Below are 51994 nucleotides of genomic sequence, written 5' to 3'. Positions count from 1 at the left end.
CCGGCCCTCGGCCTTCAGTAGCGGGGACAGGATTTGAACCTGCGACCTCTGGGTTATGAGCCCAGCGAGCTACCGAGCTGCTCCACCCCGCGTCGGTGAATGCAACGTTACGTCAACGGAGAGGACGGATGCAAATCGATTGGTGAGACGCCGCCAGCAGGCGCTTCGGCTGCCCTGGCTACCCCCGATGCCCCGGCTGCCCCGGCTACCCCGGCTGCGGGCAGTCGTGCCGCTTGGGGCGGCACAGGTGGGAGCGGCGGCACCTCATCACGCCGAGCCGCGCATCGCCACGCCGGCTCTGCCGAGCGGGTTCTACGCCGACAGCTCCTGCCTCAGCGCATCGCGCAACCGCGCCGCCCGCTCAGTCACGGACGCCGGTCCCAGCGACACCGCCCGATCGGCCCACCGCTGCCCTTCCGCCAGCTCACCCCGACGCGCGTAGACCAGGGCCAGCCGCAACGCCGCCCGCCCGTGCCCCGCGTCGGCCGCCCGCGTCCACCACACCGCCGCCTCGGGCTCGCTCCCCTCCCGGGCCAGCAGCAGCCCGAGATTGAACGCCCCGTTGCGGGACCCGGCCTCGGCCGCCTCCCGGTACCACCGGGCCGCCTCGACGACGTCCCCCCGGGCCGCGGCCAGCATGCCGACCCGCACCTGGGCCCGGCGGTGCCCCTGCGAGGCGGCACGCTCGTACCACTCCTCGCACTCGCTCCGCCGGTGCACCGGCTCCCCGAGCTCATGCGCCGGCTCCGGCGGTCTGCGCGCGTCGAGCACGGTCGCCAGCCTGTACGCGGCCTCCGCGCTCCCGCCTCCGGCCGCACACCGCAGGTGCCGCTCGGCCTCCTGCTCGTCGCCGTCCCGCAGCCGCGCCATGCCGACCTGGAGCGCCGCCTCCGTGTGCCCGGCGGCCGCGGCCCGCTCGTACCAGCGCAGCGCGGCCTTCTCCTCGCCGCGCCCGGCGTGCAGGATGCCCAGGTTGAAGGCGGCGTCGACGCTTCCGGCCTCGGCGGCCTTGGAGAACCACGGCTCCGCGCCCGTCTCGTCCCCGGCCCGCAGCAGCAGGATCGCCAGCGCGTTCGCGGCCTCCCGGTGCCCGGCGTAGGCCGCGCGCCGGTACCACTGCTCGGCCTGCGCGGTGCGCCCCTGCTCGGCGCAGAGCAGCCCGAGGTTGTAGGCGCCGTTCTCATCGCCCGCGTCCATCGCGGCCCGGTACCACCGCTCGGCGGTCTGGGTCTCGCCCCGCTCGGCGTGCAGCGCGCCGAGCGCGTTCGCCGCGTTGCCGTCGCCGTCCTGCGCGGCCCGCAGCCACCACACGGCGGCGTTCTCCGTGTCGCCCGCGTCGCGCAGCAGGAAACCGAGTGCGCAGGCGGCCCGCGGCTCGCCGTCCTTGGCGGACGTCAGATACCAGCGGCCGGCCTCCTTGAGCTCGCCGCGCCGCTCCAGGATGGTCCCGAGGTGCAGCGCGGCCCGCCGGTGGCCGCGCGCGGCGGCCTGCCGGTACCACTGCTCGACCTCGTCGGGCACCTGGACACCGTTGTCACCGTCGGTTTCCCGCGCCGCCCTGCGGTCCAGTGCCCGCGCCAGCCGGTACGCGGCCTCCCGGTGCCCGCGTTCGGCCGCGACGCGCATCCATTGCTCGGCCGCGGCGTCACCGCGGTGCTCCAGCAGGTCGGCGAGGGCGTACGCGCCCAGCGTGTGGCCCTGTTCGGCGGACTGGCGCAGCCAGTACTCGGCGGCGGGTTCGTCACCGCGCTCGCGGTGGTGCCGTCCGAGGGCGTGCGCGGCGGCCGCGGATCCGGCCACGGCGGCGATCCGCCACCAACCGGCGGCCTCGTCGGCGTAACCCCGCTGGTGGAGGAGGACGCCCAAGTTGTTGGCGGCGGCCCGGTCACCCGCCGCGGTGGCGGCACGCAGATGGGGCTCGGCACTGTCGAGATCACCACGGCGCAGCAGCATGGCCCCGAGAACACTCATCGCCTCGACATCGCCGGCCTCCGCGGCGAGCCGCTGACGCAGCTCTTCGGCCGCCTCGTCGGCGAGTTCCCCGGCGTCGTCCGGGGTGTCGGTGTCCTCCCGGCTGGAAGGCTGCACAAAACGCCCTGTCTCGAACAGAGTTGCCTTGTCCCCCATAACGTCCATCGTCGCACCACCTGCAACCTGGGTACACCTGGTATACCGCAGCCAGTGAGGTCACTACAGCGTTTTGTCGACATGCCCACAGAGAGACAAGTCAAACACAGACTGCCCAACTCCCCCGGTCGGCACGGCCGCAGCTCGCACCAGCACATCCGTTCACACATCACGAAGGCCCGGATTCCTTTGTGGAATCCGGGCCTTCGTGGCCGCTGCGTCACTCGGACATCGCGACTTCAGTAGCGGGGACAGGATTTGAACCTGCGACCTCTGGGTTATGAGCCCAGCGAGCTACCGAGCTGCTCCACCCCGCGCCGTTGTGTTCACAACCGTATCACGGCGCGGGGTGGGCCGTTTGACCAGGCCAGGCGCTAACTGCTCGGCTTCGGGCTGGGGCTGCCGCTCGGACTGGCGCCGGGCTTGCTCTCGCCGCCCCCGGCAGCGTCGGCCCGGTCCGCGGCGGCCTGCGCCTCCTCGGCCCGCCGCAGGGCGTCCTCGAGGTCCTCCTGCGCCCGGCCGTACGCCTCCCAGTCGTTCTTCTTCAGGGCCTCCTGGCCCGCGTCGAACGCCTTCTGGGCGTCTTCCAGGGCCTGCTTGACCGTCGGGTCCTCGGACGTCGGCGGCGGTGTCGTCGTGTCGCCCTCGTCCGGCGGCTCCGGGGTGGCGCCCTCCGCTCCGAAGACCTTGTTGAGGGCCTCCTCGAGCGTGTTCTCGAAGGCGGTCTGGCCTCCGTAGGTGACCAGCACCTTGCGCAGCAGCGGGTACTTCAGTCCACCACCGCGTACGTAGACCGGCTCCACGTACAGCAGTCCTCCGTCGAGCGGCACCGTCAGCAGGTTGCCGTACTCCACTTCGGAGTCGCCGCCTCTCAGGAGCCTGATGGACTCGGCGATGTCCTCTTGGGAGTTGAACTGGCTCTGGACCTGCTTGGGTCCGTTGACCGTCGTGTTCGTCGGCAGCTTCAGGATTCTGATCTTGCCGTAGTCACTGGTGCCCGCCTCGGCGTCGACCGCCATGAACGCGCTGAGGTTGTCCCGGCCGTTGGGCGTGAAGGTCGTCGTCAGCGAGAACGCCTGTGCCTTCTGGTCGGGCATCCTCATGCTCAGGTAGTACGGCGGCACCGCGTTGCCCGAGCGGTTCGTCGGGTCGTCCGGCACCTGCCACACCTCGCTGCCGCTGAGGAACGTCGTGGCGTCCTTCACGTGGTAGCGCGTGAGCAGCTCCCGCTGGACCTTGAACAGGTCCTGGGGGTAGCGCAGGTGGTCCATCAGCGACTTGGAGATGTCGCTCTTGGGCTCCACCGTGTTCGGGAAGGCCTTCATCCAGGTCTTCAGGACCGGGTCCTTGGTGTCCCACTGGAAGAGCTTGACCTCGCCCGTGTACGCGTCGACGGTCGCCTTCACCGAGTTGCGGATGTAGTTGACCTGGTTCTGCTGGGCCACCACCGCGCGGCTGTCGTTGGTGGCGGTCAGCGAGTCGGCCGTGGTGTCACCGAGGGTCGTGCGCGAGGAGTACGGGTAGCCGTTCGTCGTCGTGTACGCGTCGACGATCCACTGGATCCGGCCGTCCACGACCGCCGGGTAGGCGTCGCCGTCGATGGTCAGCCAGGGGGCGACCGCCTCGACGCGCTCCTTGGGCGTGCGGTTGTACAGGATCCGCGAACCGTCGCCGATGGCGCCGGAGTACAGGATCTGCGGTTCGCCGAACGCCACCGCGTACGCCGCCCGGTTCACCGGGTTGGAGAGGTTGACCCCGCTGTCGCCCTTGTAGCTGGTGGTCTTCTCGCCGTTGTCGTCGGAGTAGTCGATCTCCTTCTGGGGACCGCCGACGATCGAGTACGTGGTGGTCTTCTCGCCGTAGTAGACCCGCTGCTCGTACGTGCCGAGGTCGCCCTCGGAGGGCAGGTCGGACTCCGTGAAGTTCGGACGGCCCTGGGCGTCGGCGCTGGTGCCCTCGGCGGCGACCACTCCGTATCCGTGCGTGTAACGGAAGTGGTTGTTGATCCAGTTCTTCTTCGGGATGCCCGCGAGGTTCAGCTCGCGCAGGCCGATGACCGTGTCCTGGTCCTTGCCGTCCTTGGCGTAGCGGTCGACGTCCAGGTTGTTCGGGAACGCGTAGTAGTTCCTGATCTGCTGGAGCTGCTGGAACGTCGGCGAGACGATGTTCGGGTCCATGATCCGGATGCTCGCCGTGGAGTCGACGTCATCGCGGAGCGTGGTCTTGTCCTCCGTCTTGCTCGTGCCGGAGTAGTCGGTGACCTTGGTGCCGTCGATGCCGTAGGCCTTGCGCGTCGCCTCGAGGTTCTTCTCGACGTACGGCGCTTCCTTGGCCTGCTCGTTCGGCTGGACCTGGAACTTCTGCACGATCGCCGGGTAGAGGCCGCCGATGAGGATCGCCGAGAGGACCATCAGGCCGAAGCCGATCACGGGCAGCTGCCAGGTGCGCCGCCACAGGGTGGCGAAGAACAGCAGCGCGCAGATGACGGCGATGCAGAACAGGATCGTCTTGGCCGGCAGGTAGGCGTTGGCGTCGACGTACCTCAGACCCGTCCAGTTGTCGGTCGCCCGGAAGTCGCTGGACTTCACCGCGAGTCCGTACCGGTCGAGCCAGTAGGCGACCGCCTTCAGGGCGACGAAGACGCCGATGAGCACCGACAGGTGCCCGGTGGCCGCCGCCGTGGCGCGAGCACCGGGGCTGGTGACGCGCAGTCCGCCGTACAGGTAGTGGGTGAGCGCGGCGGCGATCACGGACAGGATCGTGGCGGCGAAGCCGAAGCCGAGCAGGAACCGGTACCAGGGCAGGTCGAAGGCGTAGAACGAGACGTCCAGCTGGAACTGGGGATCCTTCTGGCCGAAGGACACGCCGTTGATCCACATCAGCCACGTCCGCCACTGGCCGGACGCGGAGGCGCCGGCGATCAGGCCGACCAGGGCCGTGATCCCGAACAGCAGCCACTTCTTGTAGGGCGCGATGCCCATCCGGTAGCGGTCGAGGTTCTGCTGCTCCATCGACATGGCGCTCAGCGGCGGCCGCAGCCGGTGCGCCAGCCAGATGTTGAGCCCGACCGCCAGGGCCATGAGCAGGCCGAAGACGAAGAAGAGCCCGATCTTGGTCCACAGGGTCGTGGTGAAGACCGAGGAGTACTTCACCGACCGGTACCAGAGCCAGTCCGTCCAAAAGCCCGCGAACATGGTGAACGCCATGCCGAGGACGGCCAGGACGCCCAGCGTCATGAGCAGGGTCCGGACACGCCGGGACGGGCGGCCCACTCTGATCCGCGGCCCTGTCGGGCCTCCGCCGCGGTCCGGCATCTGGAAAGCCAAGGTGCGCACCTCGAAGTTCGCTGTCGATTCGTCAGGCCCGCGTCTTCACGGACCGTACGTGGCCCTCGTGATCGTGGGCCCCCACCTATGCAACTTACTCACCGTTTACTCGGTTCCCGATTCCGGCCGGGAACGAGGCAGGATTGTGACCATGTCCAACACTCCCATGGCTGCGAACCCGCTCACCCGGGCCGTGCTCGAGATCGACGAGTACGTCTCCGGCCTCGGCTGGGACCAGCCGGCCCGTCTCTTCGCCCTCGTCGACACCGCACGGCTGCGGGCCGAACAGCCCTCGCTCGCCGACCGGCTCGGTCTGGGGGACGAACCGGAAAGCACCGGCCTCACCCCGATCGAGCAGGACGAAATTCCAACGGGCAAGCCGCTCGACGAGTTCCTCGCCACCATCGCCTGGCCCGACGCGGTGGTCGGCTGCGCCCTCGCCGTCGAGCGCCTGATGCTGCCGCCGTCCGCGGAGGCGCAGGTCCCGAAGGATCTGAGCGAGGCGGCGCTGACGAAGTGGGTGGCCGAGCACCCGGACCGCCAGGAGGTGCGCATGACGGTCGCGGTCCTGCGCGAGGGTGCCCGCGAGTCGGCCCTGCGCCTGCGCGAGAAGGACTCCCCGACTGAGGTCCTGACCGGCTCCGACCTGGTCCCGGGCCTGGCGGAGGCGCTGGCGGCGACGTTCGAGGAGTAGAGGCCGGGCCGTGGGGCCCGGTCCGCCGGGCCTTTCCGCCCTCTTCGCTACTTACCGCACCGCGGGAGGTCCGCGGTGTCGCCGCCGCGGATGTCCTTCAGGGCGCCGAGGGCGTCCTGGATGGTGTCCACCTTGACGAGAGTGAGGCCCTCGGGGGTGTCCTTGGCGGCGGCCGCGCAGTTGTCGGCGGGCGTCAGGAAGTACTGGGCGCCCTTGGCCCGCGCGCCGACGGTCTTCATCTCGATGCCGCCGATCGGGCCGACCTTGCCCTCGTCGTCGATCGTGCCGGTGCCGGCCACGAACCTGCCCCCGGTCAGGCTGCCCGGCGTGAGCTTGTCGTAGATGCCGAGCGCGAACATCAGACCGGCGCTCGGACCGCCGACATCGGCCAGCTTGATGTCGATGGTGAAGGGGAACGTGTGGTCGGTCCCGGCGGAGATCCCGACGATGGCGCGCTTCTCACCCGCGTCGTCGGACGTCGTGGTCGTGATGGTGATGTCCTGCGTCTTCGTCGGCGTCCGCTTCTCCTTCTCCGCGGCGGCCTGCTCCTTGGCGGGCACGATCGTGAAGCGCACGTCCTGGCCGGGCTTGTGCTTGGTGACCAGCTTCGCGACGTCGGCCGGCTCCTTGACCACCGTGCCGTCCACGGCCTCGATCACGTCACCCGCGTGCAGCCTGCCCTCGGCCGGGGAGCCCTTGACGACCGTCGAGACGATCACCCATGACTTCACCGGCACGTCGAGTTCCTTCAGGGCGGCGACCTTGGCGCTCTCCTGGGACTGGCTGAACTCCTCGGCGTTCTCCTGGGTGGACTGCTCCTCGGTCTTGCCGTCCGGGTAGAGCGTCTCGTGCGGCACGACCTTGTTGTCGTGCGCGAGCCAGCCGTAGACGGCCTCCACCAGGTTCATGCGGTAGTCGGCGCTGGTGACCCGGACCGTGGTCATGTTCAGGTGGCCACTGGTGGCATACGTCTTGCGTCCCGCGATCTGCAGCACCGGCTCGCCGTCGTGATCGCCGAGCGTGTTCACCGTCGGCCCCGGGGACATCTCCGAGTACGGCACGGGGATGAACACTCCCGCGCACAGAAGCGCGATCAGCATCAGGGTGGAGGCGAGCATCGTCGCGGTGCGGCGTGGCATGACTCGACAGTACGGGACGGTTCTGTCAGCGCACCGTCAGGGCCGCCCGTCCGGGGCGGCCCTGCGCGCTCAGGCCTTCGTGACCTGCTGTTTCCCGTCCGTCAGCTACCCGGCCGGGGCTTCTCCATGGCCTCGCGGAAGCGGGCGTAACCGATGAGCTCGGGGCCGTCTCCGCGGACCTTGCGGGTCCGGTTGGCCCAACTGCCCCAGAGGCCCGCGCCGATCGCAGCCACAAGCGGAATCAGCAACCAGGCGAGCGCCGCCATGCCGACCTCCAACCCCATTGAGCGTCCGCAACTGACTGATCAGCAGATTAACCATCCGCAGTGACAACGCTCACGCCAGGGGTGCGGTTACGCAACCGGAAGACAGCCTCCCGGATCAGCAGGCGCCCACCCGCCCTCCCGTCTCCCGGCCACCACCCCTCAACGACGGCGCTACGCGCCGACCCACTCCTCGGTGCCGTCGGAGAACCGCTGGTGCTTCCAGATGGGCACCTCGTGCTTCAGGTCGTCGATGAGCTTCCGGCAGGCCTCGAAGGCCTCGCCGCGATGCGGACACGAGACGGCGACGACCACGGCGAGGTCCCCGATCCTCAGGTCGCCCACCCGGTGCACGGCCGCCAGCGCCCGCACGGGGAACTCGGCGACGACCTTCTCGGCGATCCGCCGCATCTCGGCCTCGGCGCTGGGATGGCACGAATAGCCGAGCTCCGCCACGTCGGCGCCGCCGTCGTGGTCGCGCACGGTCCCCACGAAGAGCGCGGTGCCGCCGGCCGCGTCGTCCCCGACCGCCCGGAACACCTCGTCCACGGAGAGGGCCGTGTCCCGAATCCCGATCAGCTTGACCGGGTCCTGCGCGCCCTGCTCGCCTGGGTGATCGTTCGTGGATGCCATGCCTCCATCGTGCCGCACGGGACCGACAGCTCGGAATAGAGCTATCGACCGGCACGCGCGCGTACGCGTTTGGAGTCTCCTACAGGGGTGCCCCGCCAGGCGGCGGAGGTGCCCGTCAGATCCGCCGCCGGGCCTTCCGGGCCCGGCGCACCACCGCCGCCGCGCCCAGCAGCGCCACCGTCGCGCCCGCGGCGCCCGCGGCCGTCGCGTCCTTGCGGCCCAGGCGCCGTCCGGCGACCGTGTGCCGCCCGGAGACCTCCTCCAGGAGTTCCGCGAGCACTTCCTCGTTGGTGTACCGCGGCCGCCACCCGGCGTCGTGCAGCCGGCTCCCGCTCACCACCCAGGGGTACATCGTGTAGGCCAGGTCCCCGGCCGGGGAGGGCGTGAGACCGATCCGGTGCAGCCGGGCCGCCGCCCCCAGCGCGACCGCCGACGGCAGCTCCATCCGGCGGATCCCGCTGAGCTCCTCGACCTCCTCCTGCTCCAGCCACCCGTCGCACCCGACGGCGAGTTCCCCGTCGACCTTCTCCAGGACGGCGTACTCCAGCGCGCCGCACAGGTCCTCGACGTGGCAGAACTGCCAGGCGGGCCGGGACCCGGCGACGACCAGCAGCCGAGGCGACTCGAAGTACCTGGTCAGGGCCGTGTCGGTACCGCCCACCAGGACGGCCGGCCGCACCACGGTGACGTTCAGCCCCGGATGGGCCCGCGGTGCCCGCCGTGCCAGCCGCTCGATCTCCAGCAGGTCGCCGACGCCCGTGGCCTCCGCGGTGGCGCGCAGTTCCGCGTCCTCCGACAGCGGCAGCTCGTTGTCCGGCAGCGCCCCGTAGACCATCGCCGAGGTGCAGAGCACCACCCGGTGCACGCCGGCCGCCGCGGCCGCCGTCAGGACGGTCTGTGTCCCCCGTACGTTGTAGGCCGTTCGGGCGGCCGCGTCGGTCTCGAGGTCGAGATCCAGTGCCAGGTGCACCACCACGTCGGCGCCGCGCAGCTTGTCCGCGATGGCCGGGTCCCGGACGTCCAGGATGTGCCACTGCGCCGCCGCGCACTCGCCGCGCCGCTCGTCGATGGCCACGACCTGCCTGACCTCGTCGGACGCGGCGAGCTGCTCCGTGAGCAGCGCGCCGACGCCGTACGCGGCGCCGGTGACCGCGACGACGGGCCCGCGGGCCGCGGGACTCGCGGAACTGGTTGACTGGTTTCGCGCTGCGCGAACCTGCGGATCTGGGGAACTCACCGGGCGTCTCCAGCGGTTGTCTTCAGTACGAGCGCGTGCGACGCGTGCGTACCAGGTGGCATCCATCCTGCCGCAGGCCGTCAGTCGGCGAAGCACCGAGGCCCGATCCGCCCCAGGTGTCTACGCTGGGTGGTGTTGTCGGGCAGCCGTGCCGCCGGAAAGAACCGGCGGCCCTACCAGCCGAGGAATCCCGTGAGTGACACCCCATTCGGATTCGGCCTTCCGCCGGAGGAGCCGGACGACGGCGACGAGGGCAAGAAGAAGGACCAGCAGAGCGGTGGTGGTCAGGGACCTGCCAACCCGTTCGGTTTCGGCGGCCTGCCTGGAGCCGGCGGCTTTGGCGGCGGACCCGGCGGCCCCGGTGCGGACAATCCGTTCGCAGCCATGTTCGGTTCGCTGAACCCCACCGACCTGGGCGCCGCGTTCCAGCAGCTGGGCCAGATGCTCTCCTACGAGGGCGGCCCGGTGAACTGGGACATGGCCAAGCAGATCGCCCGCCAGACGGTCTCCCAGGGCAGCCCTGACGGCACCAAGGACACGAGCGTCGGCCCCGCCGAGCGCCGGGCCGTCGAGGAGGCCGTCCGCCTGGCCGACCTCTGGCTCGACGACGCCACGTCCCTGCCGTCGGGCGCCGGCTCCGCCGTGGCCTGGAGTCGCGCGGAGTGGGTCGAGGCGACCCTGCCCGCCTGGAAGGAGCTCGTCGACCCGGTCGCCGAGCGCGTGGGCAGCGCCATGGGCGACGTCCTGCCGGAGGAGATGCAGGCCATGGCCGGCCCGCTGATCGGCATGATGCGCTCGATGGGCGGTGCCATGTTCGGCACGCAGATCGGACAGGCCGTCGGCGTGCTCGCCGGTGAGGTCGTCGGGTCGTCCGACATCGGCCTGCCGCTCGGCCCGGCCGGCAAGGCCGCGCTGCTGCCGGTGAACATCGAGACGTTCGGCAAGGACCTGAGCGTCCCCCAGGAGGAGGTGCGGCTGTACCTCGCCCTGCGCGAGGCCGCCCACCAGCGCCTCTTCGCCCACGTGCCGTGGCTGCGCTCGCACCTGTTCGGCGCGGTCGACGGCTACGCGCGCGGGATCAAGGTCGACACGGCCAAGCTGGAGGACGTGGTCGGCCAGTTCGACCCGCAGAACCCCGAGCAGCTGCAGGAAGCCCTCCAGCAGGGCATGTTCCAGCCGGAGGACACGCCCGAGCAGAAGGCCGCCCTGGCCCGTCTGGAGACGGCTCTGGCGCTCGTCGAGGGCTGGGTCGACGCGGTGGTGCACGCCGCCGCGAAGCCCCGCCTGTCGTCCGCCGACGCCCTGCGCGAGACGCTGCGCCGCCGCCGCGCCTCGGGCGGCCCGGCCGAGCAGACGTTCGCCACGCTGATCGGGCTGGAGCTGCGCCCGCGCCGCCTGCGTGACGCCTCGCGGCTGTGGGCCTCGCTCACGGACGCGCGCGGTGTCGACGGCCGGGACGCCCTGTGGCACCACCCGGACATGCTGCCGACGGCGAGCGACCTGGACGACCCGGACGGCTTCGTGCACCGCGAGCAGATCGACTTCTCCGAGCTGGACAAGATGCTCGGCGAGGCGGCGGACAAGCCCGACCTGCGCAAGAAGGACGAGGGCGAGGACAAGAGCAAGGGCGACGACGCCGAGTGAGCCTGTACGACGACGCGGTCCTCGTGCTGAAGGAGTACGAGGACCAGCCCGAGCTGCGCCAGGCCTACCTGGACCACCTGGCGGACCACCCGGACGGCCTCTGGAAGGCCTGCCACGCGGGTCACGTCACGGCCAGCGCCCTGGTGATCGACCCCGAGGGCGGCCGAGTGCTGCTGACCCTGCACCGCAAGCTGCGGATGTGGCTCCAGATGGGCGGCCACTGCGAGCCGGGCGACGCGTCCCTGGCGGGCGCGGCCCTGCGCGAGGCGACGGAGGAGTCCGGCGTCTCGGGGCTGTCCCTGCTGCCGGGCGGCCCGGTCCGCCTGGACCGGCACCCGATCCCGCCGCCGTGCCACTGGCACTTCGACGTCCAGTACGCGGTCGTGGCCCCGCCGGACGCCGCACACGTGATCAGCGACGAGTCGCTCGACGTGCGCTGGTTCGGCTACGACGAGGTTCCCGAGGTGGCCGACGAGTCGGTGGTCCGGCTCCTGGAGGCGACCCGCACGAGGCTCGCTGCCTGAGTGTGTGGAGGGGCGACCGCCGTAGCGGTCGCCCCTCAGGGGCGGCGCGGGGAACTGCGCGGCCGGCCACGAACGGCCCGCGGCCGACACCGGGCCCCACACCCCCTCACCCGATCGGCCGAACCGCGGAGCACTCAGCTCCAGACGTTCCCCTGGTTCTGCCCCCGCGCCCCCTGCTGCCCCATGCCGTACTGCGCGGCGAGACCCGAGCCGACCTGAGCGTTCTGCGGCGGCAGCAGCTCGCTCGGCTGGACGAGGGCGAAGCCGGTGCCCATGAAGCTCAGCTCCCAGCCCTCGCCGGTGTTGCCGCGCCTGCGCCACACCCCCGAGGAGTGCGTCTGGGCCTGCATCTGCACGCGCAGGCTCGTCGACCAGGCGACGATCGCGTCGGCGTCGCAGTTGACGTACTTGTCGGGCGTCACCTGCATCAGCAGCGGCATGCCCGAGGTCATCAGGGCGATCTTGCCCCGGCCGGTGATGTTGAGCTGGTACTTCCCGGAGCCGGAGATGCCGTACAGGCTGTCGACGGCGATGACCTCGTGGTGCAGCGAGGAGTCCATAGCCAGCACGTAGCTGCTGTCGACGGTGAGGCCGTCCTGCTCGACCTCCATGACGTGCACGTGCTGCTTGAGGTTGGCGAGGTAGACCGTGCCCTGCCCGTGGCAGCGCATCAGGTCGAGCCCCTCACCCGTGTGCGCACGCGCGCGTGCCTGGTCGTTGCTCTGGTACTCGGCGTCGAACTCGACGAGCCCCTGGTAGGCGACCATCGTGCCCTTGCGGGCCAGGATGTCGTCGTGGCCCTCCAGGGCGACACGCAGCATCTGCTTGTTCTGCAGGCTCCAGCGTTCCTGGGTCTGCTGCTCGTTGTAGGCGAAAATCGGGCTCTGCATGGCTTTCTGGCTCCCCCTCAGCCCCGGACCCGGAGGCGGTCGGTGCTGTCCTCACTGGGCTGGACGACGACGATGCCCTGACCGGAGAAGGCCATCTGATAGGCCTCACCGCTGCCACGGCCGATCAGCGACTGCGCCCGGAAGCTGCGCTTGCCCTTCACCTTGAGGTTCGGGGACCAGGCGACGAGCGCGTCGGGGTCGACGTACGTCTCGTCCTCGCCGCCACCGCAGTCGACGACGATCGGCTTGCCCCGGGAGGTCAGCGCGACCCAGCCCTGCCCGGAGATCCTGGTGTTCCACAGGCCCTGCCCGGCGAACTTCGCCAGGCCCTTGACCCGCTCCACGCCCCAGGTGAGGTGGGCGTCGAAGGCGAGCAGGTTGGTGGCGTTGACGGAGATGCCGTCGCCGTTGAGGTTGATCACGACGACGTTCGCCCCGTAGTCGGCGAGGTAGAGCAGGCCGTCGCCGGAGCACTTCATCAGGGGCGCGCCCTCACCGGTCAGCCAGTCCTTGGCGATCTGGCGCACGGCCGGCGGGTTGGGCTCGTACTGGACGAACCCTTCGTAGGCGACCATCGACCCCACGCGCGCGAGGAGGTCGTTCCCGGTCTGCATGGCGACCTTCAGCATGTGGTTGCCGTGGTTCTCCATGCGGGCGGTGACGGGTGCGGGGGCGTGGCCCGCGAGCAGCTGTGTCATGACGGGCTCCCTCAGACCTCGTACGGCTGGACGACGATGAAGTTGCCGGGCGCTCCCCGGAACTGGAGGTTCACGCTCTCGCCGGTGTCACCGGGGTAGGCGTTGCGGCGCATCCGCACCTGGCTGGAGACGACGACCTGGGCCGCGGCCGACCAGGCGACCACGGCGTTGCAGTCGGCGAACGTGGTGGGCGTGACGGGCAGCACCACGGGCGTGCCGTGCGTCTTCACGACCACGGTTCCGGTGCCCTGGAACTGCATCGTGAACAGCGCGCCTCCGGGGATGCCGTGACCCTCGATGCGGCGGACCTCGTAGGTGAGGCTCTCGTCGAACGCCAGGACGTTCTCGGCGGAGACGCAGACGGCGTCGCCCTGGAGCTCGATGGGGTGCAGCATCGTCGAGTTCTCGGCGAGGAAGACCTGCCCCTGACCCGTACAGCGCATCAGCTGCATCTCCTGGCCGGTCGCGTTGCCCACGATCCGGCCGGCGAAGCCCGCGCCCTTGTAGCTGAAGTCGACCTTGCCCTGGTAGAGCACCATGCTGCCCTGCCGGGCCAGCACGGGCTGCCCGCCGATGCCGAGGTCGACGCGGACGAGCTTCTTGTTCTGCTGCGTCCAGCGCTGACCGGTGGGCGTCTCCTTGAACTGCTGGAGCGCGGCGGCCACGCCCGCGCCCTGGGGAGCGGCGGCCTGCGGGGCTCCCTGCTGCGGGGTTCCGTAGGGGGCCTGCCCGTACGGCGGCTGCTGCTGGCCGTAGCCCGGGGGCGGCGTGGGCTGGCCGTAGCCCGGAGGCGGGGTGGGCTGGCCGTATCCGGGCGGCGGGGCCGGGGCCTGGGGTGCCTGCGGCTGGCCGTATCCGGGAGGCGGCGGGGCCGTCTGGCCGGGGACCTGGCCGTACGCCGTCGGCTGCTGCCAGGGCTGGCCGTACGGCGCGGGCGCCGGGGCCGGGGGCGGCACCGGGGAACCGCCGGGCGGGGTGTGCATGGGCGCGACGATGGTCGGGGCGGCGTGCACCTGGGGTGCGGGCGCCGGGGCCGGCGGTGGTGTGGGGCCGGGCGGGGTGGCTCCGTGTGGGGTCGCTCCGGGCGGAGTCGCTCCGGGCGGGGGCGCGAAGCCCTGCGCGGCGGGCTGGGGGGCGGGCGCGGGCGCCGGGGCCGGAGGCGCTGCCGGTGTGGGAGCCGGGGCGGGTGCGGCAGCCGGCACGGGTGCGGGAGCCGGCGCGGATTCCGGCGTGCCGGGGACGGCGAAGGCGGGCGGGGCGAAGCCCGGGGCGGCGCCGGCCTGCGGCTGCTGCGGGGCGGGCGCGGGCGTCTCCTCCTCGGCGACCTCGCCGCCGAAGTTCTTCAGCAGCGCGTCGAGGCCGCCGTCGAAGCCCTGTCCGACGGCGGCGAACCGCCAGACGTCCTTGAGGTAGAAGTCGCCCAGCATCACGGCCCGTTCGGTGGAGAACTCCGAGCCGTCGAAGGGGTAGCGGGCCACCTCCTCGCCGCCCGCGACGATGCGGAGGTAGCCGGGGGCGATCTGGGACATCTGCCCGGCGCCGTCGATCGTCGCCGTGAAGGACAGCTTCTGGATCTGCGGCGGGATCCGGTCGAGCGTCACCCGGAAGGACTCCGTGTCGCCGGCCTGGGCACCGAGGAGCTGAATGGCCTCCTCGGGGGACTTCGGCTGGTTGTAGAAGACGAAGTACCGCTCGTCGGAGAGCCGTTCGTCGGCGTCGAGGCCGAAGCAGCTGATGTCGAAACTCAGGCCGGGGCCGGTGATCTGCACGCCTACGTACAGATCCGTGCCCGCGGTGAGGTCACTGATCCTGGCCTTGTGGCCGCGTTGGAATTCCCTGGCCATGCGTAACGACCGTCCCCCATCCAGAACGTGAGTGCGTCGCGCCAGGCTAACGGCAAATCCGGACACCGGAGGATGTCGGTACAGACCCGGTACAGAACCCGCGCTCAGCCGTATCGGCAGCTCGTTCGCGGAAAGCGGTCACTCACCCCGCGGAGCTCTCGTCCCTCGCGCCGGGCACATGGGGCAACCGCTCGGCGGCGACCACGCCTTCGAGGTAGCCCCGCGCCCGCTCCGTGCGCGGGTAGGCCTCCAGCAGCTCCCAGAAGCGGGGTCCGTGGCCGGGGACGAGCAGATGCGCGAGTTCGTGGACGAGGACGTAGTCGACGACGTACTCGGGCATGCCCTGCAGGCGGTGCGAGAGGCGGATGCTGCCCTCGGAGGGGGTGCAGGACCCCCAGCGCGTGTTCTGGTTGGTCACCCAGCGCACCGAAGCGGGCCGGGCGCGCCCGTCGAAGTACTGGTCCGAGAGCCGCCGGGCCCGCTCCGCCAGCTCGGCGTCGCCGAGGGCCCGCCTGCTCTCCTGGGCGGCCAGCTTGTCGAGCATGACGTTCACCCAGCGCTGTTCCTCCGCCTCGGACATCCGGGCGGGGATGAGCACTACGGTGCGATCGCCCTCGCGGTACGCGGAGACCGTCCTGCGTCGGCGGGCGCTCCTGCGGACCTCGATCGCGCTCGCCCCCGAGCCGCTCGGCGGCTGGCTCGTCGTGCTGCGCTGTGGCTTTCCGGCGCGGTGCAGTGGGTCGGCGGGCACGCCCCGACGTTACCGGCTGCACCCGGGGAAGTCCCGGCTCCGGGACGGTTCCGTGCCGATGCCGCCGCCGGCCGCCGGATTTGTACGACGAATACCCCTGCCTGTGGACAACTTTCGGCAGCGGGCTGCGGGTTTAGGCATGCTGGCTGTGGTCGGCGAAGCGACGGGCGGGTGCGGTCCGGGACCAGGGGCGGCCGGCTGGCTTGCTTACTGGCTGGCTCGGTGGCTTGCTCGGTGGCTGGTCGGCTGCCTCGCTGGCTGGCTGGCTTGCTCGCTGGCCGGCCGGCCGGTCCGCGCCTGCCGCAGATCCGGCCTGCGCACACGCTCGACCGGCATATGGGGAAGATCTAGGGCATTCGGGGGGCCTGTCATGCATCCGATGGTGAAACCCGCGCTCAGGCGCGGCTGGCGCGATCTCAACACCGTGCAGTTCGGGATGACACCGGCGCACGCGATGACGCTCGGCCCGATGGACCTGGCGTCGGGCAGTTTCCTCGACCTGCTGAACGGCACACGGGGGCTGGAGCTGCTCCGCGAGGAGGGCCGCCGCATGGATCTGCCCGACGGCCACGTCGACGGACTGGTGCGCGGCCTCGCGGAGGCCGGAATCCTGGACGACGCACGCGGTGGCGGGCCGGCGGCCGACGCCCTGCGGCGGAAGAAGGAGGTCCTGGACCGGCTGCGCCCCGACCTGGCCTCGCTGTCGCTGACCACGTCGGCACCCGGCGACGCGATCGGCCGGCTGGCCGCCCGGCGCTCGCAGCGCGTGCAGGTGCGGGGCGCGGGCCGGGTGGGCGCCGTACTGGCCTCGCTGCTGGCGGGGGCCGGCGTGGGCGAGGTCGACGTGCGCGACGTCGGCCGCGTGGAGCCCTGGGACGTCGCCCCGGGCGGGCTGCCCGCAGACGCCGTCGGCGACCGGCGGGACGAGGCGGCCCGCCGGGCCGTGCGCCGGGCGGCGCCGGGCCGGCCACCGCGCCGCACACCGACCCAGAAACCTCCGGAGGAGGGCGACCCGGGCTTCTCCCTGGTGATCATCGCCCCGCGGGATGACGTCGCGGTGCACGCGCCCGACCCGTCCGCCGCCGAGCCCCTGATGTCCTCGGGGACACCCCATCTGTACGCCGGTGTCGTGGAGGGAACCGGCGTGGTCGGCCCATTCGTCCTGCCCGGGGAGACCGGCTGCGCGGGCTGCTGGCACGAGAGCCGCACCGACCGGGATCCGGCCTGGCCTCGCCTCGTGGCACAGTGGCGCTCCGGCCGGCAGCGGCAGGTACGGGCCTGCGACCTGACGCTGGCCACAACGACGGCCGGGCTGGCGGCCGCCCACGCACTCGCCTTCCTGGACGGCCGGGTCCCGTCGAGCGCCGGGGCGCGCTGGGAGGTCTCCCTCCCTGCTCTCCACTGGCACGCCCGGCCGGTCCGGCCCCATTCGGCATGCCCGTGCGCCGCGGCGGAGAGAGGAAAGGGGGAGCACCCCTCACAGGACGGGGAGTCACACGAGACAATGGCGGTGCAACGGCCGTCGGAGCAGTGCCGTGAGGCAGAGGCGGAGCGGCCGGCTGGGACTTGGAGGGCGCATGTCTGATCTTCCCCGGAAGGCGGTCACCCGGACCGCCAAGCTCGCCGCGCTCCCGCTCGGCATCGCCGGGCGAGCGACCTGGGGATTCGGCAAGCGGATCGTCGGCGAGTCGGCGGAGCTCGTCGGCCGCGAGCTCCAACAGCGCACCGCGGAGCAGCTGTTCAAGGTGCTCGGCGAGCTCAAGGGCGGTGCGATGAAGTTCGGGCAGGCCCTGTCCGTCTTCGAGTCGGCGCTGCCCGAGGAGGTGGCGGGTCCCTACCGCGCCGCGCTGACCAAGCTCCAGGAGGCGGCGCCCCCGATGCCGACCCGCACCGTGCACGCGGTGCTGGAGGAGCGGCTCGGCGAGGGCTGGCACGAGCTGTTCCTGGAGTTCGAGGACAAGCCCGCCGCGGCGGCCTCGATCGGCCAGGTGCACCGTGGGGTGTGGCATGACGGCCGTGAGGTGGCGGTCAAGGTGCAGTACCCGGGCGCGGGCGAGGCCCTGCTGTCCGATCTGAACCAGCTGAGCCGTTTCTCCCGCCTGCTCGGGCCGCTGATCCCCGGCATGGACATCAAGCCGCTGATCGCGGAGCTGAAGGACCGTGTCTCGGAGGAGCTGGACTACGGCCTGGAGGCCCAGGCCCAGCAGGTCCACGCCGAGGAGTTCACGGACGATCCGGACGTGGTCGTGCCGCAGGTCGTCCACCAGTCCGACCAGGTCCTGGTCACCGAGTGGATCGACGGCATCCCGCTGTCGGAGATCATCTCCGACGGCACCCAGGAGCAGCGCGACCGTGCCGGTCAGCTCCTGGCCCGCTTCCTGTTCTCGGGCCCCGCCCGCACCGGCCTGCTGCACGCCGATCCGCACCCGGGCAACTTCCGGCTCCTCCCCGGCGGCCCGGAGGGTGCGGACGACTGGCGCCTGGGCGTCCTGGACTTCGGGACGGTCGACCGTCTCCCGGGCGGTCTGCCGGCCACCATCGGCGAGTCCCTGCGCATGACCCTGGACGGCGAGGCCGAGGCGGTCTACGAGCTGCTGTGCGCGGAGGGTTTCGTCAAGGAGACCATAGAGCTGGATCCCGAGGCGGTCCTGGACTACCTGCTCCCGATCATCGAGCCGGCCCAGGTCGAGGAGTTCACCTTCACCCGCGGCTGGATGCGCAGCCAGGCGGCCCGTATCGCAGACCCGCGCTCCCCCGCCTACCAGCTCGGCAAGCAGCTCAACCTGCCGCCGTCGTACCTGCTGATCCACCGGGTGACCCTCAGCACGATCGGCGTGCTGTGTCAGCTGGGGTCGACGGTGCGTCTGCGCGAGGAGTTGGAGGAGTGGCTGCCGGGGTTCGTACCGGAGGACCCGGTGGACGGCGCGCCGTCGGTGGCGGAGGCGTGAGCCCCGCGGGCACCGCCGTTGTCCCGGTGCCCGCGCTTCACCACCAGTCCGAGTCCAGGCGCCCTTCGATCGACCTGAGGTTCTCCCGGGAACAGCTCTCGCAGAAGTAGCGGCGGACGCCGTCCTCCACGGAGCAGGTCCAGGTGAGGGGCGGTCCTGCGGTCGGGTCGTCGGCCGAGGCGCCGCAGCGGGCGCACACGAAGCGCCGCCGGGGGTCCGCCGTGGAGCCGTCGTCACTGCCTCGGGGAGGACTCGTCACCCCGCGACGATAACGCCGTGCCCGGCTCTTGCGGAGACACCGGCGACCCAGCGCGCCCTCCGCGCGGGGCATCTCTGACGGCACGCACCGCCCTCCGCTGACGGCGGCGCCCGCGCTCCGTGCGCCGAGCTCCACCCGGCGCGGGTACAACGCACCGCGGGGGCCGGTCCGTTCGGCACGGACCGGCCCCCGCGGGAAGAGCACGGCCTCCCGGGCGGGAGGCCATCGCCTCAGGTGCGGTGGACTACTGCATGACCGCCATGGCGAGCGCCCGGCGGGCACGCCGGGAGGCGCGCTCCGCCCTGCGCTGCATCCGGCGGGCGGCCGCCAGGCGCACGGCCTGGCGTTCCCGCTCCGCCTCGTGCAGTCGCTCGTGCATATGCGCACGAGCCATGGCTTCTGGGATGAGTTGCATCTGTCGGGTCCTGTTCTGACGCGAGTCCGTCGCGCCGGTGGTGGTGAAGTCTTGGGTCGCGGAGCCTGCGGGCTCGTCGGTGGACGGCTTCATCGGGGCCTGCTTCTGAGGGTCGTGCGTGAGGGGGCGGTCGATCGTTCCTGCGGTGTTCATGCCGTGACCGGGTTCTTGCGCGGGCGGCCACGCGGCCGCTTCCGGGCGACGACGACACCCTGGACGAACAGCTCGCCACCCCAGACGCCCCAGGGCTCACGCCGCTCCTTGGCGCCGGCGAGGCAGGCCTCGACCAGCGGGCAGGTGCGGCAGAGGGACTTCGCGTACTCGACGTCCGCGGGCGACTCGGCGAAGAAGACCTCCGGGTCGTAGGAGCGGCACGGGACGGGTACGCCGAGGTTCTCGATGGCGTCGTCGAGCGCGGTGAGCGCGGTGAGCGGGGTCAAGGTGGAGTCCTCCGTGGAGCCGGGCTTGGGGATCGTGTCGGAAGGCGGTACGGACGGGGCGTGCGCTTCGAGTTGCACGGTTCGTCTTCCTCGTCTGGTCGTTTCCGGCTGTTGGCCGGGGGGCGGCTGGTACCGGGTTCTTTTCTTGTCCCGAGGCTCCTTCGGTCCGTCGTCCCTGGTCAGGGACAAACAGAAGGGCCGCGGATCCCGGATGGGGTTCCGCGGCCCTGAAGGCGCCGGCCTGATCGAATCAGGCTGGATCACTCCAGGGTTCTGGCCCACGGAAGGCCCACATCAGGTGGTGCTGCGTCGTCTGCTTCCGGAATCCGGCACCGGTCGCCGTAAGGGCATAGGCCTGCGCCTGTGCCGCTACTGCCGCTTCCAGTGCCTTGGTCGGTCGCTCATTGCGCTCGCGGACAGGAAGACCCGCGGGAGCAACGGAGGCGGACGCCGGACGGGCGGCACGAATGCCGGACAGACCGGTGCCCAGGTTCGAAACGCCGAGCATGCACGCGGAGACGGCCGAGCGATCGGTCATTTTCACGGTGCTGATGGAGCTGGTGTTGATGCTGATCACTGGACTCGCCTCCTCTCGGCGTCTCGGGGGACTGGGTGAACCAGTCCGACGGATATGCAAGTACAACACGGAATCAGGGCCTTCGAGAAGGCCGCTGCTCTCGTGCCTAAGAACCTATGGGGATTGCTGGGGCATGCGCAAACTATTTTTTCGACGAGTTCGCGTCAGTCCTGATCCGTGTCCCCCGCACTGTACTGGCCTGCGCAGATGGCCAGTACGTCGGCTCCGTAGCGGGTGAGCTTGCGCATCCCGACGCCCGGGATGCGGGCCAGCTCGTGCTCGTCGTCGGGCGCGGTCTCCGCGATCGCCATCAGAGTCCTGTCGGTGAAGACGCAGAAGGCGGGCTGACCACTGCTCCGTGCCTGCTCGGCGCGCCACTCACGGAGCCGCTCGTAGAGGGCCTCGTTCATGTCGGAGGGGCAGTCGTCGCAGCGCATCAGCTTCATCTCGCCCGCGTCGGTCAGCGTGCGGCCGCAGACCCGGCAGCGGGCGGGGGTTCGTTGCACTCGTCTCGGGGCGGAATCCCTGGTTCCGGGGATTCCGCGCTCGATACCGCCCGTGGCGCCGGTGCCGGTGCGGCCGGTGGTGGCCGTGGAGCCGGGGCGCAATCCGTCGAGGAAGCGGCTGGGGCGGCGGCTGGGGCGCCCGCCGGGTGAGCGGGAGAGCGCCCAGGAGAGATGGAGGCGTTCCCGCGCCCGGGTGACACCGACGTAGAGCAGGCGCCGCTCCTCCTCGATCTGCTCGTCGGTCTTCGCGTAGGTGATCGGCATCATGCCCTCGGCGACACCCACCAGGAAGACGACGTCCCACTCCAGGCCCTTGGCAGAGTGCAGGGAGGCGAGGGTGACGCCCTGCACGGTCGGGGCGTGCTGGGCGTTCGCCCGCTCGTCCAGCTCGGCGACGAGGTCCGCCAGGGTGGCGCCCGGCTTGGCGGCGGCGAAGTCCTGCGCGAGGTTCACCAGGGCGGCCAGGGACTCCCAGCGTTCGCGCACGGCACCGGAGCCGGCCGGCGGCTGCGGCGTCCAGCCCTCCCCCGACAGTACGGCGCGCACCTGGGAGGGCAGGTCGACGACGTCGTCCAGGAGGGAGTCGTTGCCGCCGAAGCGGGCCGCGCCGCGCAGGGCGACGCCCGCCTTGCGCACCTCCGGGCGGTCGAAGAACCGCTCGGCACCGCGCAGCTGGTAGGGCACCGCGGCGTCGGCGAGGGCCTGTTCGTAGGTCTCGGACTGGGCGTTCGTACGGAACAGGACGGCGATCTCGGCGGCCGGGACCCCGGAGTCGATGAGCTCGCGGATGCGGCGGGCCGCGCCCTCCGCCTCGGCGGGCTCGTCGGTGTACTCGGTGTAGACCGGCTCGGGTCCCGGGGCGCGCTGCGAGACGAGTTCCAGACGGTGGTCTGCTGCCCTGCCCCTGGCCTGGGCCAGCAGGCCGTTGGCGAGGTGGACGACCTGGGGGGTGGAGCGGTAGTCGCGGACCAGCTTGACGACGGTGGCGCCGGGGTGGCGGGTGCGGAAGTCGAGCAGGTGGTCCGGCGTCGCTCCCGTGAAGGAGTAGATCGTCTGGCTGGCGTCGCCGACCACGCACAGGTTGTCCCGCTCGCCCAGCCACAGCTCCAGCAGGCGCTGCTGGAGGGGGCTGACGTCCTGGTACTCGTCGACAACGAAGTGCTGGTACTGGGCGCGGACCTGCTCGGCGATGTCGTGCCGGTCCTGGAGGACGGCCACCGTCAGCAGCAGCACGTCCTCGAAGTCGATGACGGAGCGCTCGCGCTTGATGTCCTCGTAGGCGGCGTAGAGCTGGGCGATCTCGGCGGGGTCACGGGGCGTCTCGCGGCCGGCCTTGGCGGCGGCGGGCGCGTAGTCGGCGGGGACGGTCTGGGTGACCTTGGACCATTCGATCTCGGCGGTGACGTCCCGCAGCTCGCCCCGGTCGAGGCGGATGCGGCAGGCGGCGGCCGCGTCGGCGACGAGCTGGATCTTGCGGTCGACGAGCCGGGGCATGGAGCCACCGATCGCTTTCGGCCAGAAGTACTGGAGCTGGCGCAGGGCCGCCGAGTGGAACGTACGCGCCTGGACGCCCGCGGCACCGAGCTGGCGCAGCCGGCCGCGCATCTCCCCGGCGGCGCGGTTGGTGAAGGTGACGGCGAGCACGCTGGAGGGGTGCAGGATGCCGGCGCGCACTCCGTAGGCGATGCGGTGGGTGATCGCCCGGGTCTTGCCCGTGCCGGCGCCCGCCAGGACGCACACCGGGCCGTGCAGGGCGGTGGCCACTTCGCGCTGCTCCGGGTCGAGCCCTTCGAGCACCGCGTCGGCCGAGTCCGGTACCTGCGGGAACAGGGTGGAGTGCGTTGCTGCTGTCACACGGCCATGCTGCCAGGTCGTGGGAGACGGCTGCGCCCGGTTGTCCACAGGCAGGCACCGATAGTCGTACTAATGCGGCAGGCGTCACGCCCCGTGCCGCCCGGGTCCCGGGAATGGTGGAGCTTTCACATATGTTCCACCAGCGCGACCGATCGTCCCCGAGCCACCGAAGGAGCACGAGAGACATGCTGGGCACTGTGACGATGTACAGCACCACGTGGTGCGGCTACTGCCGCCGGCTGAAGAGCCAGATGGACCGCGAGGGCATCGCGTACACCGAGATCAACATCGAGCAGGACCCGGAGTCCGCCGCGTTCGTGGAGAAGGCGAATGGCGGAAACCAGACGGTGCCCACCGTCCTGTTCCCGGACGGCTCCACCCTCACCAACCCGTCGCTGGCTCAGGTGAAGCAGAAGATCGGCGCCTAGTCGCCGTGCGGTACTGCGGGAAGGCGGTTCCTGAGGCGACTCAGGGGCCGCCTTCTCGTGGTCTGTCCCACACCATGACGTAGCGCCACAGCAGCGTGCGGCGGAAGTGGCAGCCGGGCAGCAGGCGATCGAGCGCCCGCCGGATCTCCGCCCAGGACATGTGCGCGTCTTCCATGGGCATGCCCGCCGGGCCCCGCTTGCCGCCGTGGAGGCGGGCGAGCAGCAGGCTGGCGGGCACGCCGCACGCGCTGATGAGCCAGTCCAGGGGCGTCCGGTTGGCGGCCATGCCGACGATCACCAGACGGCCGCCCGGCGCCGTGAGCCGGGCGAGGCGGGTGACTGCTTCCTCGAACGGCGCGTGGTGGACCACGGCGACCGCGCTGACGAAGTCGTACGCGCCCTCGGGCAGGGTTCCGCCGGCGAGGTAGTCCGCCTCCAGGTAGCTGACGTTGCCGGGCACGGGCGCGTGCGCGCGGGCGAGCCCGATCATCTCCGGTGACCGGTCCACGCCCGTGACGGACGCCGCCCGTGCCGCGAGCTTGCGGGCGAGCAGTCCGTCCCCGCAGCCGGCGTCCAGGGCCGTGCCGCAGCCCTCCGGTACGGCGGCGAGCACCGCCGGGTGGTGGTGGACGTTGTGGTTCCAGTAGGGATCGGGCACCCGGGCGGCCCCCGTCAGGCGACGCTTCTCGTCGGGAGCGGCTTGCCGTACCAGAGCTCGATCAGGCGGGCCGCGATCGAGATGCCGTAGGGCGGGAGCACCTCGCCGGACTCGAAGGCGGCGCGCAGTTCGTCGCGGGAGAACCAGCGGGCCTCGTGGATCTCGTCGCCGTCGACGTCGATCTCGGTCGTGGTGGCGCGGGCCAGGAAGCCCAGCATGAGGCTGGAGGGGAAGGGCCAGGGCTGGCTGGCGACGTACTCGACCTGGCCGACGGTGATGCCGACCTCCTCGTGGACCTCGCGGCGCACCGACTGCTCGATGGCCTCGCCGGGCTCGACGAAACCGGCGAGGGTCGAGAAGCGGCCCTCGGGCCAGTGGACCTGGCGGCCGAGGAGTATGCGGTCGTCCTCGTCGGTGACGGCCATGATCACGGCGGGGTCCGTGCGCGGGTAGTGCTCGGCGCCGCAGGCCGGGCAGCGGCGGATGTGACCGGCCGCCGCGATGACCGTGCGCTCGCCGCAGCGGGAGCAGAAACGGTGGGTGCGCTGCCAGTTCTCCAGGCCCACCGCGTGCACCATCAGGCCCACGTCACGCGCCGACAGCAGCAGTCCCGCCTCGCGCAGGCCCGCCGGGCGCGCGGACTGGTCCATGCGGCCGGGCAGGGAGTCCTTCTGGAGGGCGAAGTAGCTGACGCCGTCCTCGTCGATGCCGAGGAAGTAGCGGTGTGCCTCGGTGAGGGGGGCCTCGAAGGAGGGGGTCATGACGAGTTCGGTACGCCCGTCCGCCGTCTCGTCGATGAGGACCTGGCCGCCGGAGACCACGAAGCAGCGCGTGGAGGGGTGGCTCCACGCCGCCGCGAGCCAGGCCTCGTCGAGCCGGTGGTGCGCGGCCCGGTCGATGCCGCTCGGGGCGGTGAGTGAGATGGGTCGGTCGGCGTTGTGGTCGGTCCAGGTGGTCACGGGTGCTTCCAACTCCCCCGGTGGAACGGTTGGGTTCGGCGGACTGTTCAGCGGGACGTACGGCGGGAGGCGGCCGGGTCCGGTGGGCTCGGGCGGTGCGGGGCGGCCCTTCCAGTGTGCCCCGCGCGCGTCGCCGGTCCGGACGGCACGGAACGCTCAGGGCGCATGGCGCCAGTGCTCGGCGAGGTCACCCCACAGGTAGGCGGTGGTCTCCACGCCCTTCAGGAGCAGGTCGAGCTCCACTTTCTCGTCCGGGGCGTGCCAGCCGTCGGACGGGACGGAGATGCCGAGGAAGAGCACGGGTGCTCCGAGGACGTCCTGGAGGTCCGCCGCCGGCCCGGAGCCGCCCTCGCGCGTGAAGCGGACCGGCTTGCCGAAGGCCCGGCCCATCGCGCGGGCGACGGACTGCAGGGCGGGGTGGTCCAGCGGCGTCAGGCACGGGCGCGTGGCCCCGCTGAACGTGATCTCGCAGCGGATCCCGTCGGGCACCTGCTGTTCGGCCCACGCCCGGACGGCCTTCTCCACATGGCCGGGGTCCTGGCCCGCCACCAGCCGGAAGGACAGCTTCACCATGGCGGACGACGGGACGATCGTCTTGCTGCCGGGGCCCTGGTAGCCGCCGCCGATGCCGTTGACCTCGGCCGTGGGGCGGGCCCAGACGCGCTCCAGGGTGCTGTACCCGGCCTCTCCCCGGGAGGCGTACGACTTGGCCGCGCGCAGCCACGGTTCCTCGTCGAAGGGCAGCTCGGCGAAGAGTTCCCGCTCGCGGTCGGTGAGCTCGATCACACCGTCGTAGAAGCCGGGGATCGCCACGCGCCCGTGCTCGTCGTGCAGGGCGGCGACCAGGCGGGCCGCCTCGGTCGCCGGATTGGGCACGGCACCGCCGAAGGAACCGGAGTGGATGTCCTGGTCGGGGCCGTACAGCCGTATCTCGCACTCGGCGAGGCCGCGCATGCCCGTGCACACCGTGGGGGTGTCCTCGGACCACATGCCGGTGTCGGAGACGATCACGGCGTCGGCGGCGAGCCGCTCGGTGTGCTGCTCGACCAGGGCCCGGAAGTGCGGCGAGCCCGACTCCTCCTCGCCCTCGATCAGCAGCTTCAGGTGCACGGCCGGGGTGGTACGGCCGGTGACGGCGAGGTGGGCGCGGACGCCGAGGGTGTGGAAGAAGACCTGGCCCTTGTCGTCGGCCGCCCCGCGCGCGTAGAGGCGGTTTCCGCGCACGACCGGCTCGAAGGGCTCGCTGTCCCAGCCGTCCTCGCGGGCGGCGGGCTGGACGTCGTGGTGGCCGTAGACCAGCACGGTGGGTGCCTGTGGGTCGTCGCAGGGCCACTCGGCGTAGACGGCGGGTGCCCCCGGAGTCTCCCAGACCTCGGCCGTCGGGAAGCCCGTCTCCTGCAGCTTGGCGGCGAGCCAGTCGGCGCTGCGTCGTACGTCGGGCGCGTGGTCCGGCTGGGCCGACACCGACGGGATCCGCAGCCACTCGGCGAGGTCGTCGAGGAAGGCGCCGCGATGCTGCTCGATGTACGTACGGACGACGCTGTCCGGGGTCTGGCTCATGGTCACGAGCCTATCGGCCCGCACTGACGTCCTCGGAGTGCGGTTCCTCACCGGGCTGCCCGCCGGGCGGTTCGTCCAGGAGCAGCCGCTCCAGGGCGGCGCGGTCCGGCAGCTCCTCGGGGCGTACGACCTCCCCGGTGCGTACGTACAGGAACGCGGCCGTGACCGACTCCGGGGGCACGCCCTGCTGCTCGGCCCAGGCGAGGCGGTAGACGGCGAGCTGGAGGGGGTCCGCGGTGCGGGAGCGGCTGGTCTTCCAGTCGACGATCTCGTACGTCGCGTCCTCCCCGTCGCCCTCCTTGTAGACGGCGTCGATGCGGCCCCGGACGACGCGGCCGGCGATCGTGAGATGGAAGGGGGCCTCGACCCGGTAGGGCGTGCGGTGCGCGTAGGGGGTGCGCTCGAAGGCGTCCTTGAGGGCCTCCAGGTCCCGTTCGTCGGCGATCTCGGCCTCGCTGCCGGGCAGTTCCTCCGGCTCCAGCATGGGCAGCGTCAGCTCTTCGAAGCGGGCCTCGACCCAGGCGTGGAAGCGGGTGCCCCTGCGGGCGGCGGGCTGGGGCGGCCGGGGCATGGGGCGGGCCAGCTCCTGCGCGAAGCCGTCCGGGTCGGCGGCGAGGCTCAGCAGCTGGGACGCCGTGAGGGAGGCGGGCAGGGGCACTTCGGTGACGCTGTCGCGGGCACGCAGGAGCTCGCCGGTGAGGGCGTCGAGGTCGCGGTCCCAGGAGGCGACGGTGCGGGCCTCCTCGGGGGTGAGGCGGGGGTACTCCCCGGCGTGCGGGAGCTGCGGTGGGGCCGCCTGGCGGGGGACGGTGGGGCGGCGGTCCGCGGGCCGGGCGTCGCCGCCCGCCGGGGGTTCGCCGAAGGCCTCTTCCACGGGGGGCTCGCCGGAGGGGGCCTCGCCCTCGCCGGAGGTGGCCATGTCGAAGGAGCCCTCGTCAAAGGGGCCCTGTTGGAAGGGATCCTGGTCGAAGGGACCGTCGTCGAACGGGTCCGGTTCGTCGTACGGAGGCTCGTCGTCCTCGGGCGGCGGGGGCCACTCCGGGTCGTCGAGGGCATCGGGGTCGTGCACGGCCGCGGGATGCCCGTCCTCGTGGGACGCGAGGTCCTCCAGGTGGGCCAGGACCGTCTCAGCGGCGGCGCGGCGGCGGGCCAGGGCGGTCTCGTCCAGGGGCAGGGGCCAGACCTGCTCCGCCGTGGCCTGGTGGAGGGCCGGGTTCTCCTCGTCGTCGGCGGGTTCGTCCGCCCAGGCCTCGATCTCGCCGTACCCGGCCTCGCAGTGCTCGTAGAGGGCCTGGAGGAACGGGGACGGTCCGCGGCGCTTCTTCTGGGTGGGTCCCCACCAGTGGCCGGAGCCGAGGAGCAGGGAGCGGGGGCGGGTGAAGGTGACGTACCCGAGGCGGAGTTCCTCGGTGTGCTGGTGCTCCTTCATCGCCTCGTGGAAGGCCTTCAGGCCCCTGGCGTCCCAGGAGGGCACGTCGGGCAGGGTGTCGGCGTCGCCGCGCAGCCCGTGCGGCAGGACCTTGCCCTGGGAGGTCCACTTCTCGCGGCCCTGGCTGCTGGGGAAGGTGCCGGTGACCAGGCCGGGGACGACCACGACGTCCCACTCCAGGCCCTTGGACTTGTGGGCGGTGAGCACCTTGACGGTGTTCTCACCGCCGGGGAGGGCGTTGTCGAGGCCCTTCTCGTACTGGGCGGCGGTGCGCAGGAAGCCGAGGAAGGCGAGCAGGGTCGCCTCGTTGTCGCCGGCGGCGAAGGAGGCGGCGATGTCCAGGAAGTTGGACAGGGTCTCGCGCCGGCGGGCGGCCAGGGCGTGCGGCGAGGCGGACAGCTCGACTTCCAGGCCGGTGACGGCAAGGACGCGGTGCAGGACGTCCATCAGCGGGTCGGCCAGGGAGCGGCGCAGCTCGCGCAGCTCGGTGGCGAGGCGGGCGAAGCGCACGCGCGCGTCGGGCGAGAAGGGCAGTCCGTCGTCGTCCCCGTGGCCGTCGAGCGGCGTCTCCAGGAACGTGTCGAGGGCGTCCGCGAGCGAGATCACCTCGGACGGGTCGACTCCCTCGACGGCCTCGGCGAGGCGGCGGTCCGGGTCGTCGTCGCCCTCCACGCGCGCGTGGGACACCAGCAGCCGGGCGCGGCGGCCCAGCAGGGCGAGGTCGCGCGGGCCGATGCGCCAGCGCGGGCCGGTCAGCAGGCGCACCAGGGCGGCGTTGGCGCCGGGGTCCTGGAGGACCTCGCAGACGGCGACGAGGTCGGCGATCTCGGGCAGGTGCAGCAGGCCGGACAGGCCGACGACCTCGACCGGGATGTCCCGGGCCACCAGGGCGCCCTGGATCTCGGCGAAATCGGTCGCCGTGCGGCACAGGACGGCGATCTCGCCGGGTGCCGTCCCGGTGCGGACGAGGTGGGCGACGGAGTCCGCGGCCCAGTCGATCTCCTCGGCGTGGGTGCGCAGCAGGGCACAGCGGACCACGCCGTCGCGCTCGGCCCCGGGCGCCGGGCGGAGGGCCTCCACGCCCGCGTGCAGGGCGCGCAGGGGCTCCGCGAGGCCGTTGGCGAGGTCGAGGAGGCGGCCGCCGCTGCGGCGGTTCTCGCTGAGGGCCTGGCGGGTCGCGGGGCGGCCGTCGGCGTGGGCGAAGTGCTCGGGGAAGTCGTCGAGGTTGGCGACGGAGGCGCCGCGCCAGCCGTAGATCGCCTGGCAGGGGTCGCCGACGGCGGTGACGGGGTGGCCGGTGCCCTCGCCGAACAGGCCGGCCAGGAGGACGCGTTGGGCGACCGAGGTGTCCTGGTACTCGTCGAGCAGGACCACCCGGAACTCGTCGCGCAGGACGCGGCCCACCTCGGGGATCTTCGCGAGCTGTGCGGACAGGGCGATCTGGTCGCCGAAGTCGAGCAGGTCCCGCTCGCGCTTGGCGGCCCGGTAGCGCGTCACCAGTTCGGCCAGCTCGCGGCGGGCGGCGGCCGCCTCGGGCACCTTGCGCAGGTCGGCGTTGGTGAGCTTGGCTCCGCGCAGGGTCAGCAGCAGTTCGGCGTCGTACGCGCGCAGCGCCTCGGGGCGTACGAGGTGCTCGGCCAGTTCGGCGTCGAGGGCGAGGAGGTCGCCGACGAGGTCCGCGAAGGACCGGGTCAGCGCCGGGTGGGGCCCGGGTGACTCGCGCAGCACGCGCGCGGCGAGCTGGAAGCGGGTGGCGTCGGCGAGCAGCCGGGACGTGGGCTCCAGGCCGATGCGCAGGCCGTGGTCGGTCAGCAGGCGGCCCGCGAAGGCGTGGTACGTGGAGATCACCGGCTCGCCCGGTGGGTTGTCCGGGTCGATGGCGTCCGGATCGGTGACGCCGGCCCTGACGAGCGCCTTGCGGACGCGCTCGGCGAGCTCGGCGGCGGCCTTGTTGGTGAAGGTGAGGCCGAGCACCTGCTCGGGGGCGACCTGGCCGGTGCCGACCAGCCACACCACGCGTGCCGCCATCACCGTCGTCTTGCCCGAGCCGGCCCCGGCCACGATCACCTGCGGGGCGGGCGGCGCGGTGATGCAGGCCGTCTGCTCCGGGGTGAAGGGGATGCCGAGGAGCTCCTTGAGCTGTTCGGGGTCGGTGATACGGGCTGGCACAACGAAAGAGGCTAGCGGCGGGCACTGACAGCGGCGGCACGATCTGCTGTCCCGGGTGGAAGAACCGCAGGTCAGCTCATGTGGTGCGATGGATCACTCCACGACGTGACGCCCCTCCTGACGCGCGCTGCACGAGGCCCGGAACGCGCAGTGCGTGCAGTGCTGCCCGGCGGTCGGCGTGAACCGTTCGTCGAGGACCTTCCCGGCGGCGGTCGCCAGCAGATCGCCGACCCACTCCCCCTCCAGCGGCTCCTGGGCCTGCACCTTGGGCAGGTCCTCGCCGCCGTCGCGCCGGGCGGCGCCCTGGCGGAGGTGGACGAGTTCGGCCCCGCCCGGCTCGGGTCGCACGCCGTCGAAGACCTCGTCGACGGCGCCCTCCCGGACGGCCAGCTGGTAGACGGCGAGCTGCGGGTGGCGCTCCACCTCCTTCCCGGTGGGCACCTGCTTGCCGGTCTTGAAGTCGACGACGTAGGCGCGGCCGTCGCCGTCGGCCTCGACGCGGTCCATCTGGCCGCGGATGCGCACCTGGTAGTCACCCGCCTCGAGGGTGACGTCGAAGTCGTGCTCGCTGGCCACCGGAGTGCGCCCGGCGCGGTCCATGACGTGCCACTGGAGGAAGCGTTCGAGCGCCACGCGCGCGTTGTCCTTCTCCTGCTCCGACTTCCACGGCGCGTCGAAGGCGAGGGCGTTCCACACGGAGTCGAGGCGTTCCATGAGGACGGAGAGGTCGGCCGGGGTGCGCCCGGAGGCGACCTCGTCGGCGAGGACGTGCACCACGTTGCCGAACCCCTGCGCGGCGGTCGCGGGCGCGTCGGCCTTCACCTCACGGCCCAGGAACCACTGCAGGGCACAGGTGTTGGCGAGTTGGTCGAGCGCGCTGCCGGAGAGCACGACGGGCTGATCGCGGTTGCGCAGCGGCACCTTGGACTCGGTCGGCTCGAACATGCCCCACCAGCGGTAGGGGTGCGCGGAGGGCACCAGGGGGCGGCCGTCCTCGTCGGCGAGGGCGGCGAGCCGGGCCAGCCGGCGGGCGGCGGCCTCCCTCAGGGCGTCGGAGACGCGCGGGTCGACCGTGGTGGCGCGCAGTTCGGCGACGAGTGCCGCGACGGACAGGGGGCGGCGCGGGCGCCCGGTGACGTCCTTGGGTTCGACGCCGAGTTCGGTCAGGAACCGGGAGGGCTGGTCGCCGTCGTCGGCGGGGGCCTTGACGGCCGTGACGACGAGCCGTTCACGCGCGCGTGTGGCGGCCACGTAGAACAGGCGGCGCTCCTCGGCGAGCAGCGCGCCGGGGGTGAGGGGTTCGGCGAGTCCGTCGCGGCCGATGCGGTCGGCTTCCAGCAGGGAGCCGCGACGGCGCAGGTCCGGCCACAGGCCCTCCTGGACGCCCGCGACGACCACGAGGCGCCATTCCAGCCCCTTGGAGCGGTGCGCGGTCATCAGGCGGACGGCGTCGGGGCGTACGGCACGCCGGGTGAGGGTGTCGGCGGCGATGTCCTCGGCGTCGATCTCCTCCAGGAAGTTCAGCGCGCCCCGGCCGCCGGAGCGTTCCTCGGCGCGGGCAGCGGTCGCGAACAGGGCGCAGACCGCGTCCAGGTCGCGGTCCGCGTTGCGTCCGGCAGCACCGCCCCGGCGGGCGGCCCGCTCCAGACGGCCGGGCCAGGGGGTGCCCTCCCAGAGGTCCCACAGCGCCTCTTCGGCCGTGCCGCCGCCGGCCAGCCGCTCCCGGGCCTTGCGCAGCAGCGCGCCGAGGCGCTGGGCGCCACGCGCGTACGCGGGGTCGTGCACGGCGAGGCGCTCCGGCTCCGCGAGGGCCCGCGCGAGCAGCACGTCGGAGGGCGGCGGCAGTGGATTGCCCGCGGCCCGCTCCTCGTCCCGCAGGGCCCGGCCGAGACGGCGCAGGTCGGCGGCGTCCATGCTCGCCAGGGGGGAGGTGAGGAGGGCGAGGGCGGTCTCGGTGTCGAGCCAGCCGGGCCCGGACTCGCCGGATCCCGCGTCTCCGGACCGCCCGGACCCTCCGGACGCTCTGTCCGCCGCCGCGTCTCCGGACCGCCCGGACGCACCGTCTGCCAGCGCGCCGTCTCCCTGCCTTCCGGACGCACTGTCCACCGCCGCGCCGGAGACCACGTCTCCGGACCGTCCGGACGCACCGTCCGCCAGCGCGCCGTCTCCGTGCCCTCCGGACGCACTGTCTGCCACCGCGCCGGAGGCCACGTCTCCGGACCGTCCGGACGCACCATCCGCCAGCGCGCCGTCTCCCCGCCTTCCGGACGCACTGTCTGCCACCGCCCTGGAGGCACCGTCCGCGAGCCCGTCTGCCCGCGCCACCTCCGCCGAGGCCACCGCCCGAAGCGCCGTCAGCAGCGGCGCCACGGCGGGTTCATGGCGCAGTGGCACGTCGTCGCCGTCGACGTCCACGGGGACGCCCGCCGCCGACAGGGCGCGGCGCAGCGTGGGGATGGTCCGGGAACCGGCGCGTACCAGGACGGCCATCTCGCTCCACGGGACGCCGTCCTCCAGGTGGGCCCTGCGGAGGATGTCGGCGATGTTGTCCAGCTCCGTCCCGGCCGTCGGGTACGTGTACGCCTCGACGCGGCCGCCGTCCCGGACCGAGGCGAGTTCGCGATGGGCGCGCACCTTCTCGGCGGGCAGCCGGGTCAGCGGCATGCGCTGGGTCAGCAGCCGCGTGGCGGCCAGCAGGGCGGCGCCGGAGCGGCGGGACGTGCGCAGCACCGCGACGGGGGCCGGACGGCCGTCCGCGCGCGGGAAGGCGTGCGGGAACTCCAGGATGCCGTTCACGTCCGCCCCGCGGAACGCGTAGATCGACTGGTCGGGGTCTCCGAAGGCGACCAGGGTGCGCCCGCCGCCGGCCAGGGCGTGCAGCAGCCGCACCTGGGCGGGATCCGTGTCCTGGTACTCGTCGACGTAGACGGCGTCGTAGCGGGCGGCGAGCCGGGCGGCGATCTCGGGGCGGCGGGCGAGGAGCACCGCGCGGTGGACGAGTTCCGCGTAGTCGATCACGCCCTGCAGGTCCAGCACGTCGAGGTACTCGGCGAGGAAGGCGGCAGCGGCACGCCAGTCGGGGCGTCCCGTGCGGCGGGCGAAGGCGTCCAGGGCGTCGGGCCCGAGGCCGAGTTCACGGGTGCGGGCGAGGACCGCGCGGACCTCGTCGGCGAAACCGCGCGTGGTCAGGCAGGCGCGCAGTTCGTCCGGCCAGCGCACGTGTGCGAGTCCGAGCCGCTCCAGGTCCACCTGGCCCGCGAGCAGCTCACGCACCGAGACGTCCTGCTCGGGGCCGGACAGCAGCCGCAGCGGCTCCACGAACAGGTCGCTGTCCTGGTGGGCGCGGACCAGGGCGTAGCAGAACGAGTGGAAGGTGGTCGCCTGGGGGGCGCGGGCCGCCCCGGTGCGCAGGGCCATGCGGTCGCGCAGTTCGACGGCCGCGCGGCGGCTGAACGTGAGCACCAGGATGCGCTCGGGGTCGCCGCCCCGGGCGATCCGCTCGGCGACGGACTCGACGAGCGTGGTGGTCTTGCCGGTGCCCGGGCCTGCGAGGACGAGCAGCGGACCGGCCGCGTGGTCAACCACGGAGCGCTGCGAGGCGTCCAAAAGAGGGGGGTCCACCCGGGCAGGAGGGGTACGTACCAGTCGGTAAGCGCCACGGCTCCCCCGCCGCACCCGGGGGTGCGACAGGCCGCTGGTGGAGGAAGAGGAGCTCACGTGGTTCGCCGGTCCTGGTGGAAGTGCTGGTTGGCGGGCCGCCGCGCGTGGCGGGCGGTGACCGCGGGGTGACGGGGGCACGTGCAGCCGACGCTACGCCGACCGGCGAGGCGGAAGCAGGGCTTCCCCTTTTTCCCGCCGGCCACTCACGGCACTCGTGCCCCTCGTCTCACGAACGTACGTCATGCCGCCGGTGTGCCCCGATTACCCCGTCCGGATCACGGGTCACACAGGAGGCGGTCCGATGGCGGAAGCTGTCAGGTGTGACCCTCCGCGCGTTCGCCGCCGTCCCACCGCGCCCGTCTCATGTCGATGCGTGGCAGGTGTCCCCCGGCGGCGCGGCTCGCCTGCTTGAGCGGCGTGCCCTCCGCCCGGTAGTGACCGAGCGCCCGCTGCTCGTGCCCCGGGAGCAGCACGCCGTCCGCCCGGACCACGCGCCACCAGGGAACGGCTCCTCCGTAGAGCGCCATCACCCGGCCGACCTGGCGCGGTCCGCCCTCCTCCAGCCATTCGGCGACGTCCCCGTATGTCATGACACGGCCCGGCGGAATCAGTTCGGCGACGTCGAGGACCCGCTCGGCGTACTCGGGCAGCGCTTGCGCGCCCTCGTCCTCGAACCGGCCCCCGTCAGGGCTCTCCTCACTCATCCGCCCCATCCTGCCCCACCCCACCGACAACGGGACGTGCCCGCCCCCGAGCGTTTCCCTCGCCCGGCAGGAGCGCGTCGGGCAGACTGTCCGCCCCCGCATGTGCACCCTGATGCCCCCGTGTGTCGGTGCGGCATGCCACCATCGTGCGGGCGGTGACCGGTGATACGAGACCAAGAAGAGACGATGAAGCAGCAGGGTGCGCACCCCGAGGACCCGGAGGGCACCTCTGACGCTTCGTCGCGCCCGGATTCCCCGGACGACGGCCCCAAGACGGCCGGGAAGCAGGTCCGGGCGGACGCCGAGGAGGCCGACACCGCGTACGTCGACGAGGTGGAGGGCGACGAACCGCTGCTCCCCGCGCGCGTGCACCGCCCGTCCGACCTGATGCGGCTCCTGGTGGGCGTGCTCGCGGTCGCGGTGCTGATCGGGATCGCCGCGTTCGCGCACGGCACCACCTCGGGCCTGGAACAGGACATCAACAAGGGCACCGGACAGGCGCCCGACCTGCTCATCAAGATCGCGGGCCTGGCCTCCAGCATCGCGATCCTGCTGGTGCCGGTCGCCTTCGCCATCGAGCGGCTGATCAAACGGGACGGGCTCAGGATCGCCGACGGTGTGCTCGCGGCCGTCCTGGCGCACGGAGTGACGCTTGCCACGGACCTGTGGGTCGCCCGGGCCGCCCCGGACTCCATCCAGGAGGCGCTCACCCAGCCCTCCCCCGGCGACATCCACGCACTGACCGATCCCGTGCACGGCTATCTGGCCCCGGTCATCGCGTACATGACCGCCGTCGGCATGTCCCGCAGGCCGAGATGGCGCGCGGTGCTCTGGGTCGTGCTGCTCCTCGACGCCTTCTCGATGCTCGTGACGGGGTACACGACACCGTTCTCGATCATCCTCACCGTGCTGATCGGCTGGACCGTGGCCTACGGCACGCTCTACGCGGTCGGCTCGCCGAACGTCCGGCCCACCGGGCAGACGCTGATGGCCGGTCTGCGGACCGTCGGCTTCCGCCCCGTCAGCGCCTCGCGCGAGGACGTCCCGGACCACAACCCGGACACCGGGGACCGGGGCCGACGCTACTTCGTCACCCTCGAGGACGGTCCCCCGCTGGACGTGACCGTCGTCGACCGGGAGCAGCAGGCCCAGGGCTTCTTCTACCGCGCCTGGCGGAACCTCACCCTGCGCGGCTTCGCCACCCGCAGCAGCCTCCAGTCGCTGCGTCAGGCCCTGGAACAGGAGGCGCTCCTGGCCTACGCGGCCATCGCGGCCGGCGCCAACGCGCCCAAGCTCATCGCCACCTCCGAGCTCGGCCCCGACGCCGTGATGCTCGTCTACGAGCACAGCGGCGGCCGCACCCTCGACTCGCTGCCGGACGAGGAGATCACCGACGACCTGCTGCACGACACCTGGCACCAGGTGAAGGCGCTGCAGTCCCGGCGTATCGCGCACCGCAGGCTGGTGGGCGACGCGATTCTGGTGGATCGTTCCGGCACGGTGATCCTCACCGACCTGCGGGTCGGCGAGATCGCGGCCGGCGACCTGCTGCTGCGCATGGACACCTCCCAGCTGCTGGTCACCCTCGGCCTCCGGGTGGGCGCCGAGCGGGCGGTGGCCTCCGCGGTGAACGTGCTCGGCCCGGACGCCGTGGCGGACTGCCTGCCGATGCTCCAGCCCATCGCGCTGAGCCGCTCCACGCGCGCGACGCTGCGCAGACTGGCCCGGGAGCGGGCCCAGCGCGAGCGCGACGCGGTCCTGGAGGCGTCCCGGCAGAACAAGCAGGCACGCCTGGAGGAGGCCTCGGACGAGACCGCTCCGGTGCTGGAGAAGCCCGACAAGAAGGCCGTACGGGCGGAGCAGCGGGCCGAGAAGCGGGCCATCGACGAGGCCCTGGAGGAGGCGCGCGAGGAGGATCTGCTGACGCAGATCCGGCACGAGGTGCTGCGGATCAGGCCGCAGGCACCGGTGGAGCCGGCCCGGCTGGAGCGGGTGCGGCCGCGCACGCTGATCAGTTTCATGGCGGGCGCGATCGGCGCGTACTTCCTGCTGACGCAGCTCACGCACATCGAGTTCGGGCCGCTCATCGCGAACGCCGAGTGGGGCTGGGTCGCGGCGGCCGTGCTGTTCTCGATGTGCAGCTACATCGCGGCGGCGATGGCGCTGCTGGGCTTCGTGCCCGAGCGGGTGCCGTTCCTGCGGACCGTGGCGGCGCAGGTCGCCGGGTCCTTCGTGAAGATCGTCGCCCCGGCGGCGGTGGGCGGAGTCGCCCTGAACACGCGCTTCCTGCAGCGCGCGGGAGTGCGACCGGGGCTGGCGGTGGCGAGTGTGGGCGCGTCGCAGCTGTTCGGGCTCGGCTGCCACATCCTGATGCTGCTGTCCTTCGGCTATCTGACCGGCACGGAGAAGACGCCGTCGCTGTCGCCGTCCCGGACGGTCATCGCCGGCCTGCTGACGGTGGCGGTGCTCGTGCTCGTGGTGACCTCCGTGCCGTTCCTGCGGAAGTTCGTCGTCACGCGCGTGAGGTCGCTGTTCGCGGGTGTCGTGCCGCGCATGCTGGACGTGCTCCAGCGGCCGCAGAAGCTGGTCACCGGCATCGGCGGCATGCTGCTGCTGACCGCCTGCTTCGTGATGTGCCTGGACGCGTCGATCCGCGCCTTCGGCGACGAGTCCACCTCGATCAGCCTCGCCAGCGTCGCCGTCGTCTTCCTCGCGGGCAACGCCCTCGGGTCCGCGGCACCGACACCGGGCGGTGTGGGCGCGGTGGAGGCGACCCTGACGGTCGGCCTGATCGCCGTCGGGCTCCCCAAGGAGGTCGCGGCACCGGCGGTCCTGCTGTTCCGCCTGCTGACGCTGTGGCTGCCCGTGCTGCCGGGCTGGCTGGCCTTCAACCACCTCACCCGCAAGCAAGCGCTCTGACGCGACCGCGCGACGCGCACTCCGGCACCATCGGCACCTGCTCCCTCGTACGGCACGCGTCCCGCGCGCCCGGCACCGCGCCGCCGCAGGATGGAACCATGCCAACCCGCCTCCGGCTGCGCGCCGCCGCCCTCACCGCCACCGCCCTGCTGCTGGCCACCGTGCCGACGGGCTGCGGAAACGGCGACGCCGAGGACGAGGACCTCACGCGGCAGGAGCTTGACTGGGAGGCCTGCGCGGCCCCGTCCGACGCACAGGGCGGAGGCGCCCCGCCCTCGCCGCTGCCGGACGGCGGCGAGTGGCAGTGCGCCACGATGAAGGCGCCCCTCGACTGGAACGACCCCGAGGGCGACACGATCGGCCTCGCACTGATCCGCGCCAGGGCCGACGACGCGAGCCGGCGCATCGGCTCGCTCATCTTCAACTTCGGCGGGCCAGGCGGCTCGGGCGTCTCCTCGCTGCCCGCCTTCGCGGAGGGCTACGAGACCCTGCGCAGCCGCTACGACCTGGTCAGCTTCGACCCCCGCGGCGTCGGCCGCAGCGCCCCCGTGATCTGCGAGAACGACCAGCAGCTCGACGCGTACTTCCAGCAGGACGCCACGCCCGACGACGCCGCCGAGCGCACCGAGCTGCTGGACAACACCAAGGAGTTCAACGAGGCCTGCGAGCAGAACTCGAAGAAGGTGCTGCCGCACGTGCGCACCACCGACGCGGCCCGGGACCTGGACCTGATGCGCCAGGTCCTCGGCGACGGCAAGCTGCACTACTTCGGCATCTCCTACGGCACCGAACTCGGCGGCGTCTACGCCCACCTGTTCCCCAAGCGGGTCGGCCGCGCCGTGTTCGACGCCGTCGTCGACCCTACGCAGAACTCCGAACAGGGCTCGCTCGGGCAGGCGAAGGGCTTCCAGCTCGCGCTGGACAACTTCGCCCAGGACTGCGTCTCCAAGGCCGAGGAGTGCCCCATCGGCACGAGCGCCCAGGACGTGAAGAACCGTATCGCCAGGCTGCTGGAGGACCTCGACAGCCGGCCCATCCCGGGCGTCTTCCCGCGCGAACTGACCCAGACCGCGGCGACCAGCGGCATCGCACAGGCGCTGTACTCGCAGGACTTCTGGGAGTACCTCACCCAGGGCCTGCAGCAGGCGTACAGCGGTGACGGCAGCATCCTGCTGCTGCTGTCCGACTCCATGAACGGCCGCGAGGAGAACGGCGAGTACAGCAACCTCGCCGCCGCCAACACCGCCATCAACTGCGCCGACGACAAACCCCGCTACGACACGGCGTACGTCGAGCGGAAGCTGCCCGAGTTCCGCGCGGCGTCCGCCCTGTTCGGCGACTACCTGGCCTGGGGCATGATCAGTTGCACCGACTGGGCGGTGCCGGGGGCCGCCGACCACCCCGACGTGAGCGCGCCGGGCTCGGCGCCGATCCTGGTCGTCGGCAACACGGGCGACCCTGCCACCCCGTACGAGGGCGCGCGGAAGATGGTGGACGCGCTGGGCGAGGGCGTCGGGGTCGAGCTGACGTACCGGGGGCAGGGGCACGGCGCCTACGACAGCGAGAACAAGTGCGTGCGGGGCGCCGTGAACGGCTATCTGCTGGACGGAAAGGTGCCGAGGGCGGGGACCGTCTGCACCTGACCCCGGCCCGAACCCCATAAACGCGCAGGCCAGAAGGTTATCCACAGGCTGGAACGGCCGAGGCGGGATCTGCCTACCATGGCCTGACCGCCATCCGCGGCACGGAGCGGACGGCCTGCGAGGGGGGATGGGCACATGACGCGTTCCGTACGGTGGACCGCTCTGGCGGTCGCCTCGGCGCTGTTGGCGGCGGGCTGCTCCGGCGGTTCGTCCGACGACGACAAGGGCGGGCTCTCCTGGGGCCGCTGCAAAGCCACGGCCGACGCCCCGGCGCCGAGCAGCGAATGGCAGTGCGCGACGCTCAAGGTGCCGCTGGACTGGTCCGAGCCGGACGGCGAGACGATCGGCCTGGCGCTGATCCGTGCCAAGGCCCGCGGCGACGACCGCGCGGGCTCGCTCCTGTTCAACTTCGGCGGCCCGGGGGCCTCGGGCGTGTCCATGATGCCGTCGTACGCCCCGACGGTCTCCCGGCTCCGCGAGCGGTACGACCTGGTGAGCTGGGATCCGCGCGGAGTGGGTGCCAGCGAGGGCGTGCGCTGCCGCGGTGACAAGGAGATCCAGGCGGCGGAATCGGTGGACGTCTCCCCGGACACCCCCGCAGAGGAGCAGGCCTATTTCGCGGACGCCGCCGACTTCGCCAAGGGCTGCCAGAAGGACGCCGGGAAGCTGCTGGCACACGTGTCGACGGCCGACTCGGCCCGCGACATGGACCGCGTCCGGCAGACCCTCGGCGACGACCGGATGAACTACTTCGGCATCTCCTACGGCACCGAACTGGGCGGCACCTACGCCCACTTGTTCCCGAAGAAGGTCGGGCGGATGACGCTCGACGCGGTCGTGGACCCCGGCGCCGACACCGTGGGGCACGCCCAGAACCAGGCCAGGGGCTTCCAGCGCGCGCTGGACGGCTACCTCGAGTCCACCGGCCAGGACCCGGCCGAGGGTTCGCGGAAGATCGTGGACCTACTGCGCCGGATCGACGCCCGGCCCTTGCCGACGGCCACGCCCGGGCGGAAGCTGACCCAGACGCTCGCGGTCACGGGCATCATCCTCCCGCTGTACAGCAAGGACAGCTGGCCGACACTGACCAGCGCCCTCGACACGGCGGAGCAGGGAGACGGCTCGGAGCTCCTGGCCCTGGCCGACGGCTACAACGAACGCGACCCGTCGGGCCGCTACGGCACGACGACGCACTCCCAGCGGGTCATATCGTGCCTGGACGACCGGCAGCGGCCGACCGCGGCCGAGACGAAGAAGCTGCTGCCTCGGTTCGAGAAGATCTCCCCGGTCTTCGGCACGTTCCTCGGCTGGGACACGGCCGGCTGGTGCCACGACTGGCCGGTGCCCGGGCAGCACGACACCCCGGAGGTGAGCGCGGCGGGCGCGGCGCCGATCCTGGTGGTCGGCAACACCGGCGACCCGGCCACCCCGTACGAGGGCGCGCGGAGGATGGCCGACGAGCTGGGCAAGGGTGTCGGCGTGATGCTCACCTGGCGGGGCCAGGGGCATGGCGCCTACGGCAGTGGGAGCGACTGCGTCGACTCCACGGTGAACGCGTATCTGCTGGACGGGTCGGTGCCGAAGGACGGCAAGGTCTGCTCATGACGACGGCGGGGGCTCCGGGCACCCGTGGTGCGCGAAGCCCCCGCCGCTCGGATAGGCAGACCGGGTACGGCCTAGTAGACCGGCTTGTCCGGCTCGATCTGGTTGACCCAGCCGATCACGCCGCCACCGACGTGGACGGCGTCCGAGAAGCCCGCGGACTTCAGCACCGCGAGGACTTCCGCACTGCGGACACCCGTCTTGCAATGCAAGACGATCTTCTTGTCCTGCGGGAGGCTCTCCAGGGCGGTGCCCATGAGGAACTCGTTCTTCGGGATCAGCCGGGCGCCGGGGATGGAGACGATCTCGTACTCGTTCGGCTCACGGACGTCGATGATGTCGATGCTCTCGCCGTCGTCGATCCACTCCTTGAGCTGCTTGGGAGTGATCGTGGAGTCGGCGGCCGCCGCCTGGGCCTCCTCGGAGACGACGCCGCAGAAGGCCTCGTAGTCGATGAGCTCGGTGACGGTCGGGTTCTCACCGCAGACCGCGCAGTTCGGGTCCTTGCGGACCTTGACCTGGCGGTACTGCATCTCCAGGGCGTCGTAGATCATCAGGCGGCCGACCAGCGGCTCACCGATGCCGGCGAGGAGCTTGATGGCCTCGTTGACCTGGATGGAGCCGATGGACGCGCACAGCACGCCCAGGACGCCGCCCTCGGCACAGGAGGGGACCATGCCGGGGGGCGGGGGCTCCGGGTACAGGCAGCGGTAGCAGGGGCCGTGCTCGGACCAGAAGACGGACGCCTGGCCGTCGAAGCGGTAGATCGAACCCCACACGTACGGCTTGTTCAGCAGCACGCAGGCGTCGTTGACCAGGTAGCGGGTCGCGAAGTTGTCCGTGCCGTCGACGATCAGGTCGTACTGGCTGAAGATGTCCATCACGTTGTCGGCCTCGAGCCGCTCCTCGTGAAGGATCACGTTCACGTACGGGTTGATGCCCTTGACGCTGTCACGGGCGGACTCGGCCTTCGGGCGGCCGATGTCGGCCTGGCTGTGGATGATCTGACGCTGCAGGTTCGACTCGTCGACCTCGTCGAACTCCACGATGCCGAGGGTGCCGACGCCCGCGGCGGCCAGGTACATCAGCGCCGGCGAGCCCAGGCCGCCGGCGCCCACACACAGCACCTTGGCGTTCTTCAGCCGCTTCTGCCCGTCCATCCCGACGTCGGGGATGATCAGGTGGCGGGAGTACCTGCGAACCTCGTCTACGGTGAGCTCGGCAGCCGGCTCGACCAGGGGTGGCAACGACACGGGGACTCCGTTGGTCGGTCAATCACTACGGTTGTTCTCCCCGTAACAGTGCCATGTGCTTTTTCATTCCGAGACACCTGTTCCGACCAGCGAGACGATGTCGTCCCAGTAGCCGGGCATCGACTCCCAGGGGTCGGTTCGGCCACCGCAGTCCGTGTGGTCGGTGAACCAGATCGTCGCGGCGCCCTGCCAGCGGGCGATGCGCAGGGCCTCGTCCAGGTGGGCGCGGGGCACACCGTGGACGAAGTGGCAGAAGCGCTCCGGCGGATGGTCGGCGGTCCACTCCGCCACCTGCGACCAGCGGTAGTCGCTCCAGGGGCCGGAGAAGGTGACGAGCTGGTCGGCGAGCTCGGCGTAGCCGGGGTTCGGGTGGATGCCGTGCCCGAGGACGATGTGGGCATCGTCACGGATCACACGGAGCGTGGCGACCGTGCGCCGGACCTCGGGCAGCCTGGCGTGGTCCGCCGGGCAGCGGTCCAGGAGGAAGCCGTCGACCTGGTACCAGTCGACGTACCGGTGGGCGTCGGCGACCAGTTCCCCGAAGGCTCGGGAACCGTGCCGGGTGTCGAGCAGGCCGAGGACGCGGACGCCCGCGTTGCGCAGGCGGCCGGCCGCCTCCAGGCAGTGCGGGTCGGGACGGGTCCCGGGGCCGTCGGCCACGTTGAGGACCACCCAGTGCAGCGGGGTGCCCGGGCGGGTCAGTTCGCCCCACTCGGCGGGGGCGAGGAGGGGGTGGGCGTAGCCGGGGACGCCGACGCCGGGGCGCAGCTCCGTGCTCGACGTGCGCAGTCGTGTGCTGGTCAGATGCGGCATGCCGCCTCCATCCAGATGTCCGCGAGGGATTCCTCGAGGCCGATCCGGGGGCGCCAGCCGAGCCGGTCGCGCGCGGTGCGCACGTCGGCCTGCTGCCAGCTGCCGCAGCCGTCCGGGTACGGGTACGCGACCGGGTGCGCGTGGTCCGAGTCGGGCCGGGGGTGGCCGATGGCCGGGCGCAGCGCGCCGGGCGGGCCGTCGAGCTCGTGGAGGGCGCCGCCGTACCCGGCGACGCGGGCGAGGACCGCGGCGGCGTCGCGCAGACGTACGGCACGGCCGGAGCCGATGTTGATGACGCCCTGCGCGGCGGAGAGCGAGGCGGCATGCACAGCGCGGGCCACGTCGCGCACGTCGACGAAGTCGCGCTGCGCGCCGAGGCCGCCGAGTTTCAGCTCGCCGTCGCCGGACTGCATGGCGCGGCGCATGGCCTCGGCGAGACGACCCAGCGGGGAGCCGGCGGGAGTGCCGGGTCCGGCCGGGGAGAAGACGCGCAGGACGACGGCGTCCAGACCGGAGCCGAGGACCAGCTCGGTCGCGGCGAGTTTGCTGACGCCGTACGGTCCGCCGGGCCGGGGCACGGCGTCCTCGGCCGTGGAGGAGCCGGGCTGGCTCGGCCCGTACTCCGCGCTGCACCCGATCTGCACCAGGCGGGCGCCGCAGCCGCTGCGGCGCAGGGCTTCGCAGACGGTGGCGACGGCGACGGTGTTGTGCCGGGTGAGCTCGCGGGCGCCGCCGCGGGTGGCGCCCGCGCAGTTGACGACGACGCCGGGGTGGACCGCGTCGAGGAAGCGGGTGAGGGCGCCGGGGCTGCCGGAGGCGAGGTCGAAGCGGACGTCGGCGTCGTCGCCGCGGCCGAGGGCGGTGAGCTGCACGGCCGGGTCGGCGAGCAGACGGTCGGCGACGAAGCGCCCGATGTAGCCGTTGGCTCCGATCAGCAGGACTCTCATCGCGCGGCTCCCGGGGTGGCGGTGGCTCCGGGGTGGGTGGTCATGCGGGTTCTCCTCGATGCGGGAAGGAAGGGGTGGGGCGGGTGCCTTCGGCGGTGGGGCCGGTGTCCGCGGCGGTCACCGCGCGGGCTCCGGCGGTGCGTGGGCCGAGGCCCGGGTCAGCTTGCGGGTCGCGTGGATCAGGAGGGCCAGGGCCGCGGCTCCGCAGGCGAGCGTGGGGACGCCACCGGCGCCGAAGGTGGTGACGAGGACCTCGACCGGGGTGGCCAGGAAGCCGCAGCCGGGGAGGCGGGAGGTGAAGACCATGGCGAGGGCGGCCGCCTGGACGGTGGCCGTGGCGGTGAGGACCACGGCCGGGGCGTAGGTGAAGCCGTGGGTGGTGAGGAGGCGGGCCAGGAAGAGGAGGGCGCCCAGGGTGAGGACCTCCGCGTAGGCCGCGGGCTCGTCGAGGGCCGCCGCGCAGAGGGCGAGCAGGGCTGCCAGAGCGGCCAGGAACAGGGCGAACGCGCCGAGCAGGAGTGGTCGTACGGCGGCGGCGAAGTCGTCCAGGCCGCGGCTGGCGGCGAGTCTGCGGCGGGTGCGTCCGGTGAGGAGGTGGGTGATCCAGGCCGCCGGCGCGCAGGCCAGGGCGAGGGCCAGGACGGGGGCGGCGGTCAGGGGCCAGGGGCCGTCGGCCGTGCCGGTGGGCAGGGCGTCGGGGCCCCCGGCGACGGCGTTGAGGAGCAGTCCGTCGCCCAGGAGGGCGTAGCCGATGAGCCAGGCGGTCCACGTGGTGGTTCTGCCGGGGGTGGTGCGGTCGGCGGCGCTCAGGGGGCCTCGGCGCAGGGCCGCGTGGAGGGCCAGGGCGACGGTGAGGGCGCCGACGGCGGCCGCGAACAGGCGCGTCTGGCCGTCGGTGAGGCGGAGGGCCGACACGGCGGCGGCGCACAGGGCGCCGGGCAGCAGCGTCAGAAGGACCCAGTCTGCGCGTGGCCGAGGGACGGCGGGCGGGGCGGGCGGAGGCTCCTCCCCGTCCCGGGAGGCCCGTGCGTACATCTCCTCGGCGAGGGAGAAGACATCCCGGTGGCGGAAGCGGGCGGCGGTCCGGTCGGTGATGCCGTGTGCCTCCAGCCCCGCGGCGATCTCCAGCGGGTCCACGGCGCGTTCGCAGAGGTCCCGGTGACGGTGCATCAGCGCCTTCACGGGGTCCGCGGCGCCACGGCGCGGGGTGGCGGCCTTGCGGTCGGCGCCCGCCTCCCGCGCGGACGGCTCGGGGCCGCTGACGGTTTCCCGTTTCGCAGACGGTTCGCGGCCGCTGACCGTTTCCCGTTTCGCGGACGACTCACGTCCGCTGGCCGTTTCCCGGTTCGCGGGCGGTTCGTCGCGGGTGGCTGCCTCGGGGTCCGTGGGCCGCTCGCCGTCGGCCGCCGTCTCCGGGACGGGCGGGATCGCGCCCGCGCTGGCGGCGCTCAGGGTCTCCTCCGAGCGGGCGTCCCAGGCCCCCGGGCTGGTCGGGGTTCCCGGTCGGTCCAGTTCGCCTACGTCGTTCATCGCGCTCCCTCCGGGGCGGGGGCGGGAGTGGTGGCTCGTACGGGCTTGTCCGTCGCCCAGCCGGGGCCTCCGCGGGCGACGAGGCGGGGCGACGGCGACGGGTCGGCCCAGCGGACCGGGACGTGGGCCTCGGCCGGGACCGCGAAGGGCAGCGGTGCTCCCGCCTCGTCGAGGACGACACGGCGGATCGGCGCGCGCGACACGATCTCCAGGTAGGAGCCGTGGAATGCCTCGATGTTCTGCTCGACCGTGAACAGTTCGAGGGCGCGGGCGCGAGCGGCGGCACCCAGGCGTGCACGGCGCTCGGGGTCGCGCAGCAGCGCCACGCACGCCTCGGCGAGGGCCTGCGGGTTGCGCGGCGGTACGACCAGGCCCGTTCCGCCGATGACCTCCGTGACGGCGCCGACGTCGGTCGACACCGTGACGCGCCCGCAGAGCATGGCCTCGACGAGGCTGAGCGGGAAGCCCTCGACGACGCTGGACAGGACGGTCACGGCCCCGGAGGCGTAGGCGTCGGCGGCGCCCGGGAGTTCCGGCCCGCCGATCTCCTCGAAGGACACGGGGTTGTCGCCGGCGGCGTGCGGGCCGTCGGCCTCGTCGGGGAAGAGCTGGGCGGCCAGTGTCCTGCAGTGGCCGAGATAGGCGGCGCCCTCGGCGCCGGCGGGGGCTCCGACGATGCGCAGGCGTGTCCTCGGCTGCCGCTTGCGGACCTCCGCGAAGGCGTGCAGCAACGAGACCAGGTCCTTGGCGGGCTCGACGCGGCCGACCCAGACGAGGGTGTCCGGGTCCGCGCAGTCCGGGGAGTCGCCGACCTCCGCGAAGGGCCGGGCGTCCATGCCGGGGTAGACCGTGCGGAGCTTCCCGCGGTCGGCTCCGCAGCGCTCCTGCCAGCGGCGGGCGTGCGTGTTCCCGGCGGTGACGATCTCGGCCCGGGTGTAGGCCTCGGCCGCGAGTCGGCCGTGGAAGGCGGCGAGCAGGGACCGTACGGCGGGTGGGGCGTCGGGAGCGGTGAGGTAGTGCGTGCGCAGGCGCACGCCGTACTCGGTCACCAGCAGGGGCACGCCGGTGAAATGGCGGGCCAGCAGCCCCGGCAGGACGGCCGTGCCGCCGGACGCGGCGTGGCAGAGGTCGACCGCGCCGAGGCCGTTGTCCTCGTACCAGTCGAGGGAGAGGGGGCGCAGGGCGCGTTCCACGTAGGTGGCCACGGCGAGCAGATCGGGGACGCGCGCCTCGCGTGCCGCGCGGTGGGCGCCGGGCGCGCGACAGGCGCGTTCCAGTGTGCGGACGGCGCTCTCGGAGCGGAGCGCTCCCGCCAGGCCGCCCTCGTCGCGGGCGAGTTCGGCGAGCCCGTACAGAGCGTTGGCGAAACGGTCCGCCTCACGGGTCGACGTCCCCCCGGAAACCGACACGCCGGAGCCCGGCGCCCGACCGGACGCCGACGCATCGCCGGAGAAGGACGCATCACCGGAGACTGACGCACCCCCCAGGACCGACGAGCCACCGGACGCCCCGCACAGCACGGCCGCCAGTTCCCCGAAGCACTCCCTGAAGCGCCGGCGCGCACGGCGCCCCAGCACCATGTCGTCGTCCTCGGCCATCCACAGGGGCGCGGTGCGCACCCTGCGGACGTTCGGCGGCAGCGGGACCCAGCCCTCGTCCTCCTGGTCCTGGCTGCGGCTGAGCGCGTAGACGTCGAACTCGTGCTGGGCGAGCCCGCGCACGAGCCGGTCGCACCAGAGCCTGGCGTCACCGCTCACGTACGGATAGCCACCCTCCGTAAGCAGTCCGATGCGCACGAGTGCACCCCCGATCTCCCGTATGGGGAGCCGCCGTTGCCCGGCGGCTCGCAGCGGGACGAACGTATGCGGACAAGGCGGTGGTGCGGCGGACGGTTGTCCGTCGCACCACCAAAAGGGGTGAACGGTCGTAACTTTCCCGTGCGGCCCGCGTTCCGTCGCGCTAGGAGATCAAGCGGACACGGATGGTCATGCGGGAGAGGGCGGAACGCCCGTCAGCTCGCGGGATACGCCCAGGGGTTGGCGCGGCAACGGATGCCGTCGTGGTCGAGGAACTTGGTCTGCTGCTGCATGACCGGGGCGAGGTCGCCGTCCTTGTCGCAGGTGACGTGACCGTGGCCGAGGCGGTGTCCGACCTCGTGGTTGATCAGCATCTGCCGGTAGGCGTGGATCTTGTCGCCGTACGTCTCCGAGCCCTGGGCCCACCGGTAGGCGTTGATCATCACGCGCTCGGTCGCGGCCGAGTCGCAGGAGACGTTGTCCACGGTGGTGTCCAGGCCGGACTTGGCGCACCAGTCGGCCGTCGTGCCGGGGCTGGCGAGGGTGATGACGAAGTCGGGCGTGCCGGTGTAGATGCGCTCGAAGGCGTACGCCCCGTTGTGGGCCCAGCTGCGCTGGTCGTTGAGCGTCTTCTGCACGGCCTCGGCGAAGAGCTCCCCGTCGAGTCCCAGCCCCTGCTCCACGTCCACGCGGTAGGTGAGCTTCTGCCCCACGCCCGGCGCCTTGGCGATGCCGGGAACGGCGTCGAACTTCCCCGAGCCCTTCAGCGTGGCGGCGAGCGGGTACGTCCTGGCCATCTTCTCGTCGTACGTCAGCGGCCTCGCGGCGGGTCCCGGGGCGGGCGTCGCCCGGTCGTCCGCGCGGGACGCGGAGTCGCGGATGTCGCGGGCCTGGTCGGTGGCGGACTGCGACTGCACGTCGGCACCGCCGGTGTCGTCGGCGACCTGGCCGGCGACGACGACGGCCAGCACGGTGGTGACGGCGGCGGCCGCGATGCCGGTGAAAGTACGGCTCTTGGCGCCCTTGCCCGGCGCGGGCGTGCCGGTGGGCTCCGCGTCGTCGGGGTCGTCGAAGCGGGGGTCGGCCGGGGTGCCGGCGCTCCAGTCCGTGACGGAGGCGTAGGCGTCCGCCGCGTGCGCGGAGGCGGGCGTACGGGGGGCGAAGACGTCGTCCTCCTCTTCGAAGGCGTCGAGATAGTCCTGCCGCGGGCCGGACCCAGGCGCCCGGCGCTGCCGCGGTATGGGAGCACCGCCCCCACCGCTCCCCCTCAACTCACCCCAGCCGCCCCCGGCTTCCCGCTGCTCGGGATGGCCTCCCCGGGCCTGGGGAAAGCCGTACGCGGGCGTCCCGTCGGGCAACCGCGGAACGCCCTGCGCCGGAGTGCCGTCGGGCAACCGCGGAAAACCCTGGGCCGGAGTGCCGTCGGGCAGCCGAGGAACCCCACGCCCCGGTGTCCCCTCGGAGTAACGCGGCACCCCACGCGCGGGCGTCCCGTCGGCCAACCGCGGAACACCATGCGCCGGAGTACCTCCAGTCGGCCCAGGAACACCACGCCCTGGCACCCCGTCGGGAACACGCGGCACCCCACGCGCAGGCGTGCCGTCCGGCAGCCAGCCGTCCGGCAGGCGCGGCACCCCGTGCGGTGGCGTCCCGACCGCCGGCGCCGGACGCGGGCCTGACGCCTGACCGGAACCTGGCGCCTGACCTGGGCCCGATACCGGACGTGGACCCGGAACCGGACGCGGCCCCGACACGGGACGCGGCCCCGACGCGGGATGCGTTCCTGGTCCGGAATACGACCCTGGCCCGGAATACGGCCCCGATGCCGGACGTGGACCCGGCATACGGCGAGGCCCCGCGCCCGGCGGCGGCCAGCCGCCCTGCCCGGGGCCGGGCGGCACCGGGCGGCCACCCCGGCTCATGTCCGGCGCCTGCCCTTGACCTTGTCCCTGCCCCTGGCCTTGTCCCTGACCTTGTCCCTGGCCCCGACCCTGGCCTGCTCCCGGCCCCGGCCCCTGTGCCTGCCCGGCGCGGCCGTCCCGTACTGCGGTTGTGTCCGCGGTGTCGCCCTTGGCGACGGACCCACGGCGGCTGTGGCGTCCCACGTCGCGCCTCAGCCCCCCATGCTCTCGTCGGTACTTTCTCCGTCGACGGCGTCGTCCGCGCGAGCGCCCGGCTCGCGCGCACCCGTGGCGACCGTACCTGCGGCGACCGACTTCCGCCCGTCCACCGCGCCGGAGTCGCGCGTGTCCCCGCCGTCCGGCCGAACCGCGCCCGACTCGGCCCGGCCCGCTCCGGCCCGGGCCCGACGAGCCCGCTGCTCGCCCAACTCCCCCGCGTCCTCGAGGAGTTCACGGAACGCCAGGGCGACCGTCTCCGGGTACTCCATCATGGCCACGTGGCCCGCGTCCGGCAATGTCACGAGCCGCGAGTCGCGGAAGGCCCGGGCCGCCTTCTGGGCCATGCGGAAGCCGACGAGCTGGTCGCGGCCGCCGTAGACGAGGAGGGTCGGCGCGAGGACGCGCTCGGCCTGACGCCACAGGCCCTGCTGGCCGCCCAGTGTGTACGCGTTGACGATCCCGCGCGCGGAGCGCGCCATCGCGTCCCAGAAGTACGGCAGCCGCAGCCGCCGCTCCATCTCGTGCACGGCGTTGCGGAATCCTTCCGGCGTCACCCGCCCGGGGTCGCCGTAGCAGAGCGCCATCACGCCGCGCACCCGCTGCTCCGCCGTCCACGTCCGGGTGAGCCGGGTGAACAGCGGCGCGACACCGGGCACCGCCAGCAGCCCCGTGGGCACGGCGGAGCGCTGCACGCGGATTTCCGGCAGGGCGGGTGACACGAGCGTGAGCGTACGGACGAGATCGGGCCGGACCGCGGCGACACGGGTGGTGATGGCGCCGCCGAGCGAGTTCCCGAACAGGTGCACGGGGCCGCGCCCGGAGGCGTCGAGGTACCGGATGACGGCGCGCGCGTGCCCCGTGACGGAGTAGTCGCCGTCGTCCGGGGGCGGGGAGTCGCCGAAGCCGGGCAGGTCGACGGCCTCGCTGTCGACGATGTCTTCCAGCAGCGGCATCAGCGCCGACCAGTTCTGTGAGGAACCCCCGAGCCCGTGCACGTACAGCGCGGGAGGCAGTCCTTCGCGCGCGGGGGGCCTCGACCGCACCGTGAGCGTGGCCCCGGGCAGCTCGACCGACCTGAGCCGCTCGCCCTCGGCGACCCGGACGGCCCCCACCTTCGGCAGGACATTGGCGGGCGGCACGAACGGCAGCTCGGTCGAAGACATGCGGCAATGTTACGAGACGATCACGCAGTGGCTCATGTGTTCGCCGTCACAGGAATCGGCCATACGGGAGGGGCAGACACCAGAGGACACCAGAGGGGAAAAAGCAGCCGACGGGGCACACGGAAGGCACCGGAGGAGGCAGCCGAAGGGATGCGCACTGCGTCACGTTCCGGACGCGGATCGCATAGCGTCCGGATCGGGTGTCTCCTAGGCTCGTACACAGGGCACCCGCGTGTGGCCCCTGTATTCCCAGGGACGTTCGTAGGAAGGGAGCCCAGCATGGCAGTAGACCCCACCGACCCGGAGACGTTCGAGGCCGAGGACGCGCCCGAGGCGCAGGAGTTCGACGTCGAGGCCCCCGAGGTCGACGCGGCCGAGCAGCACGCGGACATCACGCCGAACCGCGACGACCCGCTGACCGGCGTCGACCCGGACCGCGCCAACGAGGCCGACCTGGTGGAGCAGACCCGGATCGTCTCGCTCGACGAGGACGACTACCGGTGATGCCCGTCGCCGCAGGGCGACGGACCGCACCTTCGAGCAGGAAAGGGGTCGTATTTTGCCCGCTCTGCCCCTGTTTGAAACCTTCGCAACCGCTTTCGTAACCGTCCGGTCCGTGAAATCCTGCGCTCTCACCGCGCACACCACGGTTACCGAAAAGTACGATGGCGACGCGGCCAGATCCGCACGTGGACGACTATGGGAGGCGGCGTGACAGCCATCGAGCAGACAGAGGCGGTTCGCCCGCGGGGCACACGCCTGCCGCGCCGTGCCCGACGGAACCAGCTCCTGGGCGCGGCCCAGGAGGTCTTCGTGGCCCAGGGCTATCACGCGGCCGCGATGGACGACATCGCCGAGCGCGCCGGCGTGAGCAAGCCGGTGCTCTACCAGCACTTCCCCGGCAAGCTCGACCTCTACCTCGCGCTGCTGGACCAGCACTGCGAGTCGCTCATCCAGTCCGTGCGCAACGCGCTCGCGTCGACGACCGACAACAAGCAGCGCGTCCGGGCGACGATGGACGCGTACTTCGCGTACGTCGAGGACGACGGCGGCGCCTTCCGCCTGGTCTTCGAGTCGGACCTGACGAACGAGCCCGCCGTGCGCGAGCGCGTCGACAAGGTCACCAACGAGTGCGCGGAGGCGATCTGCGACGTGATCGCCGAGGACACCGGCCTGTCGCGCGCGGAGTCCATGCTGCTCGCCTCGGGCCTGGGCGGCCTCGCCCAGGTGGTGGCCCGCTCCTGGCTGCACAGCGACCGGAGCGTGCCGCGCGACCAGGCGGTGCAACTGCTGACCTCGCTGGCGTGGCGCGGCATCGCGGGCTTCCCGCTGCACGGGACGGACCAGCAGCACCACTGACGGGCGCGTTGTTCCCGTCCGATGTTCGCTCGTGGCGTTCTCGGGCGGAGCCTGTACGTCCCCTCACCGGGCTAATGTGTGCTGCGTACGGCGCGGAAGGTCGCGCACATCACTGACCGTCGGAGGGACATAGCCGTGGAGGTCAAGATCGGCGTGCAGCACGCGCCCCGCGAGATCGTTCTGGAGAGCGGTCAGAGTGCCGAGGAGGTCGAGCGGGCCGTGTCGGAGGCGCTGGCCGGGAAGTCGCCGCTGCTGACCCTCGTGGACGAGCACGGCCGCAAGGTCCTGGTGCCGGCCGACCGTCTCGCCTACGTCGAGATCGGTGAGCCGGCCCCGCGCAAGGTGGGCTTCGGCGCGCTCTGAGCGCAGCATCCCGGCGCTGCACCCGCAGGCGTGCGGGCGCCGAGGGCGCAGGCATTCAGTGGGGCGGGGCGGGGCAAGGGCCCCCCCCCCCCCGGTGCGTACAGCCCCCCCCACACGCGGACGGGGTACAACAAAGAATGGTGACAACTA

Annotated in this window: 39 protein-coding genes, 2 tRNA genes and 1 pseudogene; 12 read left to right on the top strand and 30 right to left on the bottom strand. The window is 72.4% G+C overall.

The features are described from left to right. Positions 1–18: 18 nt before the first annotated feature. From ABZ948_RS31770 to ABZ948_RS31755, 4 genes are all read right to left on the bottom strand, one after another. Positions 19–92 (bottom strand) — tRNA-Met (locus ABZ948_RS31770). Between the two features lie 220 nt (positions 93–312). Continuing rightward, positions 313–2136 (bottom strand): tetratricopeptide repeat protein, encoded by a 1824-nt coding sequence (locus tag ABZ948_RS31765; RefSeq protein WP_359765349.1) that lies wholly within the window; start codon positions 2134–2136, stop codon positions 313–315. Positions 2137–2370: 234 nt separating this feature from the next. After that, a tRNA-Met gene (locus tag ABZ948_RS31760) sits at positions 2371–2444 on the bottom strand. Positions 2445–2501: 57 nt separating this feature from the next. Next, positions 2502–5441, bottom strand: coding sequence for a UPF0182 family membrane protein (locus ABZ948_RS31755; RefSeq protein WP_359765351.1), 2940 nt, complete (start codon positions 5439–5441; stop codon positions 2502–2504). A gap of 163 nt (positions 5442–5604) precedes the next feature. On the opposite strand from ABZ948_RS31755, the gene ABZ948_RS31750 reads away from it, so the two are divergent. After that, a complete protein-coding gene (locus ABZ948_RS31750; RefSeq protein WP_359765347.1) occupies positions 5605–6147 on the top strand; it encodes a PPA1309 family protein in 543 nt (180 codons plus the stop codon). 47 nt (positions 6148–6194) lie between these two features. Here ABZ948_RS31750 and ABZ948_RS31745 read toward each other — a convergent pair whose 3' ends face one another. From ABZ948_RS31745 to ABZ948_RS31730, 4 genes are all read right to left on the bottom strand, one after another. Further along, the gene (locus ABZ948_RS31745; RefSeq protein WP_359765345.1) at positions 6195–7286 is read right to left on the bottom strand and encodes a YlbL family protein; all 1092 of its coding nucleotides are present in this window, start codon (positions 7284–7286) and stop codon (positions 6195–6197) included. Positions 7287–7387: 101 nt separating this feature from the next. Then, positions 7388–7552 (bottom strand): hypothetical protein, encoded by a 165-nt coding sequence (locus tag ABZ948_RS31740; RefSeq protein ID WP_190049437.1) that lies wholly within the window; start codon positions 7550–7552, stop codon positions 7388–7390. A 171-nt stretch (positions 7553–7723) separates the two neighbouring features. Then, entirely contained in the window at positions 7724–8182 is a 459-nt protein-coding gene (locus tag ABZ948_RS31735; protein ID WP_359765342.1) for a molybdenum cofactor biosynthesis protein MoaE, read from the bottom strand. Positions 8183–8297: 115 nt separating this feature from the next. Then, complete coding sequence (locus ABZ948_RS31730; RefSeq protein ID WP_359765340.1) at positions 8298–9419, bottom strand: SDR family oxidoreductase; 1122 nt, start codon at positions 9417–9419, stop codon at positions 8298–8300. A gap of 192 nt (positions 9420–9611) precedes the next feature. Between ABZ948_RS31730 and ABZ948_RS31725 the strand changes: the two genes are divergently transcribed. After that, positions 9612–11063 (top strand): zinc-dependent metalloprotease, encoded by a 1452-nt coding sequence (locus ABZ948_RS31725; RefSeq protein WP_359765338.1) that lies wholly within the window; start codon positions 9612–9614, stop codon positions 11061–11063. After that, positions 11060–11587: an NUDIX hydrolase gene (locus ABZ948_RS31720; protein ID WP_359765336.1), complete on the top strand. Its 528-nt coding sequence runs from the start codon at positions 11060–11062 to the stop codon at positions 11585–11587. The genes ABZ948_RS31725 and ABZ948_RS31720 overlap by 4 nt, the downstream gene beginning before the upstream one ends. Before the next feature lie 134 nt (positions 11588–11721). Here the strand turns inward: ABZ948_RS31720 and ABZ948_RS31715 are convergent, their stop codons facing one another. From ABZ948_RS31715 to ABZ948_RS31700, 4 genes are all read right to left on the bottom strand, one after another. Beyond that, positions 11722–12477, bottom strand: coding sequence for an AIM24 family protein (locus ABZ948_RS31715; protein ID WP_359765334.1), 756 nt, complete (start codon positions 12475–12477; stop codon positions 11722–11724). A 17-nt stretch (positions 12478–12494) separates the two neighbouring features. After that, the gene (locus ABZ948_RS31710) at positions 12495–13175 is read right to left on the bottom strand and encodes an AIM24 family protein (protein ID WP_359765332.1); all 681 of its coding nucleotides are present in this window, start codon (positions 13173–13175) and stop codon (positions 12495–12497) included. Positions 13176–13186: 11 nt separating this feature from the next. Then, positions 13187–15019, bottom strand: coding sequence for a TerD family protein (locus ABZ948_RS31705; protein WP_359765330.1), 1833 nt, complete (start codon positions 15017–15019; stop codon positions 13187–13189). A 142-nt stretch (positions 15020–15161) separates the two neighbouring features. Further along, positions 15162–15770, bottom strand: a complete 609-nt coding sequence (locus ABZ948_RS31700) for a M48 metallopeptidase family protein (protein ID WP_359765328.1) — start codon at positions 15768–15770, stop codon at positions 15162–15164. Positions 15771–16140: 370 nt separating this feature from the next. Here ABZ948_RS31700 and ABZ948_RS31695 point away from each other — a divergent pair, with 370 nt between their 5' ends. Then, entirely contained in the window at positions 16141–17355 is a 1215-nt protein-coding gene (locus tag ABZ948_RS31695) for a ThiF family adenylyltransferase (protein WP_359765325.1), read from the top strand. After that, entirely contained in the window at positions 17348–18718 is a 1371-nt protein-coding gene (locus ABZ948_RS31690; protein WP_359765323.1) for an ABC1 kinase family protein, read from the top strand. The genes ABZ948_RS31695 and ABZ948_RS31690 overlap by 8 nt, the downstream gene beginning before the upstream one ends. A gap of 37 nt (positions 18719–18755) precedes the next feature. On the opposite strand, the gene ABZ948_RS31685 is transcribed toward ABZ948_RS31690, so the two are convergent. The 5 genes and pseudogenes from ABZ948_RS31685 to ABZ948_RS31665 all read right to left on the bottom strand — a co-directional run bounded on the left by ABZ948_RS31685 (position 18756) and on the right by ABZ948_RS31665 (position 22857). After that, on the bottom strand, positions 18756–18977 hold the full coding sequence (locus ABZ948_RS31685) for a hypothetical protein (RefSeq protein WP_359765321.1): 222 nt from the start codon (positions 18975–18977) through the stop codon (positions 18756–18758). A 244-nt stretch (positions 18978–19221) separates the two neighbouring features. Continuing rightward, a complete protein-coding gene (locus ABZ948_RS31680) occupies positions 19222–19545 on the bottom strand; it encodes a putative WhiB-interacting protein (RefSeq protein WP_359765319.1) in 324 nt (107 codons plus the stop codon). Continuing rightward, a complete protein-coding gene (locus tag ABZ948_RS31675) occupies positions 19542–19910 on the bottom strand; it encodes a WhiB family transcriptional regulator (protein ID WP_356199600.1) in 369 nt (122 codons plus the stop codon). Before ABZ948_RS31675 ends, ABZ948_RS31680 begins: the two co-directional genes overlap by 4 nt. 172 nt (positions 19911–20082) lie before the next feature. Beyond that, entirely contained in the window at positions 20083–20409 is a 327-nt protein-coding gene (locus ABZ948_RS31670; RefSeq protein WP_359765317.1) for a hypothetical protein, read from the bottom strand. 164 nt (positions 20410–20573) lie between these two features. Next, positions 20574–22857 (bottom strand): annotated as a pseudogene (locus ABZ948_RS31665) (ATP-dependent DNA helicase UvrD2). 97 nt (positions 22858–22954) lie between these two features. On the opposite strand from ABZ948_RS31665, the gene ABZ948_RS31660 reads away from it, so the two are divergent. Next, positions 22955–23197 (top strand): mycoredoxin, encoded by a 243-nt coding sequence (locus ABZ948_RS31660; protein ID WP_003992805.1) that lies wholly within the window; start codon positions 22955–22957, stop codon positions 23195–23197. 40 nt (positions 23198–23237) lie between these two features. On the opposite strand, the gene ABZ948_RS31655 is transcribed toward ABZ948_RS31660, so the two are convergent. The 6 genes from ABZ948_RS31655 to ABZ948_RS31630 form a co-directional block, all read right to left on the bottom strand. Further along, positions 23238–23855 (bottom strand): class I SAM-dependent methyltransferase, encoded by a 618-nt coding sequence (locus ABZ948_RS31655; protein WP_359765315.1) that lies wholly within the window; start codon positions 23853–23855, stop codon positions 23238–23240. Between the two features lie 14 nt (positions 23856–23869). After that, positions 23870–24814, bottom strand: coding sequence for an NAD(+) diphosphatase (gene nudC / locus ABZ948_RS31650; RefSeq protein ID WP_190049454.1), 945 nt, complete (start codon positions 24812–24814; stop codon positions 23870–23872). Positions 24815–24970: 156 nt separating this feature from the next. Then, on the bottom strand, positions 24971–26374 hold the full coding sequence (locus ABZ948_RS31645) for a dipeptidase (RefSeq protein ID WP_359765313.1): 1404 nt from the start codon (positions 26372–26374) through the stop codon (positions 24971–24973). 10 nt (positions 26375–26384) lie between these two features. Further along, positions 26385–29972: an ATP-dependent helicase gene (locus ABZ948_RS31640; RefSeq protein WP_359765311.1), complete on the bottom strand. Its 3588-nt coding sequence runs from the start codon at positions 29970–29972 to the stop codon at positions 26385–26387. A 93-nt stretch (positions 29973–30065) separates the two neighbouring features. Further along, entirely contained in the window at positions 30066–33689 is a 3624-nt protein-coding gene (locus ABZ948_RS31635; protein WP_359765310.1) for an ATP-dependent helicase, read from the bottom strand. A 257-nt stretch (positions 33690–33946) separates the two neighbouring features. Then, positions 33947–34336: an MGMT family protein gene (locus ABZ948_RS31630; RefSeq protein ID WP_389612391.1), complete on the bottom strand. Its 390-nt coding sequence runs from the start codon at positions 34334–34336 to the stop codon at positions 33947–33949. A gap of 186 nt (positions 34337–34522) precedes the next feature. Between ABZ948_RS31630 and ABZ948_RS31625 the strand changes: the two genes are divergently transcribed. The 3 genes from ABZ948_RS31625 (at position 34523) to ABZ948_RS31615 (ending at position 40503) form a co-directional block, all read left to right on the top strand. Then, entirely contained in the window at positions 34523–37255 is a 2733-nt protein-coding gene (locus ABZ948_RS31625) for a lysylphosphatidylglycerol synthase domain-containing protein (protein ID WP_359765306.1), read from the top strand. A gap of 98 nt (positions 37256–37353) precedes the next feature. Continuing rightward, positions 37354–38898: an alpha/beta hydrolase gene (locus ABZ948_RS31620; protein ID WP_359765304.1), complete on the top strand. Its 1545-nt coding sequence runs from the start codon at positions 37354–37356 to the stop codon at positions 38896–38898. Between the two features lie 135 nt (positions 38899–39033). Then, positions 39034–40503, top strand: coding sequence for an alpha/beta hydrolase (locus ABZ948_RS31615; protein WP_359765302.1), 1470 nt, complete (start codon positions 39034–39036; stop codon positions 40501–40503). Positions 40504–40574: 71 nt separating this feature from the next. Here ABZ948_RS31615 and moeZ read toward each other — a convergent pair whose 3' ends face one another. The 7 genes from moeZ to ABZ948_RS31580 all read right to left on the bottom strand — a co-directional run bounded on the left by moeZ (position 40575) and on the right by ABZ948_RS31580 (position 50122). Next, the gene (moeZ, locus tag ABZ948_RS31610) at positions 40575–41753 is read right to left on the bottom strand and encodes an adenylyltransferase/sulfurtransferase MoeZ (RefSeq protein WP_359765301.1); all 1179 of its coding nucleotides are present in this window, start codon (positions 41751–41753) and stop codon (positions 40575–40577) included. 63 nt (positions 41754–41816) lie between these two features. Then, positions 41817–42566 (bottom strand): spherulation-specific family 4 protein, encoded by a 750-nt coding sequence (locus ABZ948_RS31605; RefSeq protein WP_359765299.1) that lies wholly within the window; start codon positions 42564–42566, stop codon positions 41817–41819. After that, on the bottom strand, positions 42554–43513 hold the full coding sequence (locus tag ABZ948_RS31600; protein WP_037766309.1) for an NAD-dependent epimerase/dehydratase family protein: 960 nt from the start codon (positions 43511–43513) through the stop codon (positions 42554–42556). The genes ABZ948_RS31605 and ABZ948_RS31600 overlap by 13 nt, the downstream gene beginning before the upstream one ends. 117 nt (positions 43514–43630) lie before the next feature. Further along, the gene (locus ABZ948_RS31595) at positions 43631–45043 is read right to left on the bottom strand and encodes a hypothetical protein (RefSeq protein WP_359765297.1); all 1413 of its coding nucleotides are present in this window, start codon (positions 45041–45043) and stop codon (positions 43631–43633) included. Then, positions 45040–46839, bottom strand: coding sequence for a DUF3492 domain-containing protein (locus ABZ948_RS31590; RefSeq protein WP_359765295.1), 1800 nt, complete (start codon positions 46837–46839; stop codon positions 45040–45042). Before ABZ948_RS31590 ends, ABZ948_RS31595 begins: the two co-directional genes overlap by 4 nt. 215 nt (positions 46840–47054) lie before the next feature. Then, positions 47055–48683, bottom strand: coding sequence for a DUF3152 domain-containing protein (locus ABZ948_RS31585; protein WP_435857671.1), 1629 nt, complete (start codon positions 48681–48683; stop codon positions 47055–47057). A gap of 269 nt (positions 48684–48952) precedes the next feature. After that, the gene (locus tag ABZ948_RS31580) at positions 48953–50122 is read right to left on the bottom strand and encodes an alpha/beta fold hydrolase (protein ID WP_359765291.1); all 1170 of its coding nucleotides are present in this window, start codon (positions 50120–50122) and stop codon (positions 48953–48955) included. Between the two features lie 279 nt (positions 50123–50401). Here ABZ948_RS31580 and ABZ948_RS31575 point away from each other — a divergent pair, with 279 nt between their 5' ends. The 3 genes from ABZ948_RS31575 (at position 50402) to ABZ948_RS31565 (ending at position 51844) form a co-directional block, all read left to right on the top strand. Next, positions 50402–50626, top strand: coding sequence for an Rv3202a family protein (locus ABZ948_RS31575; RefSeq protein ID WP_359765289.1), 225 nt, complete (start codon positions 50402–50404; stop codon positions 50624–50626). 207 nt (positions 50627–50833) lie between these two features. Further along, positions 50834–51481 (top strand): TetR/AcrR family transcriptional regulator, encoded by a 648-nt coding sequence (locus tag ABZ948_RS31570; RefSeq protein WP_031114312.1) that lies wholly within the window; start codon positions 50834–50836, stop codon positions 51479–51481. A gap of 135 nt (positions 51482–51616) precedes the next feature. Continuing rightward, entirely contained in the window at positions 51617–51844 is a 228-nt protein-coding gene (locus ABZ948_RS31565; protein WP_031114311.1) for a DUF3107 domain-containing protein, read from the top strand. Positions 51845–51994: the final 150 nt, after the last annotated feature.

Source organism: Streptomyces olindensis, assembly GCF_040645895.1.
Lineage (GTDB): Bacteria > Actinomycetota > Actinomycetes > Streptomycetales > Streptomycetaceae > Streptomyces > Streptomyces olindensis.
This window is presented reverse-complemented; position numbering and strand designations above follow the sequence as displayed.

Bases quoted from the DNA above. Each gene is read 5' to 3' on its own strand.
- ABZ948_RS31615 (WP_359765302.1), top strand. From the start codon at position 39,034: ATGACGCGTTCCGTACGGTGGACCGCTCTGGCGGTCGCCTCGGCGCTG.
- ABZ948_RS31755 (WP_359765351.1), bottom strand. From the start codon at position 5,441: ATGCCGGACCGCGGCGGAGGCCCGACAGGGCCGCGGATCAGAGTGGGC.
- ABZ948_RS31575 (WP_359765289.1), top strand. From the start codon at position 50,402: ATGGCAGTAGACCCCACCGACCCGGAGACGTTCGAGGCCGAGGACGCG.
- ABZ948_RS31660 (WP_003992805.1), top strand. From the start codon at position 22,955: ATGCTGGGCACTGTGACGATGTACAGCACCACGTGGTGCGGCTACTGC.
- ABZ948_RS31625 (WP_359765306.1), top strand. From the start codon at position 34,523: ATGAAGCAGCAGGGTGCGCACCCCGAGGACCCGGAGGGCACCTCTGAC.
- ABZ948_RS31735 (WP_359765342.1), bottom strand. From the start codon at position 8,182: ATGGCATCCACGAACGATCACCCAGGCGAGCAGGGCGCGCAGGACCCG.
- ABZ948_RS31765 (WP_359765349.1), bottom strand. From the start codon at position 2,136: ATGGACGTTATGGGGGACAAGGCAACTCTGTTCGAGACAGGGCGTTTT.
- ABZ948_RS31620 (WP_359765304.1), top strand. From the start codon at position 37,354: ATGCCAACCCGCCTCCGGCTGCGCGCCGCCGCCCTCACCGCCACCGCC.
- ABZ948_RS31585 (WP_435857671.1), bottom strand. From the start codon at position 48,683: ATGCCGGGTCCACGTCCGGCATCGGGGCCGTATTCCGGGCCAGGGTCG.
- ABZ948_RS31715 (WP_359765334.1), bottom strand. From the start codon at position 12,477: ATGCAGAGCCCGATTTTCGCCTACAACGAGCAGCAGACCCAGGAACGC.
- ABZ948_RS31705 (WP_359765330.1), bottom strand. From the start codon at position 15,019: ATGGCCAGGGAATTCCAACGCGGCCACAAGGCCAGGATCAGTGACCTC.
- ABZ948_RS31595 (WP_359765297.1), bottom strand. From the start codon at position 45,043: ATGAACGACGTAGGCGAACTGGACCGACCGGGAACCCCGACCAGCCCG.
- ABZ948_RS31600 (WP_037766309.1), bottom strand. From the start codon at position 43,513: ATGAGAGTCCTGCTGATCGGAGCCAACGGCTACATCGGGCGCTTCGTC.
- ABZ948_RS31750 (WP_359765347.1), top strand. From the start codon at position 5,605: ATGTCCAACACTCCCATGGCTGCGAACCCGCTCACCCGGGCCGTGCTC.
- ABZ948_RS31690 (WP_359765323.1), top strand. From the start codon at position 17,348: ATGTCTGATCTTCCCCGGAAGGCGGTCACCCGGACCGCCAAGCTCGCC.
- ABZ948_RS31630 (WP_389612391.1), bottom strand. From the start codon at position 34,336: ATGAGTGAGGAGAGCCCTGACGGGGGCCGGTTCGAGGACGAGGGCGCG.
- ABZ948_RS31645 (WP_359765313.1), bottom strand. From the start codon at position 26,374: ATGAGCCAGACCCCGGACAGCGTCGTCCGTACGTACATCGAGCAGCAT.
- ABZ948_RS31710 (WP_359765332.1), bottom strand. From the start codon at position 13,175: ATGACACAGCTGCTCGCGGGCCACGCCCCCGCACCCGTCACCGCCCGC.
- ABZ948_RS31740 (WP_190049437.1), bottom strand. From the start codon at position 7,552: ATGGCGGCGCTCGCCTGGTTGCTGATTCCGCTTGTGGCTGCGATCGGC.
- ABZ948_RS31580 (WP_359765291.1), bottom strand. From the start codon at position 50,122: ATGTCTTCGACCGAGCTGCCGTTCGTGCCGCCCGCCAATGTCCTGCCG.
- ABZ948_RS31680 (WP_359765319.1), bottom strand. From the start codon at position 19,545: ATGAACACCGCAGGAACGATCGACCGCCCCCTCACGCACGACCCTCAG.
- ABZ948_RS31695 (WP_359765325.1), top strand. From the start codon at position 16,141: ATGCATCCGATGGTGAAACCCGCGCTCAGGCGCGGCTGGCGCGATCTC.
- ABZ948_RS31605 (WP_359765299.1), bottom strand. From the start codon at position 42,566: ATGCCGCATCTGACCAGCACACGACTGCGCACGTCGAGCACGGAGCTG.
- ABZ948_RS31745 (WP_359765345.1), bottom strand. From the start codon at position 7,286: ATGCCACGCCGCACCGCGACGATGCTCGCCTCCACCCTGATGCTGATC.